We start from the raw sequence: 57,671 nt of genomic DNA, 5'->3' as shown, positions 1-57,671 counted from the left end.
AGTTAAATTTCAACTCTCTATCAGTAAACTGCATGCTATAAAGCTAACATGCAGTTTACTAGCTACATTTTCTGATTATATGATTTTAAAAAATTTAGTTATTTAATGAATATAAAAACAAAGTATAAGATGTAATCTTACCAGAACACTTACCATTGATAATTAAATGTAGTCTCTACCATCCGCCCGCTACAATAACGGCAGGTAAACTTTCCGCTCAAGAAGCAACATATTTTTTATCAGCCTTAATTCTATTTCAGACATAAATTTGAATAATAAAATAAAAATTTGATCTCTGAATAATACCCAATATTCTATCTAGAGAATATTTATTCAATATATATTTATTGAAAACAACTGTATACTATAGTTGTCAGTACATCTTATAGCTGGTTCAATATTTTTTCTGCTAGTTGTCTGACTTTCTTTTAACCTTTACCGGTTAATTTATCCGGGGTGCCGCTGGCTGAGATTACACCCGTAGAACCTGATGCGGTTAGTACCGCCGAAGGGAGTATAAAACACGCTTTTTTCGAATAATAAGTCTGTTTTGTTACTCCTTAATATATTATTTATTAAAGGAGCTTTTATGCCATCATTTCAATCACTCACAGAAGCCTGTCAGGATGAATGGAACCGTTATATTCAGCATGATTTTATCCGCCAGCTAGGTAAAGGAATACTGGATAAATCGTGTTTTCAGCATTATTTAAAACAGGATTATCTTTTTTTAATTCAGTTTGCGCGTGCATGGGGACTCGCGGTTTATAAAAGCCATGATGTATTTGAAATACGCAAGGCATTAGCAGGTCTCAAGGCTATTATGGATACTGAGCTGGAATTACATATACAGTATTGTAAGGAATGGGGTATCAGTGAACAGGAGCTTAGTACTCTGCCCGAAGCCAAAGCAAATATTGCATATTCACGCTATATACTCGATGCCGGACAACAAGGGGAATTACTGGATTTACATATTGCACTAGCACCATGCTTAATCGGATATGGAATTATTCCCTGCTGGCTTAAAGATCAGCCATGGTATCAAACAATTAATAACCCTTATCAAAGCTGGGTAGAAATGTACGCAAATGATGAATTTCAGATTGCCATGCAGGAAGAAATTGACTGGATTAATCAGCGTTTAGCCGATATTGATTCACAGCGCTTTCAGCAACTGAGCAAAATTTTTACTAAAGCGACGCAATTAGAAGCTGATTTCTGGCAAATGGGACTGGATAAAAGCTACTAACTAAATATTTTATATGCATGACTTTCCCGTCAAGATAACTGATGGGAAAGTTTAATAATATTCATATAGAATATTATTTCTATTAAAATAAATTTAAATTTTAAAACAACACTAGAAATTGTATGATTGTTTATTCTTTATAAAAATTGTTTATTTAAAACTCTGCTTCAACATTTATATTAATTAGATTTCCAATTAATCAAAACGCGGTACATCTGAAATTGAAATTTTCTGCTTTGTAATATTCCGGACAAAATTAATCAATAATGGGGCGGAATTTCATTAGCCGGATTAAATGGTTCGTTACCATTTTCTATCTTGTCTGGCAGACGCTGGTACAGCAGACGCAGTTGTGCCTGCTGTAAATCCAGAGTTTGCTGAATTCGTGCTATGGTATCACTCAGACTCTGGATAGTTTCCGCCTGTAGCGCACTTTCAATTTCCAGCTCTTCGATTCGGTGTTGTAATACTTCCAGGATTTCAGGCATGTTGTTATCCATTGTTTGATTATTTAATCTTTACCGGCAAAGATAATCTGATTTTGATTATTTGTAATAAAAAAACCTGAGCAATAAACTGCTCAGGTTTTTCAAACCAGTAAGAAATAATTATTTCAGTTTGGTTTCTTTGTACAGTACATGTTTACGCACTACCGGATCGAATTTTTTGATTTCAAATTTACCGGACATGGTACGTTTATTTTTGGTAGTGGTATAGAAATGACCAGTACCAGCAGAAGATTCCAGTTTAATTTTGTCGCGCATTGCTCTATCCTTAAATCACAATATGATTAAGCTTCACCGCGAGCGCGCAGGTCGGCCAATACTACATCAATACCTACCTTGTCGATTGTACGCAAGGCGGCGTTAGAAACGCGCAGGCGTACCCAACGGTTTTCACTTTCAACCCAGAAACGACGTGATTGCAGATTAGGCAAGAAACGGCGTTTGGTTTTATTGTTGGCGTGTGACACGTTGTTGCCACTCATCGGGCGCTTACCGGTCACTTTACATACACGTGCCATGGTTAACTCCAAACTTCTAATAATTTTGTAAAACGCGATTTATACCATGAAAAGCGGAATCTATTCAAGGGTTAAATCATTTTGTATGACATGAACAGCTGAAAATGTTGCTGTTGAATCAGGCAAACTGTAGTAAGTACAGATTTGATACCGACTGATTACCGGTTCAGGTTACTGCCTGAACTGTATTTTCAGTAAGCTGCTTATGCCGTCAGACGGATGGCAGAGTAATACTGCCATCCGGATTTCAGACAATTACCGCACTGTGGTTGTGGTAGTAGTTGTCGTGGTAACGCTAGTGTTTTCTGCAGGTGTGACCGTTTGCTGATTCAGTCCGCCACCCAGTGCTTTATAAAGATCGGCACGGTTTTCCAGCAGAGTCTGCTGTGTATTGAGTAGTGCCTGCTGTGCAGCATAACTGTCACGTTCTGCATCCAGCTGTTCCAGTGAGCTGGCTATGCCGTGTTTATACCGTAACTGCGTGAGCTTGTAGCGATTAGTTTGTGCCTGTTCACCACGTGATTTTGCCTCATACTGCTTTTTAAGGGAATCACGCGCCACCAGTGCATCGGCCACATCACGGAAAGCAGCCTGTACAGTTTGCTCATACTGGGCTACAGCAATGTTTTTACGCGCTGTTGCCAGATCCAGATTACCTTTGTTTTGCCCCCATGTGAAAATCGGCAGGGTAATCTGTGGCGTAAAGCTCCATGTACGGTTCGGACCATTGAAGAGATGACCAATATCGTTGCTGCCGGAGCCAATACTGCCGGTCAGGCTGATGCGCGGGAAAAATGCTGCCCGTGCCGCACCGATGTTGGCATTAGCAGATTTAAGCGCAAACTCAGCTGCACGTACATCCGGCCGCTGATACAAGATGGTCGACGGCAAGCCGGCCGGCAGCTCCACATTCACAAACTGGCGGCTCAGTGGTGCTGCTGCCGGTAAATCGTCCGGCAATGGTTTACCCACCAGCAAAGTTAAGGCATTGTGCGCCTGTTCACGCGCCTGTTTAGCCGCAGCATAATCGGCACGGGCTGTTTCGATTTGTGCTTCTGCTACATCTACCTGTACCTGTGAAATTACACCAGATCTGAATTGCAGATCAGTCAGACGCTTGCTTTCTTCACGTGATTTTAATACACGGCTGGATAAGTCCATTTGTGCCTGAGCAATACGCTCAGCAAAGTAGGCTTTGGCCACGCTGGCAATCAGGCTGATCTGGGTAGAATCGCGCACCTGCTTTTGCTGGAAATACTGATTCAGAGCCGCATCAGACAGGCTTTTAACCCGTCCGAATAAATCCAGCTCAAATGCGGTTACACCTAAACCGACATTATATGATTCTGCAATATAGCTGGTTTGCTGACCCGTAGCATCACGCATAGCGCTTAAGTCCTGCGCAACACGCGAACGTCCGCCATTACCTGTCGCACCTAATGCAGGCAGGCGGTCTGCGCGCTGAATAGCATACTGAGCCCGAACCGCTTCCACGTTTAATGCGGCCACACGCAAATCACGGTTATTAATTAAAGCCAGATTGATAATCTGTTTCAAACGCTCATCAGCGAAGTAGTCCTGCCAGCCGAGATTGGCGGCAGCCACAGAACCGGTATACCGGTCATTGGCTGCTGCATCTGGAAAGGTTTCTGCCAGCTCTACTTTCGGCTGATGATAGCGGGGTGCCATCGAACAGGCAGACACTACTCCGGCAACTAATACAGCCAGCAGAGTAGGTTTCACTATGTGTTTCATGCTTTATCCTCTTTGTCTGTCTGGTTGGCAGACTGCACACTGACACAGCCATCACTGTTTACTGTCATCGGCAGATTTTTGTCATTGTCAGGAGTACCGCCATTTTTGTCGTTCTTTTTCCTGCTGAACAGACTGCGTACAGTTGAATAGAATACAGGTACAAAGAACAGAGCCAGACAGGTACCCACTAACATTCCCCACAATACGCTGGTACCAATGGCTCGCTGACTCGCAGAAGAGGCACCACTGGCAAAGTACAGAGGCACTACACCCATAATGAACGCAATGGATGTCATCAGAATCGGACGGAAACGCAGGTGAGCGGCAGCCAGTGCAGCTTCAAGCGGACTTTTACCCTGCTCTTGCAACTCCTTGGCAAACTCCACAATCAGAATGGCGTTTTTAGCACTCAGACCAATTACGGTAATTAACCCCACCTGAAAATAAACGTCGTTCTCCATACCGCGCATCCATGTACCCAGCACGACACCAAGCAGACCCAGCGGTACTACCAGCATTACGGATAATGGAATTGTCCAGCTTTCATATAGTGCGGCCAGACACAGGAATACAGCCAGCAGTGAGAACATATAGAGGATGGTAGACTGGTTACCCGCATCTTTTTCCTCTTTAGACAGACCTGTCCACTCATAACCAAAACCATCCGGCAGCTTGCTGGCAATTTTTTCCATTTCATTCATGGCATCACCAGTACTGTATCCCGGAGCAGCATTACCGGTAATCGCCATAGCGGTATAGCCATTGTAGCGGACAGTTTGTGCCGGGCCGGTAATCCAGCGTGTCTTCATGATGCCGGATAATGGTACTGGCTGTCCCTGTGCATTATTAACGGTAAGCTTGCTCAGGTCTTCAGGTGTCATACGGGAAGCCACATCTGCCTGTACAATTACGCGCTGCATACGTCCTTTATTCGGGAAGTCGTTAACGTAGTTGGAACCTAGAGCAGTACTTAATACAGTTGAAATATCACCGAATGACACGCCTTGTGCATTAGCAGCATCGCGGTCGATATCAATCTGCAATTGCGGTTCATCTTCCATACCGTCCGGACGTACCTGTGTCAGCACTTTACTTTCACGCGCCATACCCAGCAGCTGATTACGCGCGGCCAGTAACGCCTCATGACCTTTACCGCCACGGTCTTGCAGCCGGAAGCTAAAGCCGGTACTGGTACCCAGCTCAGGAATGGATGGCGGTACCAGAGCAAAGATATAACCATCACGTACTGAACCCATCATAGCACCGGTAATACGGTTAGCCAGTGAATTGGCGCTGTGTTCCGCACCGCTGCGTTCTGACCAGTCTTTCAATACAAGGAAGCTCAGACCAACGTTCTGCCCCTGACCGGTCATACTGAAGCCCAGTACGGATACCATGTTTTTCACTTCAGGCTGATGAAGAGTGAATTCTTCCATCTTCTTGAAAGTATCCAGTGTACGATGCTGAGTCGCACCCGGCGGCAACTGAATCAAAGCAATGGAATAACCCTGATCTTCCTCCGGCAGGAATGAAGTCGGCAGACGTACCATTACTAATAACGCACAGGCTGTGATAGCAGCATAGATGATGAACATACGTACGCTGCGATGCAGTACATAAGCCACTTTGGATTCGTATTTTTTGGCACCGCTGGTAAATTTGCGGTTAAACCAGCCATAAAAACCCTTTTTCTCCGCTTCATGTTCGTTAACTGGTTTAAGCAAAGTAGCACACAAGGCCGGTGTCAGCGACAATGCCAGAAAAGCAGAGAAGAAAATGGCTACCGACATCACAATAGAGAACTGACGGTAAATATTACCAGTAGAACCGGAGAAGAACGCCATCGGGATAAATACGGTAATCAGTACCACTGTAATACCGACTACAGCGCCGGAAATCTGCCCCATAGCCTTTTCTGTAGCAGGCTTTGGCGGCAAATGTTCATCGGCCATGATACGTTCTACGTTTTCCACCACCACAATGGCATCATCGACCACAATACCGATTACCAGTACCATGGCAAACATGGTCAGTACGTTAATCGACAGACCGGCAAAGTACATGATGGTAAAAGCACCCAGCAAAGCAATCGGTACCACAATCGTCGGAATCAGGGTATAGCGAATGTTTTGCAGGAATACCAGCATAACAAGGAATACCAGTACAATCGCTTCTACCAGAGTATGTACCACTTTTTCAATGGAAATACTAACGAAAGTGGAGCTGTCATATGGTGCAGACCAGCTCATACCGGCAGGGAAATATTTTTGCAAATCAGCCAGCTTGGCCTTAACTGCATTGGCTGTAGCCAGTGCATTACCTTTAGTCGTCAGCTGAATACCTGCACCCACCACGTCTTTACCATTCAAACGGGCACCAGTAGAGTAATCCTGTTTACCCAGCTCTACACGAGCAACATCTTTCAGACGTACCAGTGAACCATCGGTATTGGCTTTAACAATAATATTTTCAAACTGTTCAACTGTTTTCAGCTGACCTGGGACAATGATAGTCGCTGTAGTCTGAATATTATCAGGTGAAGGCAAAGCACCCAGACTACCTGCAGAAATCTGCTGGTTCTGTGCAGCTACTGCGGCATTAACTGCTGCCGGGGTCAGATTAACACTGCGCAGCTTGTCTGAATCCAGCCAGACACGAATGGCGCGTTCAGAACTGAACACCATTACATTACCTACACCGTCAATACGCTGTAATTCCGGCTGAATGTTACGTACCACATAGTCTGCCATATCTGCCGGGGTCAGATTAGGACTATCACTGGTATACATGGTTACCATCAGGAAGTTACTCCGTGATTTAGCAATCTGTACACCAGTCTGTTTGACCATAGCCGGCAAACGCGGTTCTGCTCGTGAAAGCGCATTCTGCACATTCATCTGTGCAATATCATCATCGGTACCCGGGTAGAAGGTCAGGGTTAATGTACCCGTACCGTTGGATAACGATTTTGCTTCCATGTATTCCAGGTTTTCCAGACCGTTCATTTCACGTTCGATACGTGACAATACAGTATCTTCAATGGTCTGGGCATCAGCACCCGGATAGGAAATAGTCAGGCTGATGGAGGGTGGAGCTACTGTCGGATACTGGGCAACAGGCAGCTTGGTAATACACACTATACCGGCAATGATGATGAACAGCGCCACCACCCATGCAAAAATCGGTCGGTTAATAAAAAATCGTGACATATTACAGATTCCTTACTGAGCCTGAGAGGCAGATGCCGCAGAAGCTTTAGGTGCAGATGCAGAAGCTGCCTTAGCCTGAGGCGCAGGCGCACCATTAGCAGGTGCAGGTTTCCACGGCTGAGTCTGTACTTTCTTCGCACCGGTTAACTGTACCAGTGCCAGACCATCCATTGCTACTTTATCGCCAGTACGCAGACCTCCGCTGATTACCCAGTTTGTGCCCTTTTGCTGTACTACGGTTACATTGCGTACAGCCAGACTGCCATCAGCATTAACCACCGTAACCGTATCACCACTGGCACCACGGGTTACTGCCTGCTGTGGCAAAACGATGGCATTCTGAATTTCAGCCTGTGGAATCTCTACACGTACAAACTGTCCGGGCAGCAACATATCATCATCATTCGGAATTTCAGCACGTACTTTAACTTCACCGGTACCTTCATCTACAGTCATATCTGTAAACAGTAAACGACCTTTTTGCGGATATTCACTACCGTCATCAAGCTTGATGGCCACTTCGACGGCACCATTGATGGTTTTCATCTTACCGGTAGCAATATCCTGACGGATCTTCATTGCCTGTGCGGCAGTCTGGGTCAGGTCAACATATAAAGTATGTGTTTGCTGAATCAGCGCCAGCTGAGTAACATCATTCTGGCCGACCAAAGCGCCTTCAGTTACCAGCGCCTTACCAATACGGCCTGAAATCGGAGCACGTACATAGGCATAACCAACGTTAATCTGTGCGCTTTTAATTGCAGCCTGTGCGCTGTCAATCTGTGCATGCGCCAGACGCTGTTGTGCGATTGCCTGATCAAATTCCTGTTTACTGATTGCGTTAGCTGCAACCAGCGGACGATAACGGACAATATCGGCATCAGCCTTCGCCGCATTAGCCTGTGCGGTTGCCAGACTGGCACGTGCCGATTGCAAAGAAGCTACATAAGGCGCATTGTCGATCTGAAACAGTGGTTGGCCTTCTTTAACATAAGTACCTTCTGTAAACAGACGTTTCAGCAAAATACCAGCTACACGGGCACGTACTTGTGACTCGCGAATCGGCTTCAGACGACCAGTCAGCTCGGTATCTACAGTCACCGTTTCCGGATGTACAGTCAGTACACTGACCATTGGTGCGGGTGGTGCTGATGCTTTATCGCCTTTGCCACATGCAGCTAATGCCAGCGCACTTGCCAGTACTATCGCACTGATGCGCCATTTATCTGCTTTTCGATTCGTTCCCATATTCACCTCAATATGTGCATATATACTTTAAAAATTAAATAACTTTTTACTATGCTGTGCTAAAAATATGACAAAAATAGCGCTGGTGCCAACACTTAGGGCTGCCGAAATCTAAATATCAGGCAGCCAGCAATGCGACAACAGACGATTAAATAAGAATAACTTTACGCTGCGCATTATACATGCAACAATGTATGTATACCAGATGCAATAATTTAATACTTAAGTTATTTTAATCAAAAAATCTTGTGCTAATCTGAATTAAATACAGATTTGCCTAATTTAATTTACAGATAAACGGAAATTTATTATGCGCAAGACCAAAGAAGAAGCCCTGCAAACCAAAGAGGCTCTCATGGCTGCTGCACTGGATATATTTTACCGGCGCGGTGTCAGCCGTGCTTCACTGCAAGAAATTGCCAGCGCAGCCGGCGTGACTCGCGGTGCTTTATACTGGCATTTTAAAAATAAGGAAGACTTATTCGATGCGTTATTCCAACAGGTTTTCAGTAAACTGAGCAGCCAATTGCAGCATGACATTGACACCAGTTCTCCTGATGCATTGAACAATCTGATGCAGGCGCTGAAACACATGTTTCAGCGTATGGCTAGTGATAATAATTATCGTAAATTCTGTCATATCTTGCATTTGAATTGTGAGCACACCGCTGACAACCATGCGATTGTGGCTTTGTTGCAAAAATACCAAAATTTATGGTGGCAAAACCTGTGTGCTGTATTTCATATGTGCTGTCAGCAGCATATTTTGCCGGCAAATATCAATATCCAGCAGGCCGCCCTGTATTTTCAGGCTCTGTTTATGGGATTAACCAATTTATGGCTGACTGATCCGGATAATATAGATATTACCAGTATTGCCCCTAATTTTATTAATATTGCCCTCGAATCACTGCACCATAATCCGAATCTTCGCCAGTAAATCATCCATCCTGATTAGAATTGATACTTTACATAAATAAATAGCAGGCAATAACCGAGCTCATTGCCTGCCAGATTTCAATAGAAATAACAAATTGTTAATCAATCATCATCACGTACACGTAATAACATCACCGGAATATCAGACTGGCGTAAAACACCTTCAGCCACAGAGCCCATTAATATATGCATAAAACCACTGAAGCCGTGAGTACCCATCACCAGCAAATCAACATTATGTTCCGTCGCTTCCTGAATCAGCATATCAGCCACTTTATCACCGGCACTTTCCAGCACTTCAATTTCATATTGCATACCGGATTCTTCAAGTAGTTTTTCTGCCTGCTCTAAACCTTTTTTACCTGCTGCATTAACTGCTTTGCGTACTTCTTCAGAAGGCAGCGCTCCTACACCACCCCAGCTAAACTGTGCCAGATCCACAACATTGACTACCCGTAGAACCGCATTACATAATTTAGCCAGCATGATTGCTTCCTGCAAGGCTCGCATAGCAGCTGCACTTTCATCTACCGGTACCATAATTTTGTGATACATCGTTATTCTCCCTGCCCGACAAACCATAACTGCGTTTGTTAATAAACTGAAAAACAACAATACAACCTAAGAAATACTGGCAAAGCTTAGCACAAATTTGCCTGATACAAACATCAGTCGGCTACAGAATACCTCAAAAACTGCTACCATCTAGCCTGAATCCAGTAAGGAAAACCCATGAGCCGTATTCATATCGAACCACCCGAACACTGGCTGTTTCATACCACAATCAAGGTATATATCGGAGACATTAATTATGGCAATCATCTGGCCAATGATGCCGTATTACGCCTGTGCCATGAAGCACGGCTGCGCCTGCTGGCCTCGTTCGGCTTTAGCGAAATGGATATTGGTGGTACCGGTTTGATTATGCTTGATGCTGCTCTGCAATTTCAGGGACAAAGCTTCTATGGTGATGAATTAAACTTTGATTTGGGTATATCTGATCTGAGCAACACCGGTTTCAGTATTTTGTACCGTATAACCCGTGTCAATGATGGTGCTGCCATTGCCATGGTAAAAACCGGTATGGCTTTTTTTAATTATGAACGCCAGCGTATCAGTCGCACACCTGAAGCTTTTCGTCATCTCCTTGCACAGAGTAATTAAATGCAGACTACTTCAACCCCCAACTGGATACTCTGGAATGAATTTTTTCAGCACTTACAGCAGCGTGGTCTGTCTGCCTTAACCTGCACTGCCTACACTCGTGACCTAATTCAGCTCATCCGGCTTCTGCCCGATAACCTTACTGCTGAAAGCATTACACGGTTGCATCTGGTCGGTGCATTGAAAAAACTTAGTGGGATGGGTGATAAGCCTGCCTCACTGGCTCGTAAGCTTAGTACGTGGCGAGCCTATTTTAATTTCCTGCAACGTCAGGGAAAAATTGAAACTAACCCAACTAACAACATTAAAGCTCCTAAAGCGGGGGCACGTCTGCCTAAAGCCGTTCCGGCAGAAAAACTAAACCACACATTTGACCAGCCCACAGCCGAAGATACTCTATCACTGCGCGATCAGGCTATTTTCGAATTGCTGTACGGCAGTGGTTTACGCTTGAGCGAACTCGTGCAACTGGATTTGCATCACCTAATGCTGAATGAAAACTGGGTTCATGTTAGTGGTAAAGGGAACAAACAGCGTCAGGTTCCTTTGGGTCAGAAAAGTATTGATGCTTTACGGCGCTACCTGCCCTGCCGTTATGCCATTGCGGGAGAAAATGCCGTTTTTACCAGTCAGCGCGGCACACGTCTGAGTGCGCGTCAAATTCAAAACCGTTTAAATGTCTGGTCAATTACTCATGGCAGCGACCGCCATTTATCACCGCATATGCTGCGGCATAGTTTTGCCAGCCATGTTTTACAAAATGCTCATGACATTCGCGCCGTACAGGAACTGCTTGGGCATAAATCCATCAGCACTACCCAGCAATACACTAAGCTGGATTTCAATCATCTGGCACAAATTTATGACAGTACTCATCCGCGTGCCAAACGTCGTAACAAATAGCCGTTATAACTCTGAATCTGTTTATGCTTAATCAAACACAATCCATGATTGCCAGTATCGTTTTGCTTAATCTTCTGGGACAGCTATCTCCGGGGCCGGATATGCTGCTTATCAGCAAAACTGCACTGAATTATTCACGCTGGGCTGCATTTTGCGTAGCACTTGGCATTACTACAGGCGTGGCTTTCTGGTTATTACTGACTATTGAAGGTTATAGCGCCTTATTGCAGCAGCTGCCCTGGTTACAGAATATCCTGATGCTGGCTGGCGGTTCATACTTAATCTATTGCGGCTACCAGATGCTACGTACAGTTATACCCCAGAATAATTCCATTACTACACCAATACAGGAAAAGCATTTTTTCTGGAAAGGTCTGATTACCAATCTGTCCAATCCGAAAATCATTTTTTATCTGGGCAGCGTTATGTCCATGGCTATGGCTAATGTACATAAACCCACATTAAAATATGAAATTATGCTTATTTTACTGGTACAGGTTTTACTGACTTTATGCTTAATGATATGGCTGTTTTCCTTACCCATAATTAAACGCAACTATTTACACTGGAGTCTGGCTATAGACCGCATTGGCGGCTGTGCATTCATCTGCTTTGGCTGCTGGTTATATATTCAGATTATCACCAGCCTGCTTTATCATTAACTAATAAATAAAAAGGACAGATAAATCATCTGTCCTAATTTTTTACTACCATAATTTATTTTACCCAGCGCACAATAATTCTACTGGCTTAATCCATCATGATAAAATGCCGCCAGCAGTACCATAGTTACCCGATGTGTAATCACCAATTTCCGCACAAATTCATTTTCTGGCGCAGTGCTGACATCTCCGTAATTGAGTACCCTAAAATATATTCCCTGAGGCACATAAACCTCAAAACGTGAATAACGCAAACCAGCCAGCATAAAATCGCATTTTTGCTGAAAAAAGCAGCCTAACTTTTCATAATGTGAAGCATCTGCCAGATAAACAGCAATAGCATACAGTACAGGCGTATGGATACCAAATACATCAAACTGAAGAACCTTGCGAAACGCTGGCATCAATACAGCAGCTGCTACACAATAGCCTGTTTTCCAGCCAGTTGCATGTAACAACTTAGCAAACAACCGATAACCAAAGTTCGTTCACGTAATAACGGGTGATTTAACAATATCTGCGAGCGAGGTAATACACAAAGGCATTATTACCAGTGTTCATCTCTGCCAACGCATTCCTATATAATCATTTATCCTGCTCAATTGAACGTAATTGATCGGCTCCTTCGAGCATTTTTCCATATGATGATTTATCTTCAATAAGAATTTATTTGAATTGTTAGCCTCATAAGTAAAAATGAGACTGTATTTATTTTTTTATTCTAAATAAAGAGACATATGAATAAACAAACATAATAGAGAGTACACTAAAAGTAATACCCCATAATTTTTGATAGGTAGAAATATTCACTAAAGGCGAAATCTTTGCTTCTAATAACATTAAAGAACATGCTGACCCAATAATAATTCCTCCATTTTGAAAAAGCCTTAATAAGCCTCCAATCGTTGATTGTTTATCTTTTTTTTGATCCATCGCTATCTGAATTAATGAACCTTGAAACAGTCCGCCACCTAAACCATAGCACAAAGCAGCTATAACATAATTAAAAATTGAAATATTAAAACTCACAAAGAAAAGCAAGGCAAAAGCAAATAGCATAAGCGGTAAAGCATAAATTAGTATAATTTTATTACAACTTGAATTTATTACTTTTCTGCAAAACACACTTAAAATAACGCCAATGGGTGCGGCAGTACAGATTAATCCTATATAATCGATTGGATAACCAGCTTCTCTGATAAACAAGAGAGGTGACGCTGAAAAAATGATGCCCGCTGTCAACCCAAATATCAAACTGCCAATTGAAACGTATCTAATTGACGAGATGAATAATAATTTGACAGGAAAAAAAGGATTGGTGCATTTTGACTCTATCCTCAAAAAAATAAAAAAAATGATTAAAGTAGAAATACCAATAAAATTTTTTTCAATCAATAACAGATTTAAATTATCAGAATAAATAAGAGAAACACAAGCCACTAACATCATAAAAAAAAGTATCATTCCTTTTAAATCAAAAGTCTCTCTTTTTAGTGTGTTTACTGCTTTAGTTATTTTCAAACTAAAAAAACATCCCACAATACACAATGGAACATTAATTAGAAACAAAAATTGCCATCCCCATAATTTTAAAATAACACCGCCGAAAGAAGGTCCTAAAATTGGTCCTAAACTTATCGCCAACATTATGAAAGAATTTAACCTTATTTTCTGTTTACTTGATTGTAAACCAGCCAGCCCCAAGCAATTTGCCTGCAATAGCGCGGCACCAACTCCTTGTCCACATCTTGCTATAATAAGCTGATTTGCAGACTCAGAAAAACCAGCTATCAATGAGGTTAGACCAAAAAGCACGAAACCTGCTATTAACGCTATTTTTTGCCCCCAAAAGTCACCAAGCCAACCGCCAGGAACAAGAAAAATAATTAAAAATAATAAATATAAAGTAACAGATAATCCGATATATTCCAAAGAAACACCAAAGTCGATGGAAAACGTATTCAGTGCTAAGTTTATAATACCGGTATCCAGTGTTGATAAGAACAATCCTAAACAACATGTAATATAAATAGAATATATTGGTTTAGAACTATCTACTACTTTAGTCATTTATAGTCCCCGTCTTAATTTGATTAAACCATTAGCTAATTGCCTGCAGAAGAAAGTGATTTCACCCTTAACCAATCATCAAATTTGCAATAATGAAATATCCATTTTTCATATTTACTCAAATCTTTTCTCTCTTGTTTTTATTGGTGAAAATATCTGATTAGCTTATTTACTTTTCAGGAATAATGTTTAAAAAGAAATTTAAACAAATTAGCTAAAGAGCGTATATTAATTCGCTGTGCTTAATTGATTTCAAATTGAATAATAATAAAAAAATCATAGATTTTTCATGGAGATTCTAAAGAGTGAATAAATTATATTGTAAGGATTTAATACGATTTTCAGACGCAATGTCTGATTTCAGTAGAGTTATAATTATCACTGAATTAATGAATGGCAGAGCTCTTTCAGCCTCATGGTTAGCAAATCGACTGAATCTGTCGCCACAGGCTACGCGTTTTCATTTAAAAAAACTAGAAGATGTTGATCTTATCCATCATAGAGAGTGTGGTAAACACCATTACTATGAAATAAAAAATCAAGATACCGCAATGTTTATTGAATCAACTTTTAATATTATTCCCCCGAAAGAGTGTTTATTTTTATCCAATACTAACACTAAAGAAAAATTTAAAGAGGCAAGAACATGTTATAAACATCTAGCCGGTTCATGGTCTGTTGCACTTACGCAGTCATTTATTAATAATGAATTTATTGTTATACAAGATAATTTTTTTATAGTTACTGAACATGGTAAAAATTTTTTTAAAGGACATAAGCTATTAATCAACGCATCTAATACAGCTAGTGTTGGAAAGCGCTGTATAGATTTTACTGAGCATAGGGATCATATTGGTGGTCCATTAGGAGCTTTACTACTTCAATCAATGCTACAACAAGAATGGTTTAAACAAAATGATAATAATCGTGAATTGACAATTACGCCAAAAGGTAGAAAAAATTTAAATGTATTATTAATTGATAAATAGAGATTTACAATAAAAATTAACTTTTTGATGATAAACTAATTATATATGTTTAGCATGATGTCAATTCTGGATTAACTGATTCTAAGCAATTTTAGCTCAAATAAGAGCTTAAGCAGATCATGCTTTAATTGAAAATGATTGCTATCATATCCAGATAAATCAACAATTAGAAGGGGGTTTTAATTATTATGCAAAAAACATTATTTATATTTTTCTGCTTAATATTTTTTTCTTTCCACACGGCTTTAGCAGGACAAAACAATTTAATACTATTCGATAAAAAAACAAAAATTATTTTTGACAAAGATATAGTTATATTAGTCACTCCCAGTGAAAATACAATTAATAAGTTAAAAACTAGTATGGGTGATGATTTCTATGTTATGGCCGATGACGCTAATTATTACTTCTTCTTAGTTTATAATTACCTTAAATCTATTAATAAACCATATTTAATAAAGAACGATGAAGCTATTTTTTATTTTCAAAAAAATGGCGTACTACACAAAATACAAAATAATAATTCCCATCTCCATTGGTGGGCATTGTTATATAAACATAACGAAGGAAAATACAAAATTGTAGCTTTCATTGATTTTGAAGATGAATATAAAAAATTCATATCAGATGGAGATATTTATTCAAAAGATGAATGGAATTTTTAATAGTAAAGTTAGCGATATACAAAAATACTTTTTGAGGTTCTGCATCAGACTAATTTTACTAATCTAAAGAGCTCTACATATACTACGTTTACCATTTAACAGTAAATACTGTCGCAAACTTGATTTATATATTTTATTTGATAGCAAATTAATAGATGTTTTTTATATAACACCATCACAAACTGCAGTTCCTATTGACGGTAATTTAAAATTTAGATTCAACATGATTTAAACCAGAAATAGAATACCATATAAAAAATATTTAATATATTAATAATATATCAAATTCTAACAACAAAAATACTACCCAGCTTTACCAAATAAGACTAAACTAAAAAATAATAAACCCATAGAAACTACATCATGAGAAAAAATATTTTAGCTTTATGTCTTAGCCTTGGTCTGGCTACCTCTGCCATGGCAGAACAAACCCACTGGGGTTATCAAGGTGATAATGCACCGGAAAACTGGGGTAACCTGCCTGATGCACAAACTTGTGCATCAGGCAAAACTCAATCTCCGATTGATATTTTTGACAGCAAAAACAATAAGCAATTACCGGCACTGAAATTTAATTATCAACATGCCGATATTAAGCAAATTATTGATAATGGTCATTCACTTCAGTTTAACTTTGATGCAAACAGCACATTTAGCTACGAAAACAAAACATACAAACTGGTTCAGTTTCATGCTCATGAACCGGCTGAGCACACGATTAATGGTATCCGCTATCCGCTGGAATTACATTTTGTTCATCAGGCTGCTGATCACAGTAATCTTGTCATTGCCGTATTTGTACAGGAAGGCAAAGAAAACTCCTACTTTGAAAAATTATCCATATTTAAACAACTTGCCAAAAATAGCAGTGAAAACACCGATATATTATTCAACCCTGAACACATTTATCCGAAAAATCACAGCTACTATCGCTATACCGGTTCACTGACCACTCCACCATGCAGTGAACCGGTAACGTGGATCTTATTCCGTCAGCCGATTACCCTGTCCAAGGATGAAATCGAAGAAATTTCTCATTATCTGCCGAAAAATAACAACCGGCCGGTTCAGCCACTCAATAACCGCATTATTGAAAACAACTAAGCCAGAATTGCTCAATAAAAGGTCAGAAGAGCATCAGCAAAGTCTGGCCTTTTATTAAACCTGACAGCCTATGTGTTTTTAATCCTGCATTTATAAAACAAAATTACATCAGCTAAACTTAAGCAATATTGGAAAAACTATTATCCATGTATGCTTATTGTTATTCTCAGTTTTATAAGCTTCAAACTCTTCACCCGTCTTTTCTCAGTTCACCTCTGCCAATCAGCTCATTTTCAATATATTTCAGCATTACCAGTTATTCTGATTACAACATTTTTATATTTTTACAACTAAATTATCCACGGATTAAGTTCGAATACTTCATAAATTCATATCTAACTGAAAAATAATATTAATTATAATTATATCTAGATAAACTCATATCCTATATTTTGATATTAGCCTAATTTTAGGTTCCACTATCCAAGTACAAATAAGCATCTGAGAAGTAAAAAATGATATGCTACTCATATTCAAAACAATATCCAGAAATTTATCTTTTCAACCCGTCTATACTAAGGAAAAATAATGCACATCTCTATTATTCTATATCCTGATTTCGAAACCCTTGATGTTTTTGGACCCGTAGAAATATTTGGAAAAGTTCCAGACTGGAAAATGCAGTTTTATTCCCGTCATGGTGGCCTAATAAGCAATCGAGATGGTGTACAGATTGCTACCGAAAGTTTTAACACGATGCCTCAGTCCGAAATCGATACGCTTTTCATTCCTGGTGGAACAGGAGCCAGAACACTTATCCTCGAAGCTGACTATATCAACCAGCTAAAGCAACTGGCACAAAAAAGCCGGTATGTATTAACAGTATGTACGGGTAGTGCCCTGCTGGCTAAATCGGGATTACTTGATGGAAAACGAGCAACATCCAATAAACTCTCTTTCGAATGGGTAAAAACCTCATCGTTACGAACCCAATGGATAGAAAAAGCCAGATGGGTTACAGATGGCAAATATTACACATCTTCAGGTATTAGTGCAGGTATGGATATGGCCTTAGCCTTTGTGCAAGACAGGGCAGGAGAAACCGTTGCCCGACAAATCGCAACTAGAATCGAATATCGCTGGCAGCAAGACAGCCAGCAAGATGAATTCTGTCTGAAATAAATTTTATTGTTATAAAAATTAACCCGGAAAAATTATGCTTTTAGATGAGCAACAAAAAATAGGACTGTTTTTTGTAGTATTGTATTCTGTCTTTTTTATCATATTTATGGAAATACACTTAATGTCCGGTGTTATTTCCGGCTTACTCACCTATACCCTGACACAGAAACTCGAAGATTTTCTGGCAAAAAAAATGCATCGCTGGGGCAATAAAGCCAAACTTTTTTCCGTATTATTACTTTCACTGCTCATTATGGCAGTACTCATTAGCGGCTTTGGTTACCTGGTTAGCTGGGTAATCAGCGTAGCCAAAGATCCGCAACAAACCCTTACTCATATTCAAAGCTTATTTAACAGCATTGCCAGCTCACTGCCCAAAGAACTAAATAAATATATTCCTGATAATCTGATTGAATTGCGAACCAATGCACTAAACTTTATCAAAGAGCATGTTCTATATCTTCAGTCAGTAGTTAAGCAATTATTTCATTCATTGCTAATCATCATCATTGGTATGGTTATCGGTTTGATTGCCGGCTATCAGCAGAACAAACGCAATATCACTGAAACCCATTCCTCATCAACAATTTATATGCAGGCACTCAAAGAGGGGTTAAATCGTCTGGTACTGGTATTTCAATATGTTGCCTTCTCACAGGTAGTGATATCCTTTTTTAATACCATCCTGACTGCTATTTTCCTCCTTATCATATTACCTTTATTCGGTATTCATCTGCCTTTCAGCAAAAGCCTGATACTGGCTACTTTCGTTCTTGGACTGATCCCCATTATTGGCAACCTCATAGTCAATACTATTATGTGTCTGGTTGCATTTACTATTTCCTTCTGGATGGCGGTAATTGTCCTGTTATATCTAATTATCATCCATAAAATCGAATATATACTCAATGCCAAAATAATTGGTAACAAAATCCACGCCGGCATTTGCGAACTGCTGATTGCAATGGTATTGTCTGAAAGCTTATTTGGCGTAATCGGATTGATTTTTGCGCCTATCTTTTATGCTTTCCTGAAACTGTCTTTAAAACAACTCAAAATCATTTAATCTGATTTCGTATGTCAATAAAAAGGCCATGAACAATGGCCTTTGAGTATTTTAGCGTTTATACCGCTCCACATCCGGTAACAAAATTGTCAGTATTCCAAGTAATGGCAAAAAAGAACAAAATTTAAAAATAAGTTGTAAGCTGGTTTTATCGGCCACATATCCTAAAACTGCCGCTGCAATTCCACTCATCCCAAACATAAAACCAAAAAACAGACCGGCAATCATCCCGACGCGTCCGGGAATCAACTCCTGAGCATAAACCACAATTGCCGAAAAAGCAGAAGATATAATTAAACCAATCAAACAGCTTAACAGCGCCGTACCCCAGAGATTTGCATAAGGTAAGGCCAGGGTAAAAGGTGCAGCACCTAAAATAGAGAACCAAATAACATATTTCCGACCAATACGGTCACCTACCGGACCTCCGACAAACGTACCAATTGCCACACAGGCCAGAAATAAAAAAAGAAATAACACTGCAGATTGTTTAGTTAAAGCAAATTTTTCAATCAGATAAAAACTATAATAATTGCTCATACTGGCCATATAAAAAAATTTAGAAAAAATCAGTACGGCAAGAATAAATAAGGCCAGAACGGTCTTACTTTTATCATAAGGTAAAGTACAATTTGCTGCTGCCTTGTGTTTATTTGCAGCCAGATGACGAGCACTCCATGCACTGATGCGGCACAAAAGCAAAATAGCAATTACACCAATAACGATAAACCACAGAATATTACTTTGCCGGTTATATCTCAGCACAATCAAACTCACCAGTAGCGGCCCAAGTGATGAACCCAGATTACCGCCTACCTGAAATGCCGACTGAGCTAAGCCAAACCGACCAGCAGAAGCATTACGTGCAACACGGGATGCCTCAGGATGGAAAGTAGATGATCCTACTCCCAGAAATGCGGCTGCCAGTAATAATAAATAAAACTGACTAGCAAAACCCAGCATGCACAAGCCAAACGTCGTTGAAACCATACCTAGGGGTAATAAATAAGGTTTCGGATGCTTATCTGTGTAATAACCGATTGCAGGCTGTAAAATTGAAGCTGTAAGCTGATATACCAGACTAATACAACCCACCTGAGCGAAACTTAACTGATATTTTTCTTCCAGTAAGGGATAAGTAGCTGTCAGCATCGACTGAATCAGGTCATTACACAGATGTGCGCCTGCTACCATTAAAATAACCGAAAGAAATAATTAATTAGATGAGAACTGACTATCTTGCTGATTCATTATTTTCAACTAAAGAGAATAAGATAAACAATAACTTTTGTAAGGTATATTACTTGAATATATAAGAATAACATATAAGATTTTACTTTATACATCTAACTAAATTTATAACAATAAAAAAGTTTATTTAAATAATAATATCCTTACAAAAAATAAGTTCAATTATAATTAAGTAAATTTTTTTAGAAATAAATGCAAATTAATCATATATTTATTCAATTTAAAATATATTGTTTCTATTCTTTTCAATTAAATATTGAATTCTTAAAATGGTATATTTTTAATACAAAAGCAAATATTTGCAATCAATAACTAAAAAATATTTATCTTGGTTCTAAGTGTATTTTAAAATGATTAACAATTAGATTCCATATAATCTATATTTGTTTTAAATAGTTTTTAAATGCATATTTAGAATTAACAATGAATTCTAAATATTAAATATTATAAATATTTATAAAGGAACGTAGATTTGAAAAAGTATAATCTAAGCATCTTAATGCTAAAAGAAAATATCGAATCAGCCGAACAAGCTATCGATAACAATAAAAATATTTCTTATAGAGATATCCCTCTTAATTCTGGTATAGGTCATTTATATTTTAAATCTATTCAACTAAATTCACCTAAATGGGTTAGTTTATTTACATCAGTAATAGATGATGATCTGGACGAACTAAAGAACTCAAGCGCGTCCGCTGTTTTTATAATTAAAAGTAAAAATAGATTTTTTGCATTGACTTTTGGACATGGAAAATCATTATTACAAAATGATTGCTATGAAGAAAATTTTGGCCTACGTATAGCTTTAAATACAATTGATGCTGAAAAATTGCGTAATATAGATTGTGAACATTTAGATAGAATTACGAGACAAGAACGAAGTCAAACCAATATAGAAACAGCACTACCGAACTTTGATATTGATATTGAACAAGATTTAATTAAAGCTATAACAGGTAAGCCCAATGATGAATTCCTTTTGGGAAAACGAGTATATGGAAAAGATAATCTAAAAATAAATATTTCATTTTCACTCGAAATAATAATGCCTCTTCTCGAAGAACTTGAAAGTCTTTATCAAAAAGATACTTATAAAGAAAATTTTGGTTGGTTCGATAATTTAAAAGAAGTCCGAGATATTTCATTAGTTAATGAGTTAAATGATCAACTTGTGCAGAAATTCAAAGAAAATGATAATTTAAATAATATTTTGTTAGTGATTCCGGATATAGTTGATTGGTCTAACATTAATGGATTCAGATATGCACCATCAAAACAAAGTCCATTATTTATGGACATCGATTATGAAAGTTATAAATCTTTTCTCGACAATAAATCAATAGATATAACAATAGAAACATTCAAAAAAAGGAGTATTTATATTGAATGGGAAGGAACCAGTGGAAATATAAAACAATGGTCAGTATATAAATGTATATATTGTGAATCATCTCTAAATAAGAAGAATTACATTTTAAATAGTGGAAAATGGTATCAAATAGATCATAATTTTAATGAAGAATTAAACAAGGATTTATCTAAAATACCTCAAGCAAATTTAAATTTACCAGAATATGAAATTAACGATAGAGATGAAGATGGGTTTAATGAACAAAAATATAACAGCAGTATTTGCGAAAAATATAAAGATTTCTATTTAATGGATAGAGAATTAATTATACATGGAGGCCAAAATAGTAAAGTTGAATTTTGTGATATTTATTCATCAATAGACAAACGTCTTATTCATGTAAAATATGATAGTGGTTCTAGCAATCTAAATCATTTATTTTCGCAAGGGTATATATCAGCTGAGTTATTATTATTTGACGAGAAATTTCGTGAAAAAGTTTATCGTAAACTAAATGGCTTATATAATTTAAATGATTTAGAAAATTTTAGTCAAAATCCTAATGCTAATGAGTATGAAGTTATTTTTGCCATTGCTAGTACTAAAAAGACTAGATCTACAGAATTACCACTATTTAGTAAAATTAGTCTACGAAATATTTATAAAAAACTTACAAAATTCGGAATAAGAACCAGCTTGAAATTTATTAAGGTAATAAAGTAATAAATCTAGTCTCTAGATAATCGCAGCAGCCATCAGGCTGCTGCGGTATTGTTTTTTCTTCTGTGGTACTTCTCAGTACTTAAAGTAAGAAACCCGGTTGACTAATCAACCGGGTTCTTCTATGGGGAGTCTGGCGGTGTCCTACTTTCACATGGGCAATCCATACTATCATCGGCGCTAGGTCGTTTCACGGTCCTGTTCGGGATGGGAAGGCGTGGGACCAACCCGCTATGGCCGCCAGACATTAAACTGTCAAATCAGAAAGCCTTAATCTCGGTGATGATGTGTATTCATCAGTAAGCTTTATCATTCTGTGCATTTACTGCACGAAGTTCTTCAAATGATAGAGTCAAGCCTCACGAGCAATTAGTATCGGTTAGCTCCAAGTGTTACCACTCTTCCACACCCGACCTATCAACGTCCTGGTCTCGAACGTCTCTTCAGAGGGATTAAATCCCTGGGGAAGTCTCATCTTCAGGCGAGTTTCACGCTTAGATGCTTTCAGCGTTTATCTCTTCCGAACTTAGCTACCCGGCGATGCGACTGGCGTCACAACCGGTACACCAGAGGTTCGTCCACTCCGGTCCTCTCGTACTAGGAGCAGCCCCCGTCAAACTTCCAACGCCCACTGCAGATAGGGACCAAACTGTCTCACGACGTTTTAAACCCAGCTCACGTACCACTTTAAATGGCGAACAGCCATACCCTTGGGACCGACTACAGCCCCAGGATGTGATGAGCCGACATCGAGGTGCCAAACTCCGCCGTCGATATGAACTCTTGGGCGGAATCAGCCTGTTATCCCCGGAGTACCTTTTATCCGTTGAGCGATGGCCCTTCCATTCAGAACCACCGGATCACTATGTCCTGCTTTCGCACCTGCTCGACTTGTCGGTCTCGCAGTTAAGCTACCTTGTGCCATTGTACTATCAGTCCGATTTCCGACCGGACCTAGGTAACCTTCGAACTCCTCCGTTACTCTTTGGGAGGAGACCGCCCCAGTCAAACTGCCTACCATGCACGGTCCCCGATCCAGATTATGGATCCGGGTTAGAACCTCAAAGTCACCAGGGTGGTATTTCAAGGACGGCTCCGCAAGAACTGGCGTTCCTGCTTCTTAGCCTCCCACCTATCCTACACAAGTGACTTCAAAGTCCAATGCAAAGCTACAGTAAAGGTTCACGGGGTCTTTCCGTCTAGCAGCGGGGAGATTGCATCTTCACAACCATTTCAACTTCGCTGAGTCTCAGGAGGAGACAGTGTGGCCATCGTTACGCCATTCGTGCGGGTCGGAACTTACCCGACAAGGAATTTCGCTACCTTAGGACCGTTATAGTTACGGCCGCCGTTTACTGGGGCTTCGATCCGATGCTTGCACATCTTCAATTAACCTTCCAGCACCGGGCAGGCGTCACACCCTATACGTCCACTTTCGTGTTTGCAGAGTGCTGTGTTTTTATTAAACAGTCGCAGCCACCTATTCTCTGCGACCTCTCATAGCTTACGGAGTAAATCCTTCACCATAAGAGGCATACCTTCTCCCGAAGTTACGGTATCAATTTGCCGAGTTCCTTCTCCTGAGTTCTCTCAAGCGCCTTAGAATTCTCATCCTACCCACCTGTGTCGGTTTGCGGTACGGTTTCATTCAAACTGTAGCTTAGTGGCTTTTCCTGGAAGCGTGGTATCAGTCACTTCGTGTCCGTAGACACTCGTCATCACTTCTCGGTGTTGAGCACCCGGATTTGCCTAAGTGCTCCACCTACCGGCTTAAACGATCTATTCCAACAGATCGATGACCTAACCTTCTCCGTCCCCACATCGCATTTGAATCAAGTACAGGAATATTAACCTGTTTCCCATCGACTACGCATCTCTGCCTTGCCTTAGGGGCCGACTCACCCTACGCCGATGAACGTTGCGTAGGAAACCTTGGGTTTTCGGCGACAGGGCTTTTCACCCTGTTTATCGCTACTCATGTCAACATTCGCACTTCTGATACCTCCAGCATGCTTCTCAACACACCTTCTTCGGCCTACAGAACGCTCCCCTACCATGCCAGTTAACTGACATCCGCAGCTTCGGTTACAGATTTGAGCCCCGTTACATCTTCCGCGCAGGACGACTCGACCAGTGAGCTATTACGCTTTCTTTAAATGATGGCTGCTTCTAAGCCAACATCCTGGCTGTCTGGGCCTTCCCACTTCGTTTACCACTTAATCTGTCATTTGGGACCTTAGCTGGCGGTCTGGGTTGTTTCCCTCTTGACACCGGACGTTAGCACCCGATGTCTGTCTCCCGAGGAACCACTTGATGGTATTCTTAGTTTGCCATGGGTTGGTAAGTCGCAATGACCCCCTAGCCATAACAGTGCTTTACCCCCATCAGTGTCTTGCTCGAGGCACTACCTAAATAGTTTTCGGGGAGAACCAGCTATCTCCGAGTTTGTTTAGCCTTTCACCCCTATCCACAGCTCATCCCCGCATTTTGCAACATGCGTGGGTTCGGTCCTCCAGTACCTGTTACGGCACCTTCAACCTGGCCATGGATAGATCACTCGGTTTCGGGTCTACACCCAGCAACTCAACGCCCTATTAAGACTCGGTTTCCCTGCGCCTCCCCTAATCGGTTAAGCTCGCTACTGAATGTAAGTCGTTGACCCATTATACAAAAGGTACGCAGTCACGGATTGCTCCGCTCCCACTGTTTGTATGCATCAGGTTTCAGGTTCTATTTCACTCCCCTCCCGGGGTTCTTTTCGCCTTTCCCTCACGGTACTGGTTCACTATCGGTCGATGATGAGTATTTAGCCTTGGAGGATGGTCCCCCCATCTTCAGACAGGATTTCTCGTGTCCCGCCCTACTTTTCGTATACTTAGTACCGCCTCTGAAATTTCGAATACGGGGCTATCACCCTCTACGGCCAAGCTTCCCAGCTTGTTCTTCTATCTCAGTGACTATCATATACTGGCTCCTGCGCGTTCGCTCGCCACTACTTGCGCAATCTCGGTTGATTTCTTTTCCTCTGGGTACTTAGATGGTTCAGTTCTCCAGGTTCGCTTCTCTGTACCTATGTATTCAGTACAGGATACCATGCTTATACATGGTGGGTTTCCCCATTCGGATATCGCGGGATCACAGCTCTATTGCCAGCTCCCCCACGCTTTTCGCAGGCTTACACGTCCTTCTTCGCCTATCATCGCCAAGGCATCCACCTGATGCACTTATTCACTTGACTCTATCATTTCAAGAACCTCCTGACTTCGTCAGCATACCGTTGACTAGTATCTCTGACTTAAGGCCTTTACTCTCATAAAGCTTACTGCTTTGGTTGTCTGAACAACGCCTTTTGTGCTCGTTGTTCAGCGATACAATCATCACCCAATTCTTGCAGCACTTCTCTTCTTCTGTCTCCAGAATCAGTTCTATGCTCCAATCTTTGTTTGTTGATTTCGGCTTTCCAATTTGTTAAAGATCGATGCGTTACTTCGCAAATTAAAATCAGCTCTCTGAACTGCCTTTAATTTCCAAAGTATTTTACTGAACCCAACCTCCTCAGAGTGGTGGTGGAGGCAAACGGGATCGAACCGATGACCCCCTGCTTGCAAAGCAGGTGCTCTACCAACTGAGCTATGCCCCCTCTGTCCTTAAATAAGTGGTGGGTCTGGGAGGACTTGAACCTCCGACCCCACGCTTATCAAGCGTGTGCTCTAACCAGCTGAGCTACAAACCCAGTTTATTCAGTCTCTTCTCGCATCTTTTCAGTTTACCGATAAGTGTGAATGCCAATCAGCCCCTTCTTTTCTCTAGAAAGGAGGTGATCCAGCCGCAGGTTCCCCTACGGCTACCTTGTTACGACTTCACCCCAGTCATGAAGCATACCGTGTTAAGCGACCTCCTTGCGGTTAGTCTACCCAATTCTGGTATCCCCCACTCCCATGGTGTGACGGGCGGTGTGTACAAGACCCGGGAACGTATTCACCGCAGTATGCTGACCTGCGATTACTAGCGATTCCGACTTCATGCACTCGAGTTGCAGAGTGCAATCCGGACTACGATCGGCTTTCTGAGATTGGCTTCACCTCGCGGCTTCGCTACCCTCTGTACCGACCATTGTATGACGTGTGAAGCCCTGGTCATAAGGGCCATGAGGACTTGACGTCATCCCCACCTTCCTCCGGTTTGTCACCGGCAGTCTCATTAGAGTGCCCAACTTAATGATGGCAACTAATGACAAGGGTTGCGCTCGTTGCGGGACTTAACCCAACATCTCACGACACGAGCTGACGACAGCCATGCAGCACCTGTGTTACGGTTCCCGAAGGCACTCTCCTATCTCTAAGAGATTCCGTACATGTCAAGACCAGGTAAGGTTCTTCGCGTTGCATCGAATTAATCCACATCATCCACCGCTTGTGCGGGTCCCCGTCAATTCCTTTGAGTTTTAATCTTGCGACCGTACTCCCCAGGCGGACAATTTCACGCGTTAGCTTCGCTACTAAGACATCTAGTGTCCCAACAGCTAATTGTCATCGTTTAGGGCGTGGACTACCAGGGTATCTAATCCTGTTTGCTACCCACGCTTTCGAGCATGAACGTCAGTGTTATCCCAGGAGGCTGCCTTCGCCATCGGTATTCCTCCACATCTCTACGCATTTCACTGCTACACGTGGAATTCTACCTCCCTCTGACACACTCTAGTTAACCAGTTTCAAATGCACGTCCCAAGTTGAGCTCGGGGATTTCACATCTGACTTAATTAACCGTCTGCGCTCGCTTTACGCCCAGTAATTCCGATTAACGCTCGCACCCTACGTATTACCGCGGCTGCTGGCACGTAGTTAGCCGGTGCTTATTCTTTAGGTACCGTCAGCACCAGGTGGTATTAACACCCGGCTTTTCTTCCCTAACAAAAGTCCTTTACAACCCGAAGGCCTTCTTCAGACACGCGGCATGGCTGGATCAGGGTTCCCCCCATTGTCCAAAATTCCCCACTGCTGCCTCCCGTAGGAGTTTGGGCCGTGTCTCAGTCCCAATGTGGCGGATCATCCTCTCAGACCCGCTATGGATCGTCGCCTTGGTAGGCCTTTACCCCACCAACTAGCTAATCCAACATCGGCCGCTCAAATAACGCGAGGTCTTTCGATCCCCCGCTTTCCCCCTCAGGGCGTATGCGGTATTAGCCATCCTTTCGGACAGTTATCCCCCATTACTCGGTACGTTCCGATGCATTACTCACCCGTTCGCCACTCGCCACCAGAGAGCAAGCTCTCCGTGCTGCCGTTCGACTTGCATGTGTAAAGCATGCCGCCAGCGTTCAATCTGAGCCAGGATCAAACTCTTATGTTTAATCTTAGCTTTTTGTAATCCCGAAGTTCCCTCCGGTTTCACTGGTCTGCTTCAAAGTTATTGACAAGAAATGTTTTTATCTTGTCTCTCTGAATCAGTGTGAGGCCGCTTGGCACTCACACTTATCGGTAATCTGTTCTGTTAAAGAGCGTTGCTTTCGACTGCGTTCTACTTTAAACTGTTCGTTTGTTTCGTGTCGCGTCATCAGCGAAGAAGGCGAACTATACGCCTCCACAAATCCCCTGTCAACTCCTGCCTGCATTTATTTTTGACTTTCTCCTCATTCAACTGTTTTTCCTGTGTTTATTTTTGACTCCTTTGACTCAGTTTGATTATTTTTCAAACTTTCATGACTTGCTTTGTCTGTGTGTTTATTAAATGAGTTGTGTATTCATATTCGTTAGTTCTAAAGATTAATACTCTTTAGATTGTGAAAAGGTATCATTGTTTATAATTTGTATTGCTGATATAAGAATGGGTATTTGCAGATTTATTTAAATGTATGACTTATAGATTAGGTATTTTTATACTCGTTTTTGTATTTCTATAAACAATTAGAATAGTCATTTAATTGTTTAAATGTTAATCCGGCTATTTTTATTCGCTGGATTATTGATTGATTTTTTTACTACTATTATGCCACGTTTTTATTTACCGCCCAGTGTTTTAGTTTCAGATGCATTCTCTTTACCTGATACGGCTGCTCGCCATGTACAGGTGTTACGCTACCAGCCAGGTGAGGTAATTGAGCTTTTTGATGGGCTTGGAAAGGTCTATCAGGCTGAAATTACGTCAATGGGTAAGAAAAATGTGGATGTACTGATTCGTGAAAGTACAGATATTAATTTAGAGTCACCATTAAATATTACGTTGATGCAATCCATATCAAGTAGTGATCGTATGGATTTAACTATTCAAAAAGCTGTGGAGCTGGGCGTAACTATGATTCAGCCAGTACTGACGGAACGCAGTAGCCAGCGCTTAAGTGGCGAACGGGCAATGAAAAAACTTGAGCGCTGGCTGGATATTGCTATTGGTGCCTGTGAACAATGCGGCAGAACGGTAGTACCTCAAATTCAACCGATAACGGGATTGTCAGATGCATTGTGTGCTCTGGGTGTGGATGATTTAAAACTGCTGATGAGTTTAAACCAGCCCCGAGCATTAAATCAGTTTACACAGCCACAGGCAGTAGTATTGCTGGTTGGTCCTGAAGGCGGATTAAGCCAGGCTGAAGAAGAGCTGGCAATTAATCATGGCTTTAATGCAATCAGCACAGGACCCAGAGTATTACGGACAGAAACAGCATCTTTGGCAGCTATTGCGGCAATGCAGTTGCTATGGGGAGACTTTCGCGGGTAAATTAGAAAAATCCAGAACTGATAATAAAACCAGCCAGTTTAGTCTGCTATCTGGCTGGCTCTGTATTAATATTCTTCTGGTATATAACGATAAGGATAATTAGGTTCCTGATAATCACCCTTATCCTGACGTTTTGGTAATTCGACCTTTTTCCGTGGTGTCTTTTTATACGGAATTTCACTCAATATATGTTTAATGATATTCAGACGCGCTTTCTTTTTATCATTAGAATCAACCACGTACCACGGTGCCCATGAGGTATCAGTCGCCATGATCATTTCATCACGAGCCCGGGAGTAATCATACCAGCGACTGTAGGACTTGATATCCATGGGAGAAAGCTTCCAGATTTTACGCGGGTCGTTAATTCGACCAAGCATACGTCTATGCTGTTCTTCCATACTCACTTCAAGCCAGTATTTAAGCAGGATGATACCGGAATTAACTATAGCTTTTTCCATAAATGGAATAACTTCGAGAAATTCCTTACTTTCTTCTTCGGTACAGAATCCCATCACGCGTTCTACACCTGCACGGTTATACCAGCTACGGTCGAAAATAACGACTTCTCCAGCCGCAGGTAAATGAGGAATATAGCGCTGCATGTACATTTGTGACTTTTGGCGTTCACTTGGTGCCGGCAAGGCAATAGTTTGAAAAATACGAGGGCTGACTCTTTCAGTAACAGCTTTAATTGCACCACCCTTACCTGCTCCGTCGCGACCTTCAAAAATAATACATACTTTTTGTCCGGAGGCTTTTACCCATTCTTGCAGGGCAACCATTTCACCCTGAAGTTTTTCCAGCTCTTTGTAGTATTTCTTTTGGGATAGTTTTTTATGTTTGGTATTTTTATCTTGATTATGTTTAGTACTTTTATTCGGACAAGTGTTATTCTGGCTTTCTCCCTGCTCAGTATCAGGTATTTTGGTTTCAGATTGCTGCTGGTTTGCAGTCATAATACTTCCCCTATCTGTTGTTATTAATAATTAAAGTAAATTTAATATTAACAGATTATTAACGTTAACAGTTATTTGCAACATCAGTTACATGTTTTTACAATATTATTTACTGTTCTGTATACATGAATAAACTTAGTTATTGCAGATTTGCGGCAGCAGTGCGCTGTTCATCTTTTACTGTAAACCACCATACGATTAAACCGATGATAGCAAGAGCAACGCCAACCCATGCTGTACTTGTCCATCCCCAACCGGCGGCAATGGTTAAACCGCCTAAATAGGGTCCTAAGGCATTGGCAGCATTAAAAGCACTATGGTTGAGTGCTGCAGCCAGTGTCTGAGCTTCTTTAGCTACATCCATTAAACGGATTTGTAATAATGTACCTACAGCACCGCTCATACCGATTAGTACAACCTGAATACATATCCAGTAAGGATGATGCACTGCAAAAGGATATAAGGCCAGCATAGCAGCAGACCAGGCCAGTAAGCATGCTAATCCACCCATCACATGGCGACCGGCCAGGCGTGGCACGATAATATTGCCAAGAGTCATGCCTACACCGTAAAGACACATCACCAGTGGTACGTTTTTAGGTGACATACCGGTAATATCTTCAAGTGTTGAAGCCATGTAAGCATATATGCCAAACATGCCGCCAAAACCAATGGCTCCTATAGCCAGTGTCAACCATATTTGCCGGTTGGTCAGTGCACTAAGTTCACGCAGCGCATTGCTACCGCCTCCTTGCATACAATTTGCCGGTAAAAAAAGAGCTACCAGTATCACTGTTAAAGCAGCCAGTATGGCAACGATAAGAAAAACAACCCGCCAGCCTACTGCTTGAGCCAACCAGCTACTCAAAGGTACGCCGATGGTGGTAGCAATGGTTAAACCGATCATCATTAATCCTACAGCCTGAGTTCTCTTATCTGGAGGCACCATAGCTGCAGCAACCAGTGCACCAACACCAAAATAGGCACCATGCGGCAAGCCACTTAAAAAGCGAAATAACATCATACTGCGGTAATCTGGAGCCAGCATCGTGCCGAGATGTGTCAGAGAGAAAAATGCCATAAGCACCAGTAACAGGCTGCGCCTGCTAAAGCGTGCACCAAATATGGCAATAACCGGAGCGCCTAGGACAACACCCAGTGCATAAATGCTGATTAGATGCCCTGCTATAGGTTCGCTTATATTTAAACCACTGGCGATATAGGGCAAAACACTCATGGTGGCAAATTCTGTAGTGCCGATTGCAAAACCGCCAACAGCAAGAGCAAATAAAAGCCAGCGGGGATGAGGAATGCGATTAGGTTCTGTGTTCATAGTTGTGTGATTAGGCTGATCAATAGTAGCCAGTAATATTGTGTGTTTATTGTGATTTAAGTCTAACTGATTGAGAAATATTAGTAAAAATTGATTTTAGTTTTTTTTGCATAAGTCTATTGCGGATCATTAAATATTGTTTAGTTTTGTGAATATAAAATTTTATTTGGTTAGGGTGCAATCTATATATTGTCAGTGAATTGCTAAGCCAATATGTTTTACACATTTTCTTTTTTTAAATTAAGTGCAAAGATAATTGAATATTGAGCAGATAATGGTTTTATCAGGTTATTAGGTTTTGTTTGTTACGGTTTTGATGCTTTAGCAGGATATAATAGTATTAATTATGTACTTTTTATTAAGATGTTTTATTTTAAATGAATGGAATAAATGATGAGTAAGCCTAGTGCTCAAATACTTGTAAATCGTCCTGATGATGCACAGTTACTGGCAGATGAAGCAAAGTACTGTTCGTTTGGTGATACGGTACATTATGTGAATCCGCCAAAAATCTTTGATGGCTGCGAAGGCAGCTATATGTACGATAAAAATGGTACGCCTTATCTGGACTTACAGATGTGGTATTCGGCCTGTAATTTTGGCTATGCAAATGAACGGCTGAATGCTGTGCTGAAGCAACAGGTTGATACATTACCGCAATGTGCCAGCCAGTATTTGCATCCTACTAAAATTGAGCTGGCTAAAACCATTGCTCTGGATATGAAACGTAAATTTGGTCATGATGGTCGTGTGCATTTCAATGTCGGTGGTTCTCAGTGTATTGAAGATTCATTGAAAATTATCCGTAATGCATCTGAAGGCCGTTCATTAATGTTTGCGTTTGAAGGTGGCTACCATGGACGTACTTTAGGTGCATCTTCCATTACCTCCAGCTTCCGTTATCGCCGGCGTTATGGCCATTTTGGTGATCGCGCTATGTTTATTCCGTTTCCTTATCCGTTCCGCCGCCCTAAAGGAATGACGGCAGAAGAGTATGGCGAACATTTGGTGGCAGATTTTGCCCGCCTGTTTGAAACAGAATACCATGGTGTGTGGGATCCGAAAGCGGGACAAGCTGAATATGCAGCCTTCTATGTGGAACCACTGCAAGGAACAGGCGGATATATTGTACCGCCACGCAACTACTTTAAAGGACTGAAAAAGGTTCTGGATCAATATGGTATTTTGCTGGTTGTTGATGAAATTCAGATGGGTTTTTATCGCACCGGTAAATTATGGTCAATTGAACACTTTGATGTAAAACCAGATATGCTGGTATTTGCTAAGGCACTGACGAATGGTATGAATCCGCTTGGTGGTCTGTGGGCGCGGGAAGAACTGATTAATCCTCAGGTATTTCCGGCTGGTTCTACTCATTCTACTTTTGCCTCAAATCCATTAGGAACAGCAGTAGGTCTGGAAGTATTTAAGATGATGGCCGAAACTGATTATGAAAAAATGGTTATGGAAAGCGGAGCGTATTTCCTTGAGGGCTTAAAAACACTGGAACAGCGCCATAAGGAAATAGGTGAAGTAGACGGTCTGGGGCTGGCTTTACGTGCCGAAATCTGCACAGAAGACGGCTTTACTCCGAATAAAGCTCTGGTAGACAAAATGGTGGATATTGGTATGTCCGGCGATCTGGACTGGCAGGGTCAGAAAATGGGGCTGGTACTGGATATTGGCGGTTATTACAAAAATGTCATTACTTTTGCGCCTTCATTACATATTACTAAACAGGAAATTGATCAGGGTATTGAATTGCTGGATCAATTGATTACACGTGCTAAAAAAGAGTTAACAGCTTAGGGCTGGTAATGGCAGCCGGCTGATATTCAGGCTGGCTGCCGTATTAGTAAATTATGAATTATCTGACTCAACTGGAACCGAATGAACTGGTCGACACTTTTCTGACCAGTCCGCCTCAGGATTTTACAGCATGGCAATTAACTAGCGGGGTACCGGCATTTGCTGCACGGTTTGATTTACTGACTACCGCAGAATCTGATTTTCAGCAAAAAATTCGCCATTGGCCGTTATTTAACTGGTGGCAGCAGTTTCTGAAACCTGAAACTTGTTTTATTGGTACTACTGTATCGGAATATGCGCTGTTTACTCAACAACAATCTGTGCAGCAGTTAGCTACGGAAATTAAACAGCATTATGGCAAAAAATATCCGCTGCTGATTGTGAAAGATATTCCTCAGCAATCACCATTACTGAATCATCAGGCAAATGAATATGCTGCATCACTGATACAGGTATTGCAACAAGAAGGATTTATTGCAGTAGAAGGTCAGGCATTAGCCTGGGTACCGATAGATTTTAATGATATTGATGAATATCTAGGCCGTCTGTCTTATCAGCGGCGTAAAAACTTCCGGCGCAAATTAAAAACGCAATCGCTGGTAGAAATCGGTTGTATACACAGTGGTGATGCCTATTTTCAGAATAAGGCCGTTTTAGATGAGTACTATCAGTTATATTTGAATGTTTATAATCAAAGTGAAATCCATTTTGATTTATTAACCAAAGATTTTTTTGTGCGCCTGTTACAGGACAGCAGCAATCAGGCCAGGATTTTTACCTACCATTATCAGCAAGAACTAATTGGTTACAATATCTGTTTTGTTCTGAACGGTATGCTGGTAGATAAGTATATCGGTTTTGTTTATCCTCAGGCACGGGAACTGAATTTGTATTATCTGAGCTGGTTTTACAATCTGAATTATGCCAAAGAGCATGGACTTAAAGTTTATGTCGCCGGCTGGACGGATCCGCAAGTTAAAGCATCTTTAGGTGCACAATTTACTTTTACCAAACATATGGTGTATGTCCGCAATCCTGTTTTAAGAAAGCTACTGGCAAAAATCAGTACTCGTTTCGAACAGGATAAAATCTGGCAGGAAAATAGCAATCAGCCTACTCAGGATAGTAAAAAACATGAATAAAACGGTAATTCTGGATTTTGACCACAGTACAGGATCTATACCAGATGCAGTAAGAATTGAACTTGGTCAATGGCAGGAAGTTATTCGTTTTGGTTGCTCTCAGACCAGTTTTAAGAAATTACAGGCTGAACTGAATCAGCAATTACCCGAACATTATGGTACGGTATTAACCGGCAGTGGCGACTATCATCATATTTCACTATTGTTGATTAAGCGTTTACAGCAATTTTTCAGTGCCTCCAATCCGATACAAGTCATTATTTTTGATAATCATCCGGATAATATGCGTTATCTGTTCGGAATTCACTGTGGTTCGTGGGTCAGTTACGTGGCGCAATTGCCTTTTGTCAGCCATGTACATGTATTAGGTATTACTTCAAATGATATAGGGGTGGCACACAGCTGGGAAAACCGGCTGGCGCCATTATTTCAGGGTAAATTAACTTACTGGTGTATGGATGTACGGGTTGGCTGGGCAAGAACAATTGGTCTGAAACAGGCTTTTCGGGCATTCTCCTCACCAGAAGAACTGGTAAGCACTTTTATCCAGACACAGCAACATACTAATGAACCCGTATATATCTCGATAGACAAAGATGTTCTGGGTAAGGACGTAGTACAAACCAACTGGGATCAGGGGCGCATGCAACTGGAACATTTATTAACTGTGATTAACGCTATGAATCAGCGGATTATTGGCAGCGATATTACTGGTGAAGTATCTCAGTGGGAATATTCCAGCCCGCTAAAACGCTTACTGAGTGCAATGGACAAACAGGAACCCATTCCGGCTACTACACTGACTGCATGGCAAGAAAAACATCATGCGGTTAATCAGCAATTGCTTGCCGCTCTGGCTCAGAATCAGCGCACAGCATCCTGAATAACTTCACATATCCGGGAAAATTGAGCATCAGTAAGCCACAGGCTGTTGGTAATAGTGAACATACGTGCAGCAAAGTCTTCAGCATTCGGCATGGATGAAGCAGGTACAATCGGCTGTAAATAATCGTATTGAGACAATGGGTGAATAAATAACCGCGTTACCCCCAGCGGACTAGTCCATAGCTGTTTTAATACAGCATCGCGATGTTGGCATGCAGGCAATAACACCATTAGAAAAGGCCATACACCCCGACCATGCTGATCGACGATCACCTCTATTCCGGAAATACTCTGCAATTGTTCAATACGCTGGTAGGCCTGCTTTTGCAACATATCTAGAAATGCCGGTAAACGCAGGAAAGCATTAGCAGCTACATGCTGACGCCAGCGACTAACCCGATGCATTGGAATATCAAAATCAAAATCATCTCCAACGGCTGCAATCCATTGCTGCCGGCGCAATGCCTTTCTCCTGCCTTGCCCATAAACAAAATGTAAACCGGCAGGATTATACAAAGCAGTGTATCCAAATAATTCGAGAGTTCTCAGCAACTCCCATTTGCACCGGCGTGGCAATAATTTTTCGGACATAGCTTGTAAATTACTGCGTAATTGCATATCACTGGCGGTTAACAAACCGCCTTCATACATAGTTAGCCCTTTACCGGCTGCCAGACTGAACAGCACAATATCACCATGCTGCCCTACTTCTGCACCCAATGCCTGCGCTGCATCCTCTATCACACTAATCTGATAGGACTGAGCCAGTTGTTTAACGGTACTGACATCTGTCACCCGGCCGCCCAAGTGTGTAGGTATCACTGCCAATACCTGCTCATTTAACAGAGTACTTAACTGAGCGATATCCATATCGATACTACCGGGTTTTAAGTCACATAACTGTAACTGTAAACCACAATGATGAACGGCCAGCGCAACCAGCGGACAGGTATATGCCGGTACAATTACGGTTTTACGCTGTGGCTGTTGCTGCGCCAGTGTTGTTAACGCAATAATCAGTGCTGCAGTACCTGAACAGGTAAGTTGTAAAGGCGGCAGATGCAATTGTTCGCTGACTCTGCTCGTAAGTGACTGAGCTGCCGGCCACCAGTCAGACCACTTTAGCGGTAATCCGGCAGTAGGCGGGTTCTCATAGTAGTATGACATATATAATACTAGTCTTCTGAACCGGAAAAGTTAACACGGCTCATCATCTTTACTATGCTCCTCCGTTTCTATGATTTCTTTTTCAGCCAGTGCTAAAAAAATAATACCAGCCACAATAAATATCGCGCCGAGGATACGAATATTTGTAATGTGCTCATGAAACAGAAAAGCTGAAACCAGCATTACTGTAACTACTTCCAAATGCGATGCAGCAAATGCCGGACCAACCGGTGCTTTTTTCAACAACATCATCCAGGTAAAAAAAGCACCAATATAGCCGGCAATGGCAATATATACCCACGGCTGAGTAAATACACGGGAAATCCAGTCCCAATCCGCAGCAAGCGGCTGCGCATGAATAGCAGTTAATTTAAAACTGCTCTGCCCCAATGTATCAAACAATAATAAGAGCGCAAAACCAACTATATAAAATTTACGCATTATGACGCTCCTACCAGTACTACTCCGATGGTAATACAAAACATACCGGCCAACCGGAAACGGGTAAGCTTTTCCTGAAACAAAATCCGTCCTACCAGCATCAGTACGATAATGTTAATTGAACCAAGCAAAATACCCTGTGACAATGGTACCTGACTTAAAAATGCCAGCCAAAGCAAAAATTCAGCGACATAGGAACCAATCCCAATCCACAACCAGTAATTACTGAACAGATCAACCCAGTAATACCAGCCATTGCGGTTATCTGGCGCAATGGCTGCATATTTAAATGCTATTTGCCCGAGCGTATCAAAACAGATATTGGCAAACCATAAAATGAATACAAGCATCGTCATATAATATTTCCTTTGCTACGAGATAGATATTCACTTACGCTGTTTGCGCTATATGCTCGAAAAAGGCAACTGATTCATTGATTACTTCGCGCCGCTGCCGATCAATGGTAATCAGATGATAGCTGTCATCCAGAACGATAAATTTTGTTACTCCGCTGACATATTTTTCTACCAGACGCGCATTAGTTTTGATATTGGCAATATCATCATGACCGGAATGCATAATCAGACAGGGAGCTGTAACCTGTGGCAACTGTCGCCGCACTATTTTGGCCAGTGCCTGCATTTCTGCCAGTGCCGGAAACGGATTACCGGCCAGACCGGCACTGGCACTATCGCCACTGAACATGCTGGCAGCAACAGTTGCACGAATACGTTCATCTTTCAGCCCATACGGTGGTTTCTCTATAAATGAGGTTTTCTGAAATAAATGAAATTTTTTAAAAAACGGTAATAGCACAAAAGATTGTTTTGCCCAGAATGGAATAGACCAGCCATCATAGCTGAATGTTACACCATAGACACCCACACCCTTTACAAGCTCAGGCTGATCGGCCGCTAGTTTCAATGCCAGCAGCGCACCCATCGATAATCCTGCTACAAACAGACAATCGACTTTTTGTTTTAGAAATTGCGCAGCCTCCTGCACACTGGCATACCAATCATGCCAGGTAGTCTGACATAAATCAGCTTCATCACCGCAATGGCCGGCCAACTGCATGGCATAGACAGTAAAACCTGCCTGATGCAGCCCTTTGGCCAGAATACGCATTTCATTGGGTGTACCGGTAAGACCATGTACCAGCAGAACACCATTGCGATTACCGGGTAAAAAATAGGAAGAGTCTTGAATCATAATTATAAATCAGGTATTAATGCCTTATGCTGGAATTAGGCAGCTATTCTCGGTCGGAGCTTTCAGCAACTCCGGCAAAATGGCAGTAACATCACCAAAATTCTTGATTGGATAATACGCAATCCGCTGTTGCTGACAAAAATCAATTAATTTATCTTTGGCAAATACCATATCTACTTTATCTGCCACACAAAAATCCGATGTACCATCACCAACATAAAAAATCTTTTGAAAACCAGTCAGTTTCCGGCGGTGCTGACATTTACAATTACCACTGGCTTTAAGGCAGCGATCATTGGCATAAGGAAAATCCAGTGCCCAGTCTTGCTGTTGATTATGCAATAAGCGATTGGCAAAAACCGGTAAAAAGTTCAGATTATACCGCTTAAGGATGGACTGAATGGCATAGTCCAGTCCATCACTGACAATATGTACATTTAAATTTCTGCTTTGTGCAAAGCTGATAAACTCACTAAAAGCAGGATCAATTTTAATTTGTGCCAGCACACTGTCCAACTCAGCCTTACTGGCCTGTATATTAGCAATCTGCTGATGCATGCATTCCCGCGAACCAATAATACCTTCCTGCCACTGCTGCTCCAATAAGGCACATTTCTCATTACCAAAATGATTCAGTAAGGTATCAGTAACATCTTTTTCACTGATGGTTCCGTCAAAGTCACACAATACTGAATACTGACTCAAATCGTTAGCATAAAAAAGTGACTGATGATTTTGCGGGCTTTCCGCAACGGGGAAGAAACAACTCATATTGTTCCATATAAAAAATTACAAATAAAAACAGGCTGGCATTGTAACAAGGAAAATGAAAGATAATGCAAGATGCTTGAATATCTTAGTGTGTAAAGGCTAAAAGTAAATAATTTCACTAAATTTTAGCCAATTACCCTAACATGATAATTGGCTAAATATGGCTGATAGATCGGAGATTAAGGGTATCTAATATAAATTCTATCAATAGAATAATACCCGTTCACTTTGAACACTAATTTCAGTTTAATATAAAATAAACGAAAATACATGTCAGAAATGTATCTTATACATTGCTGAAACTCAGATTACCTGTCTGCTATACCAAGCCGCCAAATCTGTCCACAACAGAACTAATCTATACAGATAGCTGATATGTCTAGATATTTTAACCGAATAATTGATCTATTTTAAAACATTTCTACCAGAAATTAAACTGACTGGATTTAAGTATTCTTAATGCAATATCAATATTGGAAAGAAGTAAGCTAATAATTGTTATTTTTTCACAATAATTTAAATTATATAGATAATTTATTTAAATCAAATGGCATAAAATAATCAAAACGAATTCTCATCAAAGGCTATTCAGAAACAAACAATTGTTTATCCGATATTTATTATCCTGATAAATATCTGATAATAAGCATAACTGCTATTTTTAGCAGCAGAGAATTTTGATATCTATGCTTATAGAGAGCAATAGATAAAACTATATAAAATAAAAGTGCGGATATATCCGCACTTTTATTCGATTCATTTCATCAGTAATACATTTTTTACCAATATATTATTCGCTGTTTCAATTAGTGAATTTCTTTGAATGAATTGATTAGGTAAGTTGAGTCCTGTGTAACATCATCCAGATCATGACCCGGGTTCATTACTAAATCTCCTATCTGCACAGCTTGAGATGCATTAATAATAAGAGCTGAAGACAAATTATCACTTACCCGATAAATCAGTGCCAGACCAACTTCCTCTGCCGGAATACTCAGATATTTAACCACACTGCGTGATTTCTTAGGCTCATTAGATAAATCAGCCTTAAGTTGGCGACTTTTTTTATACAGGCTAACTACGGTACCTTTATCAACTCCGTCATTAGTACCTAAATTCAAAGTAATTGTCTGATAAGGACCTGCTTCCTGAATACCGTCCATTACAGAAACAATTTTACCTTTAATCTGAGTAGTGGGCCCATGAGGCATCATTTGGAACGGATCATGCTCATCTGTAATTTTTAACAGATAATCACCCTTATTAATTTCTGACGCTGAATTGGTAATAACCAGTGGCTGAGCTGTACGCGTAGGAACCTTAATCAGTGGTGTCTTACGGGTATAATACTCATCTTCAGGTAAGCTGGCTACATCCTTTGGACTGCGTTCAGCCAGAGCAGTGTTCTGTCCGGCCAGCGTTGCTGCTTCACCACTAAAGCGTACCAGCTGTCCCAGATATTTATGGGTATCAGGATCAGTAATATTCTGTTCTATACGGTAAATCAGATAGCGACCAGGCTCTAACTGACGATCCGCATAGATACGGTCACCTGTAGAATAAATAACCCGGTTATCCGGTCCGGCAATCAGACGTGGTGCCTCTCTGGTTTGTTCTTTACTAATTACTTGCGGGTGCTGCATAAACATACGGAAAAAATCGACATCTATGGTACTGATGCCATAACCAGAAGACAGATTACGTATTTGTGGCTGCAGTTTAATGGTCGGAATACCTCCGCTGTTATCAAAACCCAGACGAGGCTGCCCGTTAACATAGCGCAGACTTAAAACCTGTCCCGGATAAATTTTTTGCGGATTCTGAATCTGAGCCCGGTTAGAACCCCACAGCTGCGGCCATTGCCAAGGGCTGTAAAGATACTTACCGGATATGCTCCACAAAGTATCACCACTTTTCACTACATATTGTGCCGGTGCATCCGGACGTAATTTTAATTTGGCCATTACCGGTGCAGATATTGCCATACTTAGTGCACACAGCAGAGTTATAATATGTTTATGCATGTAAGGTATCCTTAGGGAGATTGCTATTTTAAATGATTGTGATATGACATAGTATGGATATTAGTATCAGTTTACCTGAATCCATATCAACAATCTTTAAAAAATCCATATTGCCATCATGTACTCAGGTCAGATTGATTGAACAAGGAATTAAACACATAATGGCCCTCTTAAACATTTTACAATATCCTGATGAGCGTTTACATACTGTTGCGCAACCTGTTACAAAATTTGATGACAGAATTCGCACGCTGGTACAGGATATGGCGGAAACTATGTATCAGGCACGCGGTATCGGACTGGCGGCAACTCAGGTTGATGTGCATGAACGTGTAGTAGTAATGGATCTGTCTGAAGAACGTAATCAGCTGCGTGTATTTATTAATCCGGTTATTACTTACAGAGAAGGTGATACCGAGTACGAAGAAGGCTGTTTATCTGTTCCCGGTATTTACGAGATGGTGCACCGCTCTGAGCGCATTACCGTTGAAGCCTATGATGAACATGGTGAAAAATTTACACTGGAAGCAGACGGATTACTAGCCATCTGTATTCAGCATGAACTGGATCACCTTGCCGGCAAGGTATTTGTAGAATATCTGTCGCCACTGAAACAGAACCGTATCAAAACTAAGCTTAAAAAACGCGCACGCGAAAGAATGTAACAAAACCTGTTGTCGGAATTTTTTATTGGCATAGCGATAGCTGTTATGCCTGTTGTGGATTTATTGCATGAAGCCTTCTGTTATTTTCGCCGGAACCCCTGATTTTGCTGCGGCTGCACTCAATGCTATTGTTGCAGCCGGTTTTAACGTGCCTCTGGTACTAACCCAGCCAGACCGCCCTAGCGGCCGCGGGTTAAAGTTACAACCCAGTGCAGTTAAAAAAGCAGCACTGACACACGGCCTTACCGTAATGCAGCCAACTACATTAAAAACGGCCGAAATTCAGGCAATATTGGAAAATCAGCAGGCTGATGTCATGGTTGTAGCTGCTTACGGGCTATTACTGCCACAGGCAGTGCTTAATATTCCCAGATACGGCTGTCTCAATATTCATGCGTCGCTGTTGCCGCGCTGGCGTGGTGCCGCACCGATTCAGCGTGCAATTGAAGCCGGCGATCAGGAAACCGGGGTATGTATCATGCAAATGGATGCCGGTCTGGATACCGGCTCAGTAATCAGTTGTCATAAATATACTATTAAAACAGACGATACAGCTAGTGAAGTACATGATGCATTAATGCAGCTGGGTGCTGATGCAATTGTTGCTGATTTACAACAAATTAACCAACTACAGCCAATTCCACAAAGTGAAACAGGCGTTACTTATGCTCATAAATTAAGCAAAGCTGAAGCACAAATTAACTGGACCCGACCTGCTGCAGAAATCGTACGAAAAATTCGTGCTTTCAATCCAGTACCCGGAGCATGGACTGTTTGGCAGGATAAACCGCTTAAAATCCGGCGCGCTAAAGTAGTTTCATACACAGGCATACCAGGAGTGATTTTACACAGTAATGAACATGAACTGATTGTAGCCTGTGGCAAAGACTCCATCAGTATTGAAGAGATTCAGAAAGCGGGTAGCAAAGCTATGTCTGTAACCGCATTTCAAGCCGGTAATATCTTGCAACAGGGTACATTACTTGCTTCAGCGGAGACTGATGCATGAGTATGGCTCGCGCCCAGCAACTGGCAGCAAATATCATCGGCGAAGTACTAAACGGATGTAATCTCAATGAAATTCTGATTCAGGTAATACAGCAACATTCTGAACTGTCAGCCTCTGACAGAGCTGCCTTGCAAGATCTTACTCATGGTAGCCTGCGTTATTTAGGTCTGTTGCAACAACTTGTACAGCAAATGACCACAGCTTCACCACCGGCAGATATTCGCCATCTTCTTATCATTGCTTTATACCAATTACATTTTACTCGCAATGCACATCATGCCGTCGTGAATGAAGCTGTGAATCATGCACGCCGATTGCACGGTGGTCGTTACCAGAAACTGGTTAATGCTCTGTTACGGCGCTTTTTACGCGAGCATGAGGACTTATTAGCCAATGCACTTAAACAGGATACAGCCCGTTTCAATCTGCCTGCATGGTGGGTAAACTATCTTAAAAAGCATTATCCTCAGCATTGGCATAATATGGTTACAGCAATGACTAAGCATCCGCCTATGACATTGCGAGTCAATCGTCGCTATACTGATGCTGAGCAATATCAAACCAAACTGGCCGCAGCCGGTATACCAGCCAGAATTCTCGACACACACAGCATTATGCTGCAACAGGCAGTAGCCGTATCAAAGCTACCGGATTTCGCTTCAGGACATGTGTCTGTACAGGATTTTGGTGCTCAGCAAGCCATTCCTTTGCTGAATCCGCAATCCGGTGAGCGCATTCTGGATGCATGTGCTGCACCGGGTGGTAAAACAGGACATATGCTTGAATGGGCAGACTGCGATGTAACGGCACTGGATATAGATTCGCAGCGTCTTGAGCGCGTACAGGAGAATCTGCAACGCCTGCATCAGCAGGCACATTTGCATTGTGCCGACGCAAAAGATCTGCACTCATGGTATGATGGCAACACTTTTGATGCCATTCTTGCTGATGTTCCCTGTACGGCTTCAGGTGTAGTAAAACGTCATCCTGACATCAAATGGTTACGTCAGCCTCAGGACGGACAAAAAACTGCACTACAGCAGGAAGCTTTACTGGATAATCTGTGGCTTACTTTAAAATCAGGTGGGCGCCTGCTTCTGGCCACCTGTTCGATTTTTACAGAAGAAAACCAGCAACAAGTAACCCGTTTTTTAACCCGACATGCGGATGCCCGCGAGCGTCTCTCACGTATTTTATTACCGAACAGCAGACAAGATGGCTTTTTTTACGCGCTTATCGATAAAATCTAGTCTACTTTTTGCCTGTCTCCTCTGCCTGAGCATTACTGCAGCACTGGCCGAAGGCATAAGCACCACCCGTGCTCAGGCTAATATTACCAGTAATGGTCAGCTTTCCATCAATACACGTTTTAATACCCAGCTGCCCGACCAACTGAAACAGGCTCTGACTCAAGGCGTACCATTAAATTTTGATCTGAACTATCAGTTAACAGCCCCCACGCTCGCTTCTTACCGTAATCGGATTAATAACCTGATTGGCGGTGATAACCTTATACAGTACAAACTCGCTTATCACCCGCTGACTAACCGCTACCGTGTCAGCATGGGTTCCACGTTCTCTACCGAATACAACAGCCTTGATACCGCACTTAGAGCCGTTGGTGCTGTAGCCAACTGGCGCGTCCTGAGCAATGGCACACTCAGTGGTGTCTCTGCGAATGAAGTGCGTGCTGATGTTCGCCTTAGTCTGAGTATCAGCCAGTTACCCAAGCCATTTCAGATTAATGCTCTCACTTCCCATAGCTGGCAATTGGATTCCGGCTGGCATCGTCTAGTCATTAACGCGGACTGACCACAATGAGACGGCTGATTCTGGTCATGGCAGTACTCTGTGTAGTGACCCTGTATGTTCTGGCTGTCGCTACCGGCAACACTAATGTTTTCTCAAAATATTTCTGGTTTGCTTTTGGATTTGCCTCACTACTGGTACTGGCACTGATGCTGATGGCCGGTTCTTATTGGTGGAAATTGCTGCAAAGCCGGCACAGACAGGAGTTCGGTTCCAAAATTGCATTGCGTCTGGCTTCCATGTTTACCCTGGTAGCTGTATTACCCGGTTTATTTCTGTTCGGAGTATCTGCACAGTTTATCTCGCACAGTATTCATTCGTGGTTTGGTAACGATACAGAAGAAGCACTAAACCGCAGTATCAGCCTGAGTAAATCGGCTCTGGATTATGAGCTGGACAACACAGTTCGCCGGGCAGCCAATATTCAGATCGCACTGATTGCAGCCAATGGTCTGGAACAACCACTAGTACCCGTTCTAGAGAAAAATGGCAAAAGCAGACAGTTCAGTCAGTTAGATATTTATAATTTAAACAATAAACGGCTTGAAGCCGAATATAATCCTCAGCACCTGTCCACTCCTGAACTTAACCCGAATCTGATTCAGCAGTTGCATAATTCAGGCTCTGTCCGTGAGATTGAAAGTATCAATAATATTCTTTATGCACAGGGCTGGCTGCTTTTACCCGGACACAACAGCGATAAAGCCCTGTTTTTCCGCCAGCCAATTCCGGCCAAAGTAGCACGGGATGCAACTCTGATTGAAGCGGCACGGGCAAAATATGGGGAGCTGAGCTTTACTAAACAAAGTCTGCAAACCTTTTTTCTGGCTACATTACTAATGGCTACCCTGCTGTCCATTATTCTGGCTCTGCTGGTGGCGTTATATTTTGCCCGGCAATTTGTTGCCCCTATTCTGTCACTTGCCGATGGTGCTCGTGCAGTGGCCAAAGGTGATCTGGACGTACAACAAACCATTTATCGCAATGATGAGCTGGGAAAATTAACCGGTCTGTTTAATCACATGACAATACAGCTACGGCATTCACGTGAACAACAGGAAGCGGCCAGACATTATCTGGAATATATACTTAATAGCCTGACCACTGGTGTAGTTACCCTCAATCCAGAAGGATGCCTGATTACCTTTAATCAAATGGCGGAGAACATCCTTGGCCAGAATCTGAATCCGATACTCGGGCAAAATATCAGCCAGCTTACAGAACAAAGCCCGCAAACAGCAATGCTGGCTGATGTATTTCAACAGATACTGACTACAGAATATCAGAACAAACCGGCGCAAATTACCTATAATCACAAAGATGAGGCTCTGATATTACTTGGAAAGGCCACACCTCTGCCCGAAGACAGCGGAGGCGGTACTGTACTGGTGTTTGATGATGTTACAGCTCTGGTAAGTGCTCAGAAAGAAGCAGCATGGGGTGAGGTTGCCCAGCGGCTGGCACATGAAATCCGTAACCCGCTGACACCAATTCAACTATCTGCCGAACGGCTGGCGTGGAAACTCAGTGATAAATTAAACGAAGCGGATAAACAAATTTTAAGCCGTGCTACTAATACCATTATCCGTCAGGTAGCAGCAATGAAAGATATGGTTGAGGCATTCCGCAATTATGCCCGTTCACCGGCATTAAAATTCACAAACCTTGATTTAAATGAACTAATACGCGAGGTTTTGGTACTTTATGAAGGTAGTAATTGTACATTTACAGTTAATTTGAGTAAGATAGTAATGAATGTTAACGCTGACAGCGGAGCTTTACGTCAGGTTATTCATAATCTGCTGAAAAATGCAGTAGAGGCAGCCGCAGCATCTGACTCTCCTGAAGTAAGCATACAAACTGAATTAAATAGCGAACATATTCTTTTCTACGTAAGTAATAATGGTAAAACATTTAGTCAGGAGATGTTATTACATGCATTTGACCCTTATGTAACAGACAAACCCGGTGGTACCGGACTGGGATTGCCGGTAGTAAAAAAAATCATTGAAGAACACGGCGGGCGGATCCAAATCAGTAATCAGAAAAACGGACTGGCTTGTGTCAAAATAACCTTACCATTACAGGTGAATAGAAATGCGAAGCAGTGATATTTTAATTGTTGATGATGAAATAGGTATCCGCGATTTATTATCGGAAATCTTGCAGGACGAAGGTTATACCGTCACCACAGCCGAAAATGCCGATACTGCCCGCCAACTACGCCAGCAAACACGCCCTGCGATGGTATTACTGGATATCTGGATGCCTGACTGCGATGGGATTACCTTACTTAAAGAATGGGCAAAATCCGGACAGTTAACTATGCCGGTAGTGATGATGAGCGGCCATGCCAGCATTGACACTGCCATAGAAGCCACAAAAATTGGCGCACTGGATTTTCTGGAAAAACCCATTTCCCTGCAAAAACTGCTTAGTACCGTAGACCGTGCTTTAAAATACGGGCAAATGCAGGCCGCTTCCAATCTGACATTGGATAAGCTCGGTCACAGCCCTGCAATTAAAGAATTAAATCAGCAACTGGAACGTATAGCTAAATTCAGTACTCCGGTATTACTCACCGGTGAACTGGGCTCTCCTTTTGAACTGGTAGCACGCTCATTTCATAAAAGCTCAACTCCCTGGGTAGAACCCTCCAAAGTAGAACAAATCGTTGATGCTCCTATTGAATTATTGCAGAAAGCCACCGGTGGCATACTTTATCTGGGCGATATAGCCCAGTATGGTAAAAGTACCCAGCAAAGTATCGGTTTCATTCTGACTAAAGCAGACCGCTACAACGCTCGCATTATCTGCGTTTGCAGCAGATCAATTAAAGAAATGATTACCGATCCGTTACAGGATAACAAACTGCTTAACACCTTGTCATCACTAATTGTTGCTATTCCTCCGTTGCGTTCGCAGCTGGATGATATGGTATTTCTGGTGGAACAAATAACAACCGAACTGGCAGAAAGCCAGAAAATTCCGCCAGTAAAATTCACTACTGCTGCCTTGAATGAATTGCGTCAGTACGATTGGCCGGGTAATCTGGAACAATTGCGCAGTGTTGTTAAAAGCCTGATGCTCACAGCAGAAAATAACGAAATTGACGTTAATGTCGTCAGTACTATTCTGAATCAGTTCAAACATAACCAGCCTCATGAAACCATGAACGGCTTCAATTTTGATCTGCCTCTGCGTGAACTGAGAGAGGATCTGGAACGACGCTATTTCGAATACCACATTGCTCAGGAAGGACATAACATGAGTAAAGTGGCTCAGAAAGTAGGGCTGGAACGAACTCATCTTTATCGCAAACTTAAACAGCTTGGTATTCAGTTTTCGCGCCGGCAGGCTGAAAAATAATTCAGATAAACCGGATAATAAATTCTCTGCAAATTTTATTATGAATTTTATTCATATTATTTAGCGGATTTTTCAAAGAAAATTTGCAATAAAACATTGATTGAGCATGTCTGAAACGTTATGGTTAGATATCTAACCATAACCTACGGAGAAACTGTTTAATCATGAGTTTTACCCAGTTGAGCTTTGAATTTTTTCCGCCGCGTACTGAAGAGGGACGGCGCAAACTGGCCATCACCCGCAAACAGTTAAGCCAATATCAACCTGAATATTTTTCATGTACTTATGGTGCAGGTGGAACTACACGAGCCGGTACATTGCAAACAATTACCGATATTATGAATGATGGAGTAGCAGCCGCTCCCCATCTGGCCTGTATTGGCGCCAGCCGTGAAGAAATGATCAGCCTGCTCCAAACCTACAAAGACATGGGCATCCGTCATATTGTAGCCTTACGTGGTGACGTTCCGTCAGGCGTGGGCTTTGGACATCAGGGACTGCGCTACGCAAATGAGCTGGTTGCTCTTATCCGCCAGGAGTTTGGTGACTGGTTTCATATTGAAATTGCTGCCTATCCGGAGTTTCACCCTCAATCACGCAGTGCTGAAGACGATATCAATCATTTTGTACGTAAATGTCAGGCCGGCGCCGATTCCGCAATTACCCAATATTTTTTCAATGCAGACAGTTATTTCTGGTTTGTAGACGAAGTACAAGGCAGAGGAATAGATATTCCCATTATCCCCGGCATCATGCCTATTGCCAGCTTTTCCAAATTGGCACGCTTTTCAGAAACCTGTGGCGCAGAGATTCCGCGCTGGTTACGCCTAAAACTTCAGTCTTATGCAGATGATACAGCATCAATTAAAGCACTTGGGCTGGATGTAGTAACTGAAATGTGCGACCATTTGCTTCAGCAGGGAGCACCCAGCCTGCATTTTTATACTCTGAATCAGGCCGGACTTGTATCGACTATATGTCAGCGATTAGGTTACTAAAACTGAATAATAAATAAAATTAAAATATAAATTTGTTAATACAATACAAATGAAATAAGCCCTTATCGTCTTAATGATAAGGGCTGTAAAATCTGATTACTTTTTTATCAGCGAAATTATATGACTGTCTAATTTAAATTAATCACAACAAAACAATTAATAGCTAATGAGTTAACAACTGATTAAGAAACTGCTGAGCTCTTTCATGTTGCGGACGCTGGAAAAATTCTTCCGGAGTAGCCTCTTCAACAATTTCACCATGATCAATAAATACTACCCGATCAGCTACTTCACGGGCAAAACCCATCTCATGCGTGACCACCATCATTGTCATACCACTAAGCGCCAGATCTTTCATAACTTTCAGCACTTCACCTATCATTTCCGGATCCAGAGCAGAAGTCGGCTCATCAAACAGCATTACTCTTGGCTCCATAGCCAGACCGCGGGCAATGGCGACCCGCTGTTGCTGACCGCCCGACAACTGCTGCGGAAAAGCATCGCACTTATGCGCCAGCCCTACTTTAGCCAGCAGTTCCTTAGCTTTGGCTTCAGCCTGCGCGCGACTTTCTTTTTTCACCTTCATCGGTGACAAAATAATATTTTCCAGAACTGTAAGATGCGGATATAAATTAAAATGCTGAAATACAAAACCAACCTCAGTTCGTACCCGATTTAAATCAGCTTTCGGATCAGCAACATTAATTCCGTCAACCCAGATTTCACCCTGCTGGATTTTTTCCAGCTGATTTACAGTACGAATCAGCGTAGATTTACCGCTGCCAGAAGGACCGCATACCACTACCACTTCCCCCTGACTAACAGTGAGATTCACACCATTAATAACATGCAAATCTTTAAACCATTTATGAACATTCTTAAATTCAATCATGTATTCCCCACATCCTGTAACTGTCTGCATTAATCATTCAGACAGAAGCGCCATTGTGCAACAAATGATTACTTAATGCCACATAAAGCTCTGGCGTAACCCGCTCTGGCCTGCTGCTGGGATCAATACCTACAGCCATCAATGCTGCATCATCTACAGATTCTTTCAGATTATTATGAATAGTTTTACGTCTCTGTTGAAAAGCCTGTTTGACCAATGCAGCAAAATGATTAAAATCCTCAGCAATACCAATGCGACCACACTGCGGAATCATTCGTACCACAGCTGAATCTACCTTTGGTGCAGGTATAAAGGCCTGAGGCGGCACATCAAGTAAATTTTCCATCTCAAAAAAATACTGCAACATGACACTTAAACGCCCGTAATCATTACTGCCTGCTACTGCCACCATACGTTCAACCACTTCTTTTTGCAGCATAAAGTGCATATCTATAATATCATCAGCATACTGACCAAAACGAAATAACAACGGCGTGGAAATATTATACGGCAAGTTACCAACAATCTTTTTTTTGCCGGGTACAGTATTAAAATCAAATTGCAGGACATCGCCCTCATGAATTAATAGCTTTGATGCAAATGGCAGCGTACGTAATCGAGCCACAATATCACGATCAATCTCAATCACATGCAGTTTATTGACAGCCATAGCAAGAGGTTCCGTAATTGCGGCCAGACCCGGACCAATTTCAATTACCGTATCCTCAGGCTGAGGACGAACCGCACGCACAATATCCTGAATAATACTTTTATCCTGCAGAAAATTCTGACCAAAACGTTTGCGGGCACGATGTTCTTTCATAATACTTCCTTCAATTTTGCCCAATTATAAAATAAAACCACCGTTCTCAACTTACCAGACTAATCAGTACAACGTACCTGTTAACATCTGCTTTCAGTAGTCTGACACTAATTTGACAGATAACGTAAAGGATTAACCGCCTTACTATTCACCCGAACCTCAAAATGCAGTTTTACACCAGTGGTTCCACTGTCTCCCATAGCTGCGATTGTCTGTCCGGCCTGAACTTTCTGCCCATTAACAACTTTCAAGGAATCATTGTACGCATAGGCCGTCATCGTACTGTTACTATGTTTAATCAGTACCAGTTTGCCATATCCGCGCAGTTCCTCTCCGGCATACTCTACGACACCCGCTGCCGCTGCTTTAACCGGAGTACCCCGGTTACCGGCAATATCAATACCCTTTTGCGTCTGACCATTAAATGTACTGATTACTTTACCCTGCACCGGCCATCGCAAACGAATATCAGGAGCAGCTGTTGTAGTCGTTCCGGTATCCGGTTTAGGTGTAACACGACCAGGCTGTCGTTTTACTCCCGCAGAAACGCCTGATACAGAATCTGGTTTACGTACCCGAATCAACTGCCCCACTTCAATAGCATGAGGATTAGCCAGATGATTCCAGCGAACAAGCGTATTCACATCCTGATTAAATCGCAAACCAATGCGATATAACGTATCTCCGCGCTGTACCCGGTAATAACCATTTTGTGCCCTGCCATTCATTACCGGCGCTTTAGCCGGATTATTATTGGCACAGCCACACAGCAACAAACAGCCGCCCAGCAACACGCTTAAACCGGAACGCCATAATATTCCGCTCAATTTCCATATCTGTATCATTGATTTACCAAAATCTTAACAAGAATCTGTATAGCATAACTTGTTTAGCTAATCTTAGCTTGATATTAACATAGCTTTTCCTGCCTCATTGACTAGTAAGCCCCTCTTTTCAGACAGGCAGAGAAATCCATTTCACAACTGCTATATTGAATTCTTCGATCCTGCAACCATCTGTTAAAAATGTTATAGCTTAAAAGGGTAACTTACATGCGTTACATAGGTTGGGCATTACCGATACTGGCAGTACTGGAAGTCCTTTCCATTATTCTGGTTAGCAATCTGATTGGTGGCGGCTGGACACTGCTTATCATCTTACTGTCAATTGTCTGCGGTATTTTCATGCTGCGTAATATTGGCGTGTCCGGCTTATTTCTTGCAATGGCTACCATTCGAACTGGCAACAATGTATCGCTTTACCAGCTATTATGGCCAGTGCGCTACATATTCGCCTCCATCATGCTTATTAGCCCCGGATTTGTCTCAGATATATTTGCTGCCTTGTTATTACTACCTATTAGCGGCAAGCCTCTGACCGGCACAACCCAATCCTTCTCCCGTTCAACACAACCGGAACAGGGGGACATTATCGAGGGTGAGTACACTGTAGAAACCGATAACGAACAAACAGCTCACTCCGGCACACAATCAAATCTTCCGCATAAATAACCGAATAACAAAACCAAAAGCCGCACAGAATTAATCTGGCGGCTTTTAAATTACAGAAAGACGATTCTCACTACTCTAAACGCATTTGCGGAAACAGAATAACATCACGTATTGTTTGAGCATCTGTCAGCAGCATAATCAGACGATCCATGCCAATACCGCAGCCGCCGGTTGGCGGTAAACCATATTCCATAGCACGAATATAATCTGCATCGTAATGCATTGCTTCATCATCACCAGCATCCAGCTGTGCTACCTGCGCTTTGAAACGCGCAGCCTGATCTTCAGGATCATTTAATTCCGAATAGCCGTTAGCCAGTTCGCGTCCGACCACAAACAACTCGAAACGCTCGGTTAAACCCGGTTTAGTATCCGATGCACGTGCCAGTGGTGATACTTCTACCGGATAATCCACAATAAATGTAGGCTGCCATAATTGCGCTTCCGCGCACTCCTCAAATAAAGCCAGCTGCAAACTGCCCAGACCCTGAGCCATAGGTAAAGCTCCGCCCAGTTTTTTAATTTCAGCCTTCAGCCAGGCTTCATCCGTCAGCTGTTCATCCGTATACTGCGGATTAAAATATTTAATTGCTTCTACAATAGTCATACGAGCAAACGGCTGGCTTAAATCTACCTCCTTACCGTTATAACTCACCACCGCACTGCCTGTTGCCTCAATAGCAGCAGCACGGATTACCTTTTCTGTCATGTCCATCATACGCTGGTAATCACCATAAGCCTCATAGAATTCCATCATCGTGAATTCCGGATTATGGCGTGTACTCATGCCCTCATTGCGGAAATTACGGTTAATTTCAAACACACGCTCCAGACCACCCACAACCAGCCGTTTCAGATAAAGCTCAGGTGCCACACGTAAAAATAAATCCATATCCAGAGCATTATGATGCGTGACAAACGGCTTTGCTGTAGCTCCGCCCGGAATCGGATGCATCATCGGTGTTTCCACCTCCAGATAGCGCTCACCTACCATCACATTCCGTATCGCCTGAATAATCCGACTCCGTTTCACAAAAGTGTCACGCGTTTGCTCATTGGTAATTAAATCTACATAGCGCTGGCGATATTTCTGCTCCTGATCAGCTAAACCGTGAAACTTATCAGGTAATGGTCGCAAAGACTTAGTCAGCAACCGCAGACCAGACACCCGTACCGTAAGCTCACCGTGATTGGTTTTCATCAGTTCACCTTCAGCACCCACAATATCACCCAAATCCCAGTGCTTGAATGTATCATGAACTTGCTCACCAACACCCTGATTGTTGATATACAGCTGAATACGGCCGGTCATATCCTGAATAGTCGCGAAGCTGGCTTTACCCATATGACGTTTCAGCATAATACGTCCGGCAACTTTTACCGGAATTGCCTTTTCTGCCAGCACATCCTTATCAAACTCATCATAAAGCTGATGCAAATCTCCAGCAAAAGCATCTCGTTTAAAATCATTTGGAAAAGCAATTCCCTCAGCACGAATCGCCGTCAACTTCTCACGGCGGTGTGCCATAATCTGGTTTTCATCCAGTTGTTCTTCTTGCGCGGCAGCTACCGGCGCATTCTGCTGTTCACTCATATGCATCCTCATACTATATGCAATTGTTATCAACAAACAACTGCCCGCCTGACACCATTGAGCATAGTATAAAATTCAGGCAATAAAAAATTAAAAATAACCGCCTATTTTAAGTCAAAACAGCCAGTTTGACATCTAAAACACCTGATTCAGTTACAGCAATCCCATATTGTCATAACAAATTTCTTCAACCAGCAGCAATAACTTAACACCATCCGGCAGCAAAAACTTTAAACATCATCCCAAAGAAATAAATTATTACCAAACTGTAACCAAAGCACATAAACCTGCCCGGATAAATTAACGATAGCAACATTTCTGATATCAGCTAAACAGAAGAGCACACCTGAACATAAATTTATCCGTAGCAATCTATAAACAGCCAATATCGAATATATATTTCTTTATTATTTATTGAAATAGCATAAAAATAACAATAAAATATTAACCGTCAGCCTATACCATATCCGTTAGCGCATACGAAAATACCAACAGTCTATTATTTGTTTTAACAAAAATTACATTGAAATACAACTCATTAACCCATTACCAGCGAATAATAATTTTAATATAAAATTTAACAACCTTATCGCTGTATCACCAATAAAACCCAGATATATCTTTCAGGAGATGAACATGTATCAGTTACATCTTTATGACACACCTATTGCGATGAATACAGCTCTGGCTACAGCTATTATTGCCAACCTGCAAAATGCAATTAATCTGCGCGATTGCGCTTCTCTTGCCGTTTCAGGCGGTCCGAATCCGGTAGAGCTGTTTCAGATACTAAGCAAAGCGCAACTGGCATGGGAGAAAGTTTATATTACTCTCGTGGACGAGCGCTGGGTTGATAAACACCACGAAGACAGCAACGAACGGCTGATTCATACCCATTTACTACAAAATAAAGCTAAAGCAGCACACTTTATCAGCCTAAAAACTGTAGCTGAAAATCCATATGATGGTGTGGATGAAATTCAGGCACGTCTGGAGCAACTATTACCCTTACCCATAGATGTACTGGTATTAGGCATGGGAGACGACGGGCATACTGCATCACTTTTTCCTCATGCTGAAAATTTATCCAAAGGCCTGGATATGCACTCTGAGAGAATGGTAATAGACATGAAACCCCTGACTGCACCGCATGATCGTATTTCCCTGACTTTACCGGTAATATTAAACAGTAAACATTTATATCTGCAACTTTCCGGCAAAAAACAACAACAGGTACTACAACAGGCACTGGCCGGAATCAATAGTAACGATATGCCAATCAGAGCTGTTTTGCATCAACAGAAACTACCATTACAGATTTATCTGGCTCAATAAAAAATGCGCCGGGTAAAACCGGCGCATTGACAAAATTCAGCATAATTACCAGGAATAGCGATAATTAAAATTAATGCCGAATTTCTGCTCTGTATGCTGCCCGCTCGCATAATCAAGCTTGAAATCAGCGTGATTATTTGAATTAAAATCCACACCCAGCCCTGCTTCATACAGACCACTGTTACCAGCTCCGGTTATACGCATATTGCTATCATCAACAATAGCATGTCCCAAACTGTTTTTATCATGTAACCAGTAAGCACCTGCATACGGATGCAGATTCACCTTATTCAGTGCCAGAGTAGTTTTAACTGCCGCACCTAACTGACTACGATAAAAAGTCGTACTCTTCGTATAATCATCACCGGATAAACGACCGGCAGTTATACCAGCTTTAGGTGTGATTACCAATTTATCAGAAAGGCTGAAATCTTTACCCGCATCAACACTCAGACTATTACTATGCCATGTAGCCTTATCCATTTTGTTGGCATTAGCTTTCAGATGGCTATAACGATAAGCCGCATCGGCAAACCAGCCTGCTGTATTATACCAGCCGACATAAACACCAGTAGTAAGTGCTTTCAGATTACCGTCCTTATAATTACCATTAAAATCTACACTAGAATGCCCTTGCCCCACAAAAGCACCCAAATAAGTCTGATTACCGTCATTACCCAACGGTAACAAATGATCATAACCTAATTGCAAACTATATGATTTTTGCTTAAAACCAGAGGTAGTCAACCCATAGCTTGAGCCAGTACTGTCAAAATGAGTATTGGTATAATTACTGTCCAACCACATATTATTAACATGTGACTCATTTTTCAGACTGTTGAAGCGTGCATTTAAAGGTTTTTGCATCTGATATACAAACTGGCTGGCCGCCTGACGCATACTGATAAGTGAATTGGCAAAATCACTGATTTCATGCCGGGGGCCATAATGACCGCCTCCGGCTGATGCGGCACCATTATCATTACTCAGAATCCAGTCATTTCCGTCCTGATGGAAGAAATAGCGATATCTGCCAATATCAACATAATTCTGAACCATAGAGAATGATCCGTCACCACCTTCAGACTCAACCAAAGTTATCTGAATATTCGGTTTTTTGGGCTGTTTACGACTATCTGCCACACTGATTTTATGTTCACCATGAACCTGACCATGAATTTTAATCTTATCAGATTGTCCATCGGCCAGACTGGTATTCATATTAAACAGACTATTGCTACCATTTAAATCGCCATTTATTGTCAGAGTTTTAAATTTACCACCCTGACTGAAAGAAACAACTGAATCATGAATATTCAGCTCATCCAGGACACTATCACCATTGATTGTCCATGAAGAACCATTATTCAGATTAAAAGTTATTTCAGGTGCCCGCTTCGGATCCTGATCAATATAAATACGTCCTGCCAATTGAGAATGATCCGCAGTTAAAGTAAATGGCTGTAATGCAGCAACCTGCTCATCTCCTATAGCATCATCATCCTCAGCATCTTCAATATAATAACGATGATCATTGACACCCAGTAAAGCATCCTGCCCGATTAACTTACTGTCTTTAATTGTAAATGTATGTTTATCCGCTTCCGCCTGAGTAGTTGCCAGCATAATGCCAATACCTGACTTTATAGTACTATTTTTAACATTTACTTCACTTCCGTTATTCAGATAAAAACCTGAACTGAGCGGATTAGTAAGATTTATTTCTGTGTTGCTAACATTGGCAACAGCATGATTCTCTGGACTCTGATTCACTATATCTATGCCAAAATTAATATATCCATCACCTTGTATTTTCATATTATTGACATTGACGAGTGCATTATTATTATCCGAAACTTCTATAGAAATTGCAGATGAATAATCACTATCTTTATCTAACTTTATTTCTGAATCATGAATATTCGCTGTGCTGGCAGCTGTACCAGCCCCAGTAGCCGCTATATAATATGCATCAGAATGAGGAGCAGAGATAGTAAAATCAGCCTGCGAATCCAATAGCCCTCCGCTAAGTTCAATTCCTGTAATACCTTCGTCAAATTCTTTCGGCTGCCCCTGCAAGCTAAAATGAACACCCTTAGGCATCACAAACCGTGCATTGCCCGTTTCAGATTCAAAACTGACACCTATATGGTCTATATCCTCCCGATGATCTCCGTACTTTTTATTATTTAAATACGATGTATCTATTGTAATTTCAGTATTTGGAGAAAATTCTGCCGTTAATGATTGTGCAGCATTATTTGATTCATGAATCCGGAACATCGATAGTCTTTGACCATCTTCTCCGGGAGCTCCAGTAAACAACTCTTTAAATTCACTCTCAGTAGGAATGCCATTATAATATTGATCAGCTGTAATAATAATTTTATTATTTTCCGGATCTGGCACCTTACATCCGTCTATAGCATGACAAGTATTAGCAGCTACACTATAAGCCGACAATGATCCCAAAACAACTAGCAGAATAGTTTTTAACTTTAACGGCGGGTGTATTGATTTCATCATATAAATTAACCTTTTAACACAAATAAAAAAAATAATATCACAATATTTATAAATTAAGTTAATATTTGTTTATTAAAATTAAATTATTTTTTATCATATAATGAATTTAATTACACTTTTGCCTTATAATTCTGTTGTATTAATTTATTCATTTAAATTATAAAGTGTATTCATAACTAAATATATTTA

47 protein-coding genes, 2 tRNA genes, 3 rRNA genes and 1 riboswitch are annotated in these 57,671 nt (G+C 41.5%); of the genes, 24 read left to right on the top strand and 28 right to left on the bottom strand.

All coding sequences use genetic code 11. The annotated features are described in order from the left end of the window. The first annotated feature begins 442 nt into the window (after nt 1–442). Nucleotides 443–532, top strand: a riboswitch (TPP riboswitch). A gap of 57 nt (nt 533–589) precedes the next feature. Further along, entirely contained in the window at nt 590–1,252 is a 663-nt protein-coding gene (gene tenA, locus SALWKB2_RS00985) for a thiaminase II (protein ID WP_025329836.1), read from the top strand. Between the two features lie 260 nt (nt 1,253–1,512). Here tenA and SALWKB2_RS00980 read toward each other — a convergent pair whose 3' ends face one another. From SALWKB2_RS00980 to SALWKB2_RS00955, 6 genes are all read right to left on the bottom strand, one after another. After that, on the bottom strand, nt 1,513–1,740 hold the full coding sequence (locus tag SALWKB2_RS00980; RefSeq protein WP_025329835.1) for a SlyX family protein: 228 nt from the start codon (nt 1,738–1,740) through the stop codon (nt 1,513–1,515). A gap of 120 nt (nt 1,741–1,860) precedes the next feature. Beyond that, the gene (gene rpmG / locus SALWKB2_RS00975; protein WP_025329834.1) at nt 1,861–2,016 is read right to left on the bottom strand and encodes a 50S ribosomal protein L33; all 156 of its coding nucleotides are present in this window, start codon (nt 2,014–2,016) and stop codon (nt 1,861–1,863) included. 26 nt (nt 2,017–2,042) lie between these two features. Beyond that, nucleotides 2,043–2,276: a 50S ribosomal protein L28 gene (gene rpmB / locus SALWKB2_RS00970; protein WP_002216391.1), complete on the bottom strand. Its 234-nt coding sequence runs from the start codon at nt 2,274–2,276 to the stop codon at nt 2,043–2,045. Nucleotides 2,277–2,531: 255 nt separating this feature from the next. Further along, on the bottom strand, nt 2,532–4,031 hold the full coding sequence (locus tag SALWKB2_RS00965; protein ID WP_025329833.1) for an efflux transporter outer membrane subunit: 1,500 nt from the start codon (nt 4,029–4,031) through the stop codon (nt 2,532–2,534). Next, nucleotides 4,028–7,240, bottom strand: coding sequence for an efflux RND transporter permease subunit (locus SALWKB2_RS00960; RefSeq protein ID WP_025329832.1), 3,213 nt, complete (start codon nt 7,238–7,240; stop codon nt 4,028–4,030). The genes SALWKB2_RS00965 and SALWKB2_RS00960 overlap by 4 nt, the downstream gene beginning before the upstream one ends. A 12-nt stretch (nt 7,241–7,252) precedes the next feature. Beyond that, nucleotides 7,253–8,488 carry an efflux RND transporter periplasmic adaptor subunit gene (locus SALWKB2_RS00955; RefSeq protein ID WP_025329831.1) on the bottom strand — a complete coding sequence of 412 codons (1,236 nt, stop codon included), beginning with the start codon at nt 8,486–8,488 and terminating at the stop codon, nt 7,253–7,255. Between the two features lie 310 nt (nt 8,489–8,798). Here SALWKB2_RS00955 and SALWKB2_RS00950 point away from each other — a divergent pair, with 310 nt between their 5' ends. Further along, nucleotides 8,799–9,428, top strand: a complete 630-nt coding sequence (locus tag SALWKB2_RS00950) for a TetR family transcriptional regulator (RefSeq protein WP_025329830.1) — start codon at nt 8,799–8,801, stop codon at nt 9,426–9,428. Nucleotides 9,429–9,529: 101 nt separating this feature from the next. Here the strand turns inward: SALWKB2_RS00950 and SALWKB2_RS00945 are convergent, their stop codons facing one another. Next, nucleotides 9,530–9,982 carry a universal stress protein gene (locus SALWKB2_RS00945; protein ID WP_025329829.1) on the bottom strand — a complete coding sequence of 151 codons (453 nt, stop codon included), beginning with the start codon at nt 9,980–9,982 and terminating at the stop codon, nt 9,530–9,532. Nucleotides 9,983–10,159: 177 nt separating this feature from the next. Between SALWKB2_RS00945 and SALWKB2_RS00940 the strand changes: the two genes are divergently transcribed. The 3 genes from SALWKB2_RS00940 to SALWKB2_RS00930 are packed head-to-tail and all read left to right on the top strand — an operon-like array spanning nt 10,160 to nt 12,156. Then, a complete protein-coding gene (locus tag SALWKB2_RS00940) occupies nt 10,160–10,591 on the top strand; it encodes an acyl-CoA thioesterase (protein WP_025329828.1) in 432 nt (143 codons plus the stop codon). Then, entirely contained in the window at nt 10,592–11,494 is a 903-nt protein-coding gene (locus SALWKB2_RS00935; protein ID WP_025329827.1) for a tyrosine-type recombinase/integrase, read from the top strand. 23 nt (nt 11,495–11,517) lie between these two features. Continuing rightward, nucleotides 11,518–12,156 carry a LysE family transporter gene (locus SALWKB2_RS00930; protein ID WP_025329826.1) on the top strand — a complete coding sequence of 213 codons (639 nt, stop codon included), beginning with the start codon at nt 11,518–11,520 and terminating at the stop codon, nt 12,154–12,156. A gap of 80 nt (nt 12,157–12,236) precedes the next feature. Here the strand turns inward: SALWKB2_RS00930 and SALWKB2_RS00925 are convergent, their stop codons facing one another. Together SALWKB2_RS00925 and SALWKB2_RS00920 are read right to left on the bottom strand one after the other, a co-directional pair. Next, entirely contained in the window at nt 12,237–12,560 is a 324-nt protein-coding gene (locus tag SALWKB2_RS00925; RefSeq protein WP_148295341.1) for a pyridoxal phosphate-dependent aspartate aminotransferase family protein, read from the bottom strand. A 304-nt stretch (nt 12,561–12,864) separates the two neighbouring features. Then, nucleotides 12,865–14,226, bottom strand: a complete 1,362-nt coding sequence (locus SALWKB2_RS00920) for an MFS transporter (protein ID WP_025329824.1) — start codon at nt 14,224–14,226, stop codon at nt 12,865–12,867. 305 nt (nt 14,227–14,531) lie between these two features. Between SALWKB2_RS00920 and SALWKB2_RS00915 the strand changes: the two genes are divergently transcribed. From SALWKB2_RS00915 to SALWKB2_RS00895, 5 genes are all read left to right on the top strand, one after another. After that, nucleotides 14,532–15,215 (top strand): winged helix-turn-helix domain-containing protein, encoded by a 684-nt coding sequence (locus tag SALWKB2_RS00915; protein WP_144353304.1) that lies wholly within the window; start codon nt 14,532–14,534, stop codon nt 15,213–15,215. A 188-nt stretch (nt 15,216–15,403) separates the two neighbouring features. Further along, complete coding sequence (locus SALWKB2_RS00910; protein ID WP_025329822.1) at nt 15,404–15,880, top strand: hypothetical protein; 477 nt, start codon at nt 15,404–15,406, stop codon at nt 15,878–15,880. A gap of 363 nt (nt 15,881–16,243) precedes the next feature. Then, on the top strand, nt 16,244–16,984 hold the full coding sequence (locus tag SALWKB2_RS00905; RefSeq protein ID WP_025329821.1) for a carbonic anhydrase: 741 nt from the start codon (nt 16,244–16,246) through the stop codon (nt 16,982–16,984). 528 nt (nt 16,985–17,512) lie between these two features. Next, nucleotides 17,513–18,106 carry a DJ-1/PfpI family protein gene (locus SALWKB2_RS00900; protein ID WP_025329820.1) on the top strand — a complete coding sequence of 198 codons (594 nt, stop codon included), beginning with the start codon at nt 17,513–17,515 and terminating at the stop codon, nt 18,104–18,106. A 34-nt stretch (nt 18,107–18,140) separates the two neighbouring features. After that, nucleotides 18,141–19,172 carry an AI-2E family transporter gene (locus tag SALWKB2_RS00895; protein ID WP_025329819.1) on the top strand — a complete coding sequence of 344 codons (1,032 nt, stop codon included), beginning with the start codon at nt 18,141–18,143 and terminating at the stop codon, nt 19,170–19,172. Nucleotides 19,173–19,223: 51 nt separating this feature from the next. On the opposite strand, the gene SALWKB2_RS00890 is transcribed toward SALWKB2_RS00895, so the two are convergent. Continuing rightward, entirely contained in the window at nt 19,224–20,366 is a 1,143-nt protein-coding gene (locus SALWKB2_RS00890) for an MFS transporter (RefSeq protein WP_025329818.1), read from the bottom strand. A 529-nt stretch (nt 20,367–20,895) separates the two neighbouring features. Between SALWKB2_RS00890 and SALWKB2_RS00885 the strand changes: the two genes are divergently transcribed. Further along, the gene (locus SALWKB2_RS00885) at nt 20,896–22,500 is read left to right on the top strand and encodes a TIGR04141 family sporadically distributed protein (RefSeq protein WP_025329817.1); all 1,605 of its coding nucleotides are present in this window, start codon (nt 20,896–20,898) and stop codon (nt 22,498–22,500) included. 128 nt (nt 22,501–22,628) lie between these two features. On the opposite strand, the gene rrf is transcribed toward SALWKB2_RS00885, so the two are convergent. The 5 genes from rrf to SALWKB2_RS00860 all read right to left on the bottom strand — a co-directional run bounded on the left by rrf (nt 22,629) and on the right by SALWKB2_RS00860 (nt 27,846). Continuing rightward, nucleotides 22,629–22,742 (bottom strand): 5S ribosomal RNA (gene rrf, locus SALWKB2_RS00880). Nucleotides 22,743–22,845: 103 nt separating this feature from the next. Further along, nucleotides 22,846–25,735 (bottom strand): 23S ribosomal RNA (locus SALWKB2_RS00875). 326 nt (nt 25,736–26,061) lie between these two features. Beyond that, a tRNA-Ala gene (locus SALWKB2_RS00870) sits at nt 26,062–26,137 on the bottom strand. Between the two features lie 16 nt (nt 26,138–26,153). Beyond that, nucleotides 26,154–26,230 (bottom strand) — tRNA-Ile (locus SALWKB2_RS00865). Nucleotides 26,231–26,307: 77 nt separating this feature from the next. Further along, nucleotides 26,308–27,846: ribosomal RNA gene (locus tag SALWKB2_RS00860) — 16S ribosomal RNA — on the bottom strand. The 16S, 23S and 5S rRNA genes sit together here with 2 tRNA genes alongside, the layout of an rRNA operon. 636 nt (nt 27,847–28,482) lie before the next feature. On the opposite strand from SALWKB2_RS00860, the gene SALWKB2_RS00855 reads away from it, so the two are divergent. Further along, entirely contained in the window at nt 28,483–29,208 is a 726-nt protein-coding gene (locus SALWKB2_RS00855; RefSeq protein ID WP_025329816.1) for a 16S rRNA (uracil(1498)-N(3))-methyltransferase, read from the top strand. 65 nt (nt 29,209–29,273) lie between these two features. Here SALWKB2_RS00855 and ppk2 read toward each other — a convergent pair whose 3' ends face one another. Both ppk2 and SALWKB2_RS00845 read right to left on the bottom strand, forming a co-directional pair. After that, complete coding sequence (gene ppk2, locus SALWKB2_RS00850) at nt 29,274–30,167, bottom strand: polyphosphate kinase 2 (protein WP_025329815.1); 894 nt, start codon at nt 30,165–30,167, stop codon at nt 29,274–29,276. Nucleotides 30,168–30,306: 139 nt separating this feature from the next. Beyond that, entirely contained in the window at nt 30,307–31,500 is a 1,194-nt protein-coding gene (locus SALWKB2_RS00845; RefSeq protein ID WP_025329814.1) for an MFS transporter, read from the bottom strand. A gap of 393 nt (nt 31,501–31,893) precedes the next feature. On the opposite strand from SALWKB2_RS00845, the gene SALWKB2_RS00840 reads away from it, so the two are divergent. Genes SALWKB2_RS00840 through SALWKB2_RS00830 form a run of 3 tightly spaced genes read left to right on the top strand, consistent with a single transcriptional unit; the run spans nt 31,894 to nt 35,334 of the window. Beyond that, on the top strand, nt 31,894–33,309 hold the full coding sequence (locus SALWKB2_RS00840) for an aspartate aminotransferase family protein (RefSeq protein WP_025329813.1): 1,416 nt from the start codon (nt 31,894–31,896) through the stop codon (nt 33,307–33,309). A 53-nt stretch (nt 33,310–33,362) separates the two neighbouring features. Then, entirely contained in the window at nt 33,363–34,451 is a 1,089-nt protein-coding gene (locus tag SALWKB2_RS00835) for a GNAT family N-acetyltransferase (RefSeq protein ID WP_025329812.1), read from the top strand. After that, a complete protein-coding gene (locus SALWKB2_RS00830) occupies nt 34,444–35,334 on the top strand; it encodes an arginase family protein (RefSeq protein WP_025329811.1) in 891 nt (296 codons plus the stop codon). Before SALWKB2_RS00835 ends, SALWKB2_RS00830 begins: the two co-directional genes overlap by 8 nt. On the opposite strand, the gene SALWKB2_RS00825 is transcribed toward SALWKB2_RS00830, so the two are convergent. The 6 genes from SALWKB2_RS00825 to SALWKB2_RS00800 all read right to left on the bottom strand — a co-directional run bounded on the left by SALWKB2_RS00825 (nt 35,316) and on the right by SALWKB2_RS00800 (nt 40,951). Beyond that, nucleotides 35,316–36,503 carry a DegT/DnrJ/EryC1/StrS family aminotransferase gene (locus SALWKB2_RS00825; protein ID WP_025329810.1) on the bottom strand — a complete coding sequence of 396 codons (1,188 nt, stop codon included), beginning with the start codon at nt 36,501–36,503 and terminating at the stop codon, nt 35,316–35,318. The genes SALWKB2_RS00830 and SALWKB2_RS00825 overlap by 19 nt on opposite strands. Before the next feature lie 30 nt (nt 36,504–36,533). Continuing rightward, nucleotides 36,534–36,944 (bottom strand): DMT family transporter, encoded by a 411-nt coding sequence (locus tag SALWKB2_RS00820; RefSeq protein WP_025329809.1) that lies wholly within the window; start codon nt 36,942–36,944, stop codon nt 36,534–36,536. Next, nucleotides 36,944–37,300, bottom strand: a complete 357-nt coding sequence (locus SALWKB2_RS00815) for an EamA family transporter (RefSeq protein ID WP_025329808.1) — start codon at nt 37,298–37,300, stop codon at nt 36,944–36,946. Before SALWKB2_RS00815 ends, SALWKB2_RS00820 begins: the two co-directional genes overlap by 1 nt. Before the next feature lie 34 nt (nt 37,301–37,334). Further along, nucleotides 37,335–38,156, bottom strand: a complete 822-nt coding sequence (locus tag SALWKB2_RS00810; RefSeq protein ID WP_038648589.1) for an alpha/beta hydrolase — start codon at nt 38,154–38,156, stop codon at nt 37,335–37,337. Between the two features lie 24 nt (nt 38,157–38,180). Continuing rightward, entirely contained in the window at nt 38,181–38,927 is a 747-nt protein-coding gene (locus tag SALWKB2_RS00805; protein WP_051506365.1) for an MtnX-like HAD-IB family phosphatase, read from the bottom strand. Between the two features lie 806 nt (nt 38,928–39,733). Then, nucleotides 39,734–40,951 (bottom strand): LysM peptidoglycan-binding domain-containing protein, encoded by a 1,218-nt coding sequence (locus tag SALWKB2_RS00800; protein WP_025329806.1) that lies wholly within the window; start codon nt 40,949–40,951, stop codon nt 39,734–39,736. A 161-nt stretch (nt 40,952–41,112) separates the two neighbouring features. Between SALWKB2_RS00800 and def the strand changes: the two genes are divergently transcribed. The 7 genes from def (at nt 41,113) to metF (ending at nt 48,801) form a co-directional block, all read left to right on the top strand. Then, nucleotides 41,113–41,616, top strand: a complete 504-nt coding sequence (def, locus tag SALWKB2_RS00795; RefSeq protein WP_025329805.1) for a peptide deformylase — start codon at nt 41,113–41,115, stop codon at nt 41,614–41,616. 67 nt (nt 41,617–41,683) lie between these two features. Next, a complete protein-coding gene (gene fmt / locus SALWKB2_RS00790) occupies nt 41,684–42,625 on the top strand; it encodes a methionyl-tRNA formyltransferase (RefSeq protein WP_025329804.1) in 942 nt (313 codons plus the stop codon). Beyond that, nucleotides 42,622–43,875: a 16S rRNA (cytosine(967)-C(5))-methyltransferase RsmB gene (rsmB, locus tag SALWKB2_RS00785; protein ID WP_025329803.1), complete on the top strand. Its 1,254-nt coding sequence runs from the start codon at nt 42,622–42,624 to the stop codon at nt 43,873–43,875. The genes fmt and rsmB overlap by 4 nt, the downstream gene beginning before the upstream one ends. Beyond that, complete coding sequence (locus SALWKB2_RS00780; protein ID WP_025329802.1) at nt 43,841–44,437, top strand: DUF4390 domain-containing protein; 597 nt, start codon at nt 43,841–43,843, stop codon at nt 44,435–44,437. Before rsmB ends, SALWKB2_RS00780 begins: the two co-directional genes overlap by 35 nt. A 5-nt stretch (nt 44,438–44,442) precedes the next feature. After that, nucleotides 44,443–46,545 (top strand): sensor histidine kinase, encoded by a 2,103-nt coding sequence (locus SALWKB2_RS00775; RefSeq protein ID WP_025329801.1) that lies wholly within the window; start codon nt 44,443–44,445, stop codon nt 46,543–46,545. Continuing rightward, nucleotides 46,532–47,803, top strand: coding sequence for a sigma-54-dependent transcriptional regulator (locus SALWKB2_RS00770; RefSeq protein ID WP_025329800.1), 1,272 nt, complete (start codon nt 46,532–46,534; stop codon nt 47,801–47,803). The genes SALWKB2_RS00775 and SALWKB2_RS00770 overlap by 14 nt, the downstream gene beginning before the upstream one ends. Nucleotides 47,804–47,967: 164 nt before the next feature. Further along, nucleotides 47,968–48,801, top strand: coding sequence for a methylenetetrahydrofolate reductase [NAD(P)H] (gene metF, locus SALWKB2_RS00765; RefSeq protein ID WP_025329799.1), 834 nt, complete (start codon nt 47,968–47,970; stop codon nt 48,799–48,801). A gap of 163 nt (nt 48,802–48,964) precedes the next feature. Here metF and SALWKB2_RS00760 read toward each other — a convergent pair whose 3' ends face one another. The 3 genes from SALWKB2_RS00760 to SALWKB2_RS00750 all read right to left on the bottom strand — a co-directional run bounded on the left by SALWKB2_RS00760 (nt 48,965) and on the right by SALWKB2_RS00750 (nt 51,361). After that, complete coding sequence (locus SALWKB2_RS00760) at nt 48,965–49,693, bottom strand: amino acid ABC transporter ATP-binding protein (protein WP_025329798.1); 729 nt, start codon at nt 49,691–49,693, stop codon at nt 48,965–48,967. A gap of 37 nt (nt 49,694–49,730) precedes the next feature. Next, nucleotides 49,731–50,516: a 16S rRNA (adenine(1518)-N(6)/adenine(1519)-N(6))-dimethyltransferase RsmA gene (gene rsmA / locus SALWKB2_RS00755; protein ID WP_025329797.1), complete on the bottom strand. Its 786-nt coding sequence runs from the start codon at nt 50,514–50,516 to the stop codon at nt 49,731–49,733. 107 nt (nt 50,517–50,623) lie between these two features. After that, entirely contained in the window at nt 50,624–51,361 is a 738-nt protein-coding gene (locus SALWKB2_RS00750; RefSeq protein WP_025329796.1) for a peptidoglycan DD-metalloendopeptidase family protein, read from the bottom strand. A 207-nt stretch (nt 51,362–51,568) separates the two neighbouring features. Here SALWKB2_RS00750 and SALWKB2_RS00745 point away from each other — a divergent pair, with 207 nt between their 5' ends. After that, nucleotides 51,569–52,027 carry an FxsA family protein gene (locus tag SALWKB2_RS00745; protein WP_025329795.1) on the top strand — a complete coding sequence of 153 codons (459 nt, stop codon included), beginning with the start codon at nt 51,569–51,571 and terminating at the stop codon, nt 52,025–52,027. Nucleotides 52,028–52,097: 70 nt separating this feature from the next. On the opposite strand, the gene lysS is transcribed toward SALWKB2_RS00745, so the two are convergent. Then, nucleotides 52,098–53,621 carry a lysine--tRNA ligase gene (gene lysS, locus SALWKB2_RS00740; RefSeq protein ID WP_025329794.1) on the bottom strand — a complete coding sequence of 508 codons (1,524 nt, stop codon included), beginning with the start codon at nt 53,619–53,621 and terminating at the stop codon, nt 52,098–52,100. 636 nt (nt 53,622–54,257) lie between these two features. Here lysS and pgl point away from each other — a divergent pair. Continuing rightward, nucleotides 54,258–54,956, top strand: a complete 699-nt coding sequence (gene pgl / locus SALWKB2_RS00735; protein WP_051506363.1) for a 6-phosphogluconolactonase — start codon at nt 54,258–54,260, stop codon at nt 54,954–54,956. A 45-nt stretch (nt 54,957–55,001) separates the two neighbouring features. On the opposite strand, the gene SALWKB2_RS00730 is transcribed toward pgl, so the two are convergent. Beyond that, nucleotides 55,002–57,482 (bottom strand): autotransporter outer membrane beta-barrel domain-containing protein, encoded by a 2,481-nt coding sequence (locus SALWKB2_RS00730; RefSeq protein WP_025329792.1) that lies wholly within the window; start codon nt 57,480–57,482, stop codon nt 55,002–55,004. Nucleotides 57,483–57,671: the final 189 nt, after the last annotated feature.

Source organism: Snodgrassella alvi wkB2 (assembly GCF_000600005.1).
In the GTDB taxonomy this organism is placed as follows: domain Bacteria; phylum Pseudomonadota; class Gammaproteobacteria; order Burkholderiales; family Neisseriaceae; genus Snodgrassella; species Snodgrassella alvi.
The sequence above is the reverse complement of the archived record's forward strand: the minus strand, read 5'-3'. Positions and strand labels throughout refer to the sequence as shown.

What these genes read in the sequence shown, in the direction of transcription:
- tenA (WP_025329836.1), top strand. Translation starts at nt 590, where the DNA reads ATGCCATCATTTCAATCACTCACAGAAGCCTGTCAGGATGAATGGAAC.
- SALWKB2_RS00980 (WP_025329835.1), bottom strand. Translation starts at nt 1,740, where the DNA reads ATGCCTGAAATCCTGGAAGTATTACAACACCGAATCGAAGAGCTGGAA.
- rpmG (WP_025329834.1), bottom strand. Translation starts at nt 2,016, where the DNA reads ATGCGCGACAAAATTAAACTGGAATCTTCTGCTGGTACTGGTCATTTC.
- rpmB (WP_002216391.1), bottom strand. Translation starts at nt 2,276, where the DNA reads ATGGCACGTGTATGTAAAGTGACCGGTAAGCGCCCGATGAGTGGCAAC.
- SALWKB2_RS00965 (WP_025329833.1), bottom strand. Translation starts at nt 4,031, where the DNA reads ATGAAACACATAGTGAAACCTACTCTGCTGGCTGTATTAGTTGCCGGA.
- SALWKB2_RS00960 (WP_025329832.1), bottom strand. Translation starts at nt 7,240, where the DNA reads ATGTCACGATTTTTTATTAACCGACCGATTTTTGCATGGGTGGTGGCG.
- SALWKB2_RS00955 (WP_025329831.1), bottom strand. Translation starts at nt 8,488, where the DNA reads ATGGGAACGAATCGAAAAGCAGATAAATGGCGCATCAGTGCGATAGTA.
- SALWKB2_RS00950 (WP_025329830.1), top strand. Translation starts at nt 8,799, where the DNA reads ATGCGCAAGACCAAAGAAGAAGCCCTGCAAACCAAAGAGGCTCTCATG.
- SALWKB2_RS00945 (WP_025329829.1), bottom strand. Translation starts at nt 9,982, where the DNA reads ATGTATCACAAAATTATGGTACCGGTAGATGAAAGTGCAGCTGCTATG.
- SALWKB2_RS00940 (WP_025329828.1), top strand. Translation starts at nt 10,160, where the DNA reads ATGAGCCGTATTCATATCGAACCACCCGAACACTGGCTGTTTCATACC.
- SALWKB2_RS00935 (WP_025329827.1), top strand. Translation starts at nt 10,592, where the DNA reads ATGCAGACTACTTCAACCCCCAACTGGATACTCTGGAATGAATTTTTT.
- SALWKB2_RS00930 (WP_025329826.1), top strand. Translation starts at nt 11,518, where the DNA reads ATGCTTAATCAAACACAATCCATGATTGCCAGTATCGTTTTGCTTAAT.
- SALWKB2_RS00925 (WP_148295341.1), bottom strand. Translation starts at nt 12,560, where the DNA reads ATGCCAGCGTTTCGCAAGGTTCTTCAGTTTGATGTATTTGGTATCCAT.
- SALWKB2_RS00920 (WP_025329824.1), bottom strand. Translation starts at nt 14,226, where the DNA reads ATGACTAAAGTAGTAGATAGTTCTAAACCAATATATTCTATTTATATT.
- SALWKB2_RS00910 (WP_025329822.1), top strand. Translation starts at nt 15,404, where the DNA reads ATGCAAAAAACATTATTTATATTTTTCTGCTTAATATTTTTTTCTTTC.
- SALWKB2_RS00905 (WP_025329821.1), top strand. Translation starts at nt 16,244, where the DNA reads ATGAGAAAAAATATTTTAGCTTTATGTCTTAGCCTTGGTCTGGCTACC.
- SALWKB2_RS00900 (WP_025329820.1), top strand. Translation starts at nt 17,513, where the DNA reads ATGCACATCTCTATTATTCTATATCCTGATTTCGAAACCCTTGATGTT.
- SALWKB2_RS00895 (WP_025329819.1), top strand. Translation starts at nt 18,141, where the DNA reads ATGCTTTTAGATGAGCAACAAAAAATAGGACTGTTTTTTGTAGTATTG.
- SALWKB2_RS00890 (WP_025329818.1), bottom strand. Translation starts at nt 20,366, where the DNA reads ATGGTAGCAGGCGCACATCTGTGTAATGACCTGATTCAGTCGATGCTG.
- SALWKB2_RS00855 (WP_025329816.1), top strand. Translation starts at nt 28,483, where the DNA reads ATGCCACGTTTTTATTTACCGCCCAGTGTTTTAGTTTCAGATGCATTC.
- ppk2 (WP_025329815.1), bottom strand. Translation starts at nt 30,167, where the DNA reads ATGACTGCAAACCAGCAGCAATCTGAAACCAAAATACCTGATACTGAG.
- SALWKB2_RS00845 (WP_025329814.1), bottom strand. Translation starts at nt 31,500, where the DNA reads ATGAACACAGAACCTAATCGCATTCCTCATCCCCGCTGGCTTTTATTT.
- SALWKB2_RS00840 (WP_025329813.1), top strand. Translation starts at nt 31,894, where the DNA reads ATGAGTAAGCCTAGTGCTCAAATACTTGTAAATCGTCCTGATGATGCA.
- SALWKB2_RS00835 (WP_025329812.1), top strand. Translation starts at nt 33,363, where the DNA reads ATGAATTATCTGACTCAACTGGAACCGAATGAACTGGTCGACACTTTT.
- SALWKB2_RS00830 (WP_025329811.1), top strand. Translation starts at nt 34,444, where the DNA reads ATGAATAAAACGGTAATTCTGGATTTTGACCACAGTACAGGATCTATA.
- SALWKB2_RS00825 (WP_025329810.1), bottom strand. Translation starts at nt 36,503, where the DNA reads ATGTCATACTACTATGAGAACCCGCCTACTGCCGGATTACCGCTAAAG.
- SALWKB2_RS00820 (WP_025329809.1), bottom strand. Translation starts at nt 36,944, where the DNA reads ATGCGTAAATTTTATATAGTTGGTTTTGCGCTCTTATTATTGTTTGAT.
- SALWKB2_RS00815 (WP_025329808.1), bottom strand. Translation starts at nt 37,300, where the DNA reads ATGACGATGCTTGTATTCATTTTATGGTTTGCCAATATCTGTTTTGAT.
- SALWKB2_RS00810 (WP_038648589.1), bottom strand. Translation starts at nt 38,156, where the DNA reads ATGATTCAAGACTCTTCCTATTTTTTACCCGGTAATCGCAATGGTGTT.
- SALWKB2_RS00805 (WP_051506365.1), bottom strand. Translation starts at nt 38,927, where the DNA reads ATGAGTTGTTTCTTCCCCGTTGCGGAAAGCCCGCAAAATCATCAGTCA.
- SALWKB2_RS00800 (WP_025329806.1), bottom strand. Translation starts at nt 40,951, where the DNA reads ATGCATAAACATATTATAACTCTGCTGTGTGCACTAAGTATGGCAATA.
- def (WP_025329805.1), top strand. Translation starts at nt 41,113, where the DNA reads ATGGCCCTCTTAAACATTTTACAATATCCTGATGAGCGTTTACATACT.
- fmt (WP_025329804.1), top strand. Translation starts at nt 41,684, where the DNA reads ATGAAGCCTTCTGTTATTTTCGCCGGAACCCCTGATTTTGCTGCGGCT.
- rsmB (WP_025329803.1), top strand. Translation starts at nt 42,622, where the DNA reads ATGAGTATGGCTCGCGCCCAGCAACTGGCAGCAAATATCATCGGCGAA.
- SALWKB2_RS00780 (WP_025329802.1), top strand. Translation starts at nt 43,841, where the DNA reads ATGGCTTTTTTTACGCGCTTATCGATAAAATCTAGTCTACTTTTTGCC.
- SALWKB2_RS00775 (WP_025329801.1), top strand. Translation starts at nt 44,443, where the DNA reads ATGAGACGGCTGATTCTGGTCATGGCAGTACTCTGTGTAGTGACCCTG.
- SALWKB2_RS00770 (WP_025329800.1), top strand. Translation starts at nt 46,532, where the DNA reads ATGCGAAGCAGTGATATTTTAATTGTTGATGATGAAATAGGTATCCGC.
- metF (WP_025329799.1), top strand. Translation starts at nt 47,968, where the DNA reads ATGAGTTTTACCCAGTTGAGCTTTGAATTTTTTCCGCCGCGTACTGAA.
- SALWKB2_RS00760 (WP_025329798.1), bottom strand. Translation starts at nt 49,693, where the DNA reads ATGATTGAATTTAAGAATGTTCATAAATGGTTTAAAGATTTGCATGTT.
- rsmA (WP_025329797.1), bottom strand. Translation starts at nt 50,516, where the DNA reads ATGAAAGAACATCGTGCCCGCAAACGTTTTGGTCAGAATTTTCTGCAG.
- SALWKB2_RS00750 (WP_025329796.1), bottom strand. Translation starts at nt 51,361, where the DNA reads ATGATACAGATATGGAAATTGAGCGGAATATTATGGCGTTCCGGTTTA.
- SALWKB2_RS00745 (WP_025329795.1), top strand. Translation starts at nt 51,569, where the DNA reads ATGCGTTACATAGGTTGGGCATTACCGATACTGGCAGTACTGGAAGTC.
- lysS (WP_025329794.1), bottom strand. Translation starts at nt 53,621, where the DNA reads ATGAGTGAACAGCAGAATGCGCCGGTAGCTGCCGCGCAAGAAGAACAA.
- pgl (WP_051506363.1), top strand. Translation starts at nt 54,258, where the DNA reads ATGTATCAGTTACATCTTTATGACACACCTATTGCGATGAATACAGCT.
- SALWKB2_RS00730 (WP_025329792.1), bottom strand. Translation starts at nt 57,482, where the DNA reads ATGATGAAATCAATACACCCGCCGTTAAAGTTAAAAACTATTCTGCTA.